Genomic DNA, 57,051 nt, shown 5'->3' with positions numbered 1-57,051 from the left:
CCCCCGGCGGAGAAACCGCCGGTGCAGTCGCGGTCGGGGATCCCGTAGAGGACGAAGAGTGGCACCGTCAGGGCCTCGGTGGCCGCGACCACCTCGGTGACGTACGCACCGACCTGGTCGGCCCCGTAGGACTCCGGGGTCAGCCAGATGCCTGTCGGGGTCCGGGCCAGGCGCTCGAGCGCCGAGGCCTCCTGGGCGTCGCCGTCGCCCGCTGCCTGCTTCGCGGCTGCCTCCAGACGTGGCTTCTCGACCAGGGTCTGGGCGCGTTCGGCGAACACGTTCGTGTCGCTGGCCTGGTCCTGATCGCTCGTGTCGCCGCCACCGCAGCCGGCGAGCAGCATGCACGCCAGCGCGGCGGCGACCAAGGGCCGGGCGGCCGAACGGTGGGGGGAGGGACGCACGGGACGATTGTGCCGCACCCGTCCCACCGGGTCGCGCTCTATGGTGCTGGGCATGAGCACAGCGGCGATCACGGTCGAGGGACTCACGAAGCACTTCGGACCGGTCACAGCAGTCGACGACCTGTCCTTCACCGTCCGCACGGGTGCGGTGACGGGCTTCCTCGGTCCCAACGGCTCGGGCAAGACGACGACCCTGCGCATGGTGCTGGGCCTGATGAGTCCGAGCGCCGGGCGTGCCCGGGTGGGGGATCGCCCCTACGTCGAGCACGCGCGACCCGGTCGGGTGGTGGGCTCTGCCCTGGAGGCATCCAGCTTCCACCCGGGGCGCAGCGGGCTCGACCACCTGCGCGTCTACGCCCCGCAGGTGGGAGTGAGTGACGCGCGGTGCCGCGAGGTCATCGACCTGGTCGGGCTCGGCGCCGCTGCGCGCCGTCGGGTGTCCGGGTACTCGATGGGCATGCGGCAGCGGCTGGGTCTGGCCACGGCGCTGCTGACCGATCCGCCCACGATCGTGCTGGACGAGCCCGCCAACGGACTGGACCCCGAAGGGATCGTGTGGCTGCGGGGCTTCCTGAGGCACCTGGCCGAGGAGGGTCGCAGCGTGCTGGTCTCCAGCCACGTGCTCGGCGAGGTGCAGAGCACTGTCGACGACGTGGTCGTGATCGCACGCGGACGGCTGGTGCACGCCTCCTCGCTCGCCGGGCTGGCCGACCTGGCCGAGCACACGACGTACGTCGAGGGCCCGGACCGCGCCGCGGTGGCGCGACTGGTCGAGCAGCACGGCTGGAGTGCTGAGGCCAGCGGTGCCGGGTGGTTGGTCGCCGGTGCCCCGGCCCCTCTGGTCGGGGGCGCCGCCCATGCCGCCGGGGTGGAGCTCCACGAGCTGACACCGCGGGGCCGGGACCTGGAAGAGGTCTTCCTGCGGCTGACGGCCCCGCCCACGACCCAGGGAGAGGACGCGCGATGAGGGCAGCACTGCTCACCGAGTACCGCAAGCTGGTCTCGACCAGGTTCTGGTGGATCCTGCTGATCGTCATGGCCGGTTACCTGGCGTTCCTGGCCGCCGTGATCGCGTTCTCCGTCAACGCCGAGTCGGGCGACGGGCCCGGCGGGGCTCCGGGGATGCCGGTCGCCTCGGGCGTCGAGGCCGCCACCATCGTCTACTCGTTGATCAACGCGATCGGCTACGTCTTCCCCCTGGTGATCGGCAGTCTCGCGATGACCTCCGAGTTCCGCCACGGCACGATCACCCAGTCCCTGCTCGTCGAGCCGCGACGCGGGGTCCTTCTGGCAGCCAAGCTGCTCGCCGCGGTGCCGCTGGGACTGTTGTACGGCGTCGTGGCCTGCGTCGCGGTCGTGGTCGGCGGCGCCCCGGTCCTGGCCCTCGTGGGCGACGGGGCGTTCCTCTCTGACAGCGAGGTGCTCCAGGTCCTTGCCTACGGCGCCCTGGTCACCGTCGTGTGGGCCGCGATCGGAGTCGCCTTCGGCGCGCTGGTGACCAACCAGGTGGCGGCGATCGTGGTCATCATCGCCTTCACCCAGTTCGTCGAGCCCATCGCGCGCGTGGGGCTGGCCTCGGTCGACGGTCTCGCGGGCGCAGCGGCGTACCTCCCGGGCGCGGCTGCCGATGCGGTCATCGGGGCGAGCTTCTTCGCCAGCATGGGCTCCGCCGACGTGCTCTCGCGCGGAGCCGGGATCGCCGTCCTGCTCGCCTATGCCGCGGCCCTGGCACTCCTGGCGCGCTGGACGACACTGCGCCGCGACCTGGGGTGAGCCGATGCGGCTGTTGGCCCGCTGACTACCCTGGCGCCATGATGCGTCCCACCAGCCGAACCCTGCCCCGTCGCCTCGCCGCTCTCAGCGCGGCAGCCCTGCTGGGCGGCGCCCTCCTGGTCGGCTGTGGCGAGGAGAACGACGCGGACGTGGCCACCGACCCCGCGGTGGAGACGCAGTCGCCGGACACGGGCAGCGAGGCCGCGCCGAGCGAGACGCCCGACTGGGCACCCGAGATCCTCACCGACGGCGACGACAACGTCACCGGCCTCGACTTCGCCGACATCGCCCCGCTGAGCGACGAGCTGCTCGTGGAGGAGGTCGTCACCGGCGACGGCCCGCCCGTCGAGCAGGGCCAGACGATCACCGCCGACTACTTCGGCCAGCTCCCCGACGCCGACGCGCCGTTCGACGAGAGCTTCAGCAAGGAGCCGTTCTCCGCCCCCATCGGGGTCGGCTCCCTCATCGCCGGCTGGGACCAGGGCCTCGTCGGCGTCCCGGTCGGCAGCCGCGTCATCATGTCGATCCCCAGCGACCTGGGGTACGGCGACGCCGGCGCGGGCGCCGACATCCCCGGCGGGGCCACGTTGTTCTTCGTCATCGACATCATCGACGCCGTCTGAGGTCCCGACGAGGCGGCGACGGGCGTCGGCAGCGGCGTCGGCGTCGGCCTCACTGGGTGTGTCCCTATTGCACGGCCGGGTTTCGTAGGCACCGTGCGAGGCATGTCGTACTCGAGTGACCTGACAGACGAGCAGTGGGACCTGCTGCAGCCGGTGTTCAACGCGCCGGGCAAGCCGACCTTCCGTCCCATCCGCCACGCCTGGCGTGTCGAGGTCGCTCACGGCCGCCTCGGACGCTCTCGCCGGCTGGCGAAGTCGTTCGAGAACACCACCACCTCGGCCACCGGCTGGCTTCAGGTCGCCTGCATCGCCACGACGCTCCGCCACCTGTCACGGGAACGAACCCGCCGGCCCCTTGTCGAGCTTGCAGCCCGACCATCGGCCGTCACGAACCGCGCGGATCGCGGCATGGTCGGGCGCCGCGAACGACGGATGCGCGGCCCGAGTGTTGGTCGTCCGTGCCCATGACCAATCGGGTCGCAATGACGCGGCGTCCAGGATGCCTGGTCGGCTTATCCGGAAACTCTGATCAACTGGGTTGAACAGAGTTTCCGGTTAGATGAACGAGGCGGCCCTATCGGCCACCCTGCGCCCGCTCATCGGCAGGTGAGTGCGCTGCGGTCTCAATAGGGACACACCCAGTCAGAGCTTGCGCAGGCGCACGTAGCGCACCGAGTGGTCGGCGTCCTTGCGCATCACCAGGGTCGCGCGTGAGCGCGTGGGCAGGACGTTCTGCACGAGGTTGGGTCCGTTGATCGTGTCCCAGATCCGCGAGGCCTCGACGACCGCCTCGTCGTGGGTGAGCCCGGCGTACTTGGCGAAGTACGAGCCGGGGTCGCGGAACGCCGTCTCGCGCAGGTGCAGGAAGCGGGAGATGTACCACTCGCGGATCTTGTCGCGTCCGGCGTCGACGTAGACCGAGAAGTCGAAGAAGTCGCTCAGGGCCAGGCCGGCCTTGCCGTCCTCGCTGACGCGGGCGGGCTGGAGGACGTTGAGTCCCTCGATGATCACGATGTCGGGACGCTTGATGACGACCTTCTCGTCGGGCACCACGTCGTAGACCAGGTGGGAGTACGTCGGTGCCTCGACCTCGTCCTTGCCCGACTTGATGTCGACGACGAAGCGGAGCAGCGCCCGCCGGTCGTAGGACTCCGGGAAGCCCTTGCGTTGCAGGAGCCCGCGCCGCTCGAGCTCGGCGTTGGGGTAGAGGAAGCCGTCGGTGGTGATGAGGGCGACGTTGGGGTGCTCGGGCCAGTGGGCGAGCATCTGCTGCAGCACCCGCGCCGTGGTCGACTTGCCGACCGCCACGGACCCGGCGAGGCCGATGACGAAGGGCGTGCGGGGCGGGGTCTGGCGGTGCAGGAAGCTCTCCTGGTCCCGGTGGAGGCGGCCCGCTGCGCCGACGTACAGGCTCAGCAGCCGCGACAGCGGGAGGTAGACCTCTTCGACCTCCTCCAGGTCGAGGCTGTCCCCGAGACCCCGCAGGGCACGGATCTCGTCGGCGCGCAGGGGGTTGCGGCTCTCGTGAGCCAGCTCCGACCAGGCGGCTCGCTCGAGCTCGATGTACGGCGACGACTCCCGACCCGATGAGTCGTGGTGTCCCTCGCCGTTCGACCCGTGAGACATGGCCGCGATTCTTGCAGCACCGGCGCCGCGCGGCCGCGCAGGTCCACCGCGGACCGGCTCGTGGGGATGCGGAAGTAGAGTCTCGGGCTATGTGCGGCATCGTCGGGTACGTCGGACCCCAGCAGGCCCAGGGCGTGGTCATCGACGGACTGCGGCGCCTCGAGTACCGCGGCTACGACTCCGCGGGTGTCGCGCTCGTCGTCCCGGGCGGCACGGTGGTGACCGCCAAGAAGGCGGGCAAGCTCGCCAACCTCGAGAAGGTGCTGGCCGACTCGCCGCTGCCGGCGTCGACGACCGGGATCGGCCACACCCGCTGGGCCACCCACGGGCCGCCGACCGACGTCAACGCCCACCCCCACGACGGCAACGCCCATCGGATCGCGCTGGTGCACAACGGCATCATCGAGAACTTCGCCGACCTGCGGGCACGCCTCGAGGCCGACGACCACGTCCTGGTCTCGCAGACCGACACCGAGGTGGTCGCCCACCTGGTCGAGCTGCAGGTCCAGTCGGGGGAGGACCTGACCACCGCGATGCAGCGGGTCTGCCAGCAGCTGGAGGGAGCCTTCACCCTCGTGGCGGTCGACTCCCAGGATCCCGACCGGGTCGTGGCAGCCCGGCGCAACAGCCCGCTCGTCGTCGGCGTGGGGGAGGGCGAGTACTTCGTGGGCTCCGACGTCGCGGCGTTCATCTCGCACACCCGCGAGGCCCTCGAGCTCGGGCAGGACCAGGTCGTCACGATCACCCCCGACGGCGTGGAGATCACCGACTTCGACGGGCGGCCCGCCGAGGGGCGGCGCTTCCACGTCGACTGGGACCTGTCGGCGGCCGAGAAGGACGGTCACGACTGGTTCATGCGCAAGGAGATCTTCGAGCAGCCGCGCGCGGTGGCCGACTCGCTGCTGGGACGCCGTACGCGCGCCGGGCTGCTCCAGCTCGACGAGATGCGGCTCTCCGACGACGAGATCCGTGACGTCGACAAGATCATCATCATCGCCTGCGGCACCTCCTTCTACGCCGGCATGGTGGCCAAGTACGCCATCGAGCACTGGACCCGGGTGCCCGTGGAGGTGGAGCTCGCCTCGGAGTTCCGCTATCGCGATCCGATCCTCGACTACTCGACCCTGATCGTCGCGATCAGCCAGTCCGGCGAGACCGCCGACACGCTCCAGGCGATCCGGCACGCCCGCACCCAGCGTTCGAAGGTGCTGGCCATCTGTAACACCAACGGCTCGACCATCCCGCGGGAGTCCGACGCCGTCATCTACACCCACGCCGGCCCCGAGATCGGGGTCGCCTCGACCAAGGGCTTCCTGACCCAGCTGGTCGCCTGCTACCTGCTGGCCCTCTACGTCGCCCAGGTCAAGGGCACTCGCTACGGCGACGAGATCAACCAGATCATGGGTCAGCTCGAAGGCATGCCCGACCACATCGAGACGGTGCTGTCCGCCTCGGAGTCGGTCTACACGCTGGCGCGCGAGCACCTCGACACCCGCTCGGTGCTCTTCCTCGGACGCCACGCCGGCTACCCCGTCGCCCTCGAGGGAGCCCTCAAGCTCAAGGAGCTGGCCTACCTGCACGCCGAGGGCTTCGCCGCGGGGGAGCTGAAGCACGGGCCGATCGCGCTGATCGAGGAGGGACTGCCCGTGCTCTGCGTGGTGCCTCCTCGCGGACGCGACCAGCTCCACGAGAAGATGCTCAGCGGCATCCAGGAGGTGCGCGCCCGGGGCGCTCGCACGATCTGTCTGGCCGAGGAGGGCGACACCCGGATCGAGCCGTACGCCGACGTCCTGATCCGGCTCCCACAGGTGCCGACCCTGCTGCAGCCGCTGGTGGCGATCGTCCCGCTCCAGCTCTTCGCGTGCGAGCTGGCCAGTGCCCTGGGCCACGACGTCGACCAGCCACGCAACCTCGCCAAGTCCGTCACGGTCGAGTAGGCGCGGACGATGGCGGTGATCGGGGTCGGCATCGACGTGTGCGACCTGGAACGGTTCGCTGAGTCGCTCGCGCGCACCCCGGGGCTGCTCGACCGGCTCTTCACCCCGGCCGAGGCAACCCGGCCGCCCGCCTCCCTGGCGGCTCGCTTCGCGGCCAAGGAAGCCCTGGCCAAGGCGCTCGGTGCTCCCGGAGGACTGGCTTGGCAGGATGCCGAGGTCTTCTCGGAAGCCTCCGGCCAACCCCGCCTCGAGCTGCGCGGCACGGTCCGGGCGCGGGCCGACGAGCTGGGGGTCGCCCACGTGCACCTGTCGCTCTCGCACGACGCAGGCATCGCCTCGGCGATGGTGGTCCTGGAGTCCTGAGACCGTCCCCCGACCGCCCTCGGAGGCTCATTCCTCAAGGAATCCTCAACACTTCCCGAGGGTCTGCCACAGGCATCCCCCAGTGAGTGCTGGAGCCCGAGATCCGGTGTCATCCTTGTGCCATGACCCCCCACGCTCCCTCTCTCGCGCTCCTGGCCGCTGCGGTCCTGTCCTCGGGCCTGGCCCTCGGTGTCGCCACGCCGGCCCCGGCCTCCGCGGCTCCGGGCAACTGCGACGACCTCGACTCCGGTCGTGTCGTCGTCCCGGGCAACGCCGACCGCGTCACCGTGGCGGCTCCGGCCGGTCAGCTGGTGACCGGCTACTGCGTCAAGTCCGCCGGGCTCAAGGGCACCACCGGCGCCCCGGAGTACGTCGTCCTGGAGAAGCCGGTCGCGTCGCTGTCGCTGAAGCACACCGATGGCGGCAACCTGACGCACTACTCGCTGACGCTGAGCCCGGTCGCGCCGACGCCCACGCCCACGCCGACCCCGGTCCCGACGCCCGAGCCGACCCCCGAGCCGACCCCGGTCCCCACGCCCGAGCCCACGCCCGAGCCCAGCCCGGTCCCCACGCCCGAGCCCAGCCCGGTCCCGACCCCCGAGCCCACTCCCGAGCCCACGCCGACTCCGGTCCCGACGCCCGAGCCCACGCCGACTCCGGTCCCGACGCCCGAGCCCACGCCGACCGGACCGGAGTTCCCGCCGAACCCGCCGTCCTCGCCCCACGGCTTCGACTGGAACTGGACCTACGCCGACCCGGGCTGCGACGCCCTGACGGTGGCCTACCCCTCCGACATCCCCAGCGGACAGGCCAACGACGTCAACGTGCGCTTCAGCTCCAGCGCCGGCGAGTTCACGCTCAACTTCCACAACAACGTCGGAACCTGGTCGGGCACCACCCGCTTCGCCTTCGACAGCCACCCCTCGTGGCCCGCCGGGCTCACGTCGTACGCCGTGTCCTGGGTCCAGGTGGGCGGCACCAACTACCACTGGCAGGGCTCGGTCAAGTGCGTCCTGAGTGACGACGGCGACCCGTCCACCCTGGACGTGCCGCTGGGCGTCACGCAGGTCGACGGGTTCCGCACCGGCAAGGTCAAGATCGCCAAGGGCCGTGCCGCCTCGGCGGACGCCGTCACCGTCTCCCAGGTCGGTGCCGAGGCGCTCGTGCTGCAGAAGCGCAAGCGCGGCTCGTGGGTTCGCGTGAAAGCGGTCGCGTCCTCCGTCGCCGGCGCCGCCAAGGTCACCTTCCCCCGCCAGAAGAAGCGCGGCAAGGTCGTCTACCGCCTGGCTGTGTCCGGCTCCGAGTCCGTCACCGGCGCCACGACCCGGACGGTCAAGGTCCGCGCGCGCTGACCCACGGTGCCGCGCTCCGGCACCCACGCGCCGCTAGCGTGGAGGCCATGATGCGAGCGCACACCGCCGACCAGGTCCGCGAGGCCGAGTCCGGACTGCTCGACGGCCTGCCGCAGGACGCCCTGATGCAGCGCGCGGCCCACGGCCTGGCGTACGCGATCCTCGACCTGCTCGGGTCGGCCTACGGACGCCGGGTGCTCCTGCTCGTCGGGTCGGGCGACAACGGCGGCGACGCGCTGCACGCCGGAGCGGTGCTGGCCCGACGCGGGGTCCAGGTCTCGGCCTGGTTGCTGTCCGAGCGGGCTCACGAGCGAGGGCTGGCCGCCCTGCAGCGGGCCGGTGGCCGAGTGGTGACCGGAATGCCCGATCTCGCGCCGGACCTCGTCGTCGACGGGATCGTCGGGATCGGTGGACGCCCCGGGCTGAAGCCCGCGGCGCGCGAGGCGATCGCCGCCGTCGCCGACGTGCCGATCGTCAGCGTCGACCTGCCCAGTGGAGTCGACGCGGACACCGGTGAGACGACCGGACTGCCCGGCGACCACGTCGCGGCGCTGCTGACGGTCACCTTCGGCACCCACAAGGTCGCCCACCTCGTCGATCCCGCGGCCACTGCCTGCGGGAGCGTGCACCTCGTCGACCTCGGGCTGGACCTGCCCGAGCCGGCCGCTGAGGCGCTCCAGCCCGCGGACGTCGCGGCGCTGCTGCCGCGCCCCGACCTGCACGCCCAGAAGTACACGCGCGGCGTCGTCGGCGTCCGGGCGGGCTCGACGGCCTACCCCGGCGCCGGGCTGCTGTCGGTCGCCGGAGCCGCGTGCGGGCTGGCGGGGATGGTCCGCTACGTCGGAGACCGGTCCGTGCTGGAGCTGGTCCACACCCAGCACCCCGAGGTCGTGGGGGAGGGCCGCGTCCAGGCCTGGGTCGTCGGGTCCGGGAGCGGCGACGGTGTCACCGAGACCCTGGCGGCGGCACTCGACGACGACGTGCCCACGGTCGTGGACGCCGACGCGCTGCAGCACGCGCCCCACGGCAGGGTCGACACGATCCTCACCCCGCACGCCGGGGAGCTCTCCCGGATGCTGGACGTCGAGCGGGCGGTGATCGAGGCGCACCCGCTGATCCACGCCCGCCGTGCCGCCGAGCAGTACGGCGCGGTCGTGCTGCTCAAGGGTCGGCGCACCCTCATCGCCCACCCCGACGGCCGGGTGCGCGTGACCACCACCGGGACGCCCTGGCTCGCCACGGCCGGAGCCGGCGACGTCCTGGGCGGCGTGATCGGGGCACTCGCGGCGGCCGGCCTCACGCCGTACGGCGCCGCGTCGCTGGGCTCGTGGCTCCACGGCGCCGCCGCGACCCTCGCCTCGCAGGAGGGCCCCGTCGTCGCCGGAGACGTCGCTCGAGCCGTGCCGCGGGTGGTGGGCGCCCTGCTCGCCGGAGCCGGGATGGAAGAATCGTCCCCATGACGTCGCCCCCCCGCGCCGAGATCGTCGTCGACCTCGACGCCATCCGGCACAACGTCGGGGTCCTGCGCGAGCTGACCGGCGTCACCATGATCACGGTCGTGAAGGCCGACGGCTACGGCCACGGCATGCTGCCGGTCGCCCGTGCTGCGCGCGAGGCGGGGTCCGAGTGGCTGGCCGTGGCGACCCTCGACGAGGTCGGCCGACTCCGGGCCGCCGGCGACACCGGGCGGATCCTGACCTGGCTCACCGTGCCCGACGAGGACTACGACGACGCGATCCGCGCCGACGTCGACCTCACGGCGTACTCCCTCGGCGAGCTGGACGAGATCGAGGCCGCCGCCCGCTACGTCGGCAGTCCCGCTCGGCTCCAGCTCAAGGTCGACACCGGGCTCTCGCGCGGCGGTGCGTCGCGTCGCGAGTGGGAGGCGTTCTTCGCCCGGGCCCTCGACGGCGAGCGCGCCGGACACTGGCGCGTCACCGGCATCTGGTCCCACCTCGCCTGCGCCGACGAGCCCGGCCATCCCGCCAACGACGCCCAGGAGGCCTCCTTCCGCGAGGCGCTCGCGCTCGCCGACGAAGCGGGGCTGCGTCCCGAGCTGCGGCACCTCGCCAACTCCGCGGCGGCGGTGCTGCGCCCCAGCGCACGCTTCGACGCCGTGCGCTGCGGGATCGCGACCTACGGACTCGATCCTGCCCCGACCGTCGACCACGGCACCGACCTGAGACCGGCGATGACGGCGCGAGCCAACCTCGCCCTGGTCAAGCACCTCGAGGCCGGCGACTCGGTGTCCTACGGGCACCAGTGGACGGCGCCCGGTCCCACGACGGTCGGCCTCGTCCCGGTCGGCTACGGCGAGGGCATCCCGGTCCATGCCAGCAACGTGGCCGAGGTCCGGGTCGGCGGGAAGCGCTGCCCGGTGCGGGGCCGGGTCTGCATGGACCAGATCATCGTCGACCTCGGCGGCGACGAGCCGGCCGTCGGCAGCGACGTGGTGCTGTTCGGGCCCCCCGGAGAGGGCCGCCCGACCGCCCAGGACTGGGCCGAGGCCTGCGGCACCATCAACTACGAGATCGTCACGCGGATCGGCGGACGGATGACGCGCCGCTACGTCGACACCACGGCCGCGGTGGGAGCCGTCTGATGGCCAGCTCCCACACTCCTCGCGGCGCGGGGGGCAGCCCGCGGCGGCGCCTCATCGGCGCCATCGGTGGTGCGCTGGGTGTCGCGGCTGCCGGGACGGCGATCGGCATCGTCCGCCAGCAGCGCCAGATCAGCCGACGAGCAGGTGAGGACCTGCCGTTCGGCTCGTTGCACTCGACACCGCTGACGGTGGTGGCCGACGACGGCGTGCCCCTGCACGTCGAGATCGACGAGGTCGCGGACCCGGGTGGAGGGGGGTCGGTGGGGAGCATCGGCCGTGGGCTGCGCCGCGGCACCGAGGCGGACCGGGTGACGGTGATCTTCGCGCACGGCTTCTGCCTCAACCTCGACTGCTGGCACTTCCAGCGCGCGGCCTATCGAGGGCTCGTGCGCACCGTCTTCTACGACCAGCGGTCCCACGGCCGCTCCGCCCGATCGTCACGCGAGCACGCGACCATCGACCAGCTGGGCCGCGACCTCAAGCACGTCATCGACGTCTGCGCCCCCGACGGCCCGGTCGTCCTCGTGGGGCACTCGATGGGTGGGATGACGATCGTCGCCCTGGCCGAGCAGTTCCCCGAGCTCATCGGGGAGAAGGTCATCGGCGTCGCCCTGATGTCGACGACCGCGGGCGGCCTGGACCCGAGCCGGATCCTGCTGCCGATGCTCCCGGCGCGACTGACCGGACGCTTCACCTCCCGCACGGTCGCTGCCCTCCAACGTGGGCACCTGGCGGTCGACAACGTCCGTCGCGTCGGTCGCGTGATCGCCAACGTCGCGACCAACCGGTTCGCCTTCGGCGGCGACGTCCCGGCGTCGTACGTCCGCTTCGTCGACGACATGCTCTCGGCCACGCCGTTCGAGGTGGTCGCCGAGTTCTTCCCGAGCTTCGGCGACCTCGACAAGTTCGACTTCGTCGAGGTCCTCGACCGGGTGCCGGTCTCGATCATCTGCGGCACCGCCGACCGCCTCACCTCGATCGGCCACTCACGCAAGCTGGCCTCTCGCATCCCCAACGCCCGGCTGCTGGAGTGCGCCGGCGCTGGCCACATGGTGCCCCTCGAACGTCACGACCAGGTCAACGCCGAGCTGGACCAACTGATCACGGCCGCCACGATGCGTGCCGGGACCCGATGACAGCAGAAGTCGAGTGATCCGATGAGCCTGACCGTACGACGAGTCGGCGCCGAGTCGGCGGCGGTGGTGCTGGCGATCATCCAGGACGCCTTCGGCAACCGCCCCGCCCTCAACCCGCCGGCAGACGCTCTCAGCGACACCGAGGCCGCGATCGCCACGCGCCTGGCGCTCAACGGAGGGCTGCTGGCCAAGCTCGACGGCGACCCCGTCGGCACGCTGCTCTTCGACCCGGTCGGCGACACGATGTACCTGCGTCGCGTCGGCATCCTGTCCAAGGCCCAGGGTCACGGCATCGCCGGCGCCCTGATCGAGTCGGCCGTGGAGGCGTGGACCGGACGCGCGACCCGACTCAGCGTCGTCGCCCGCGAGGAGCTCCCCAAGACGATCGGCTTCTGGGCCCGTCGCGGCTTCACCCAGACCGACCGGCGCTCGCCGTACGTCGAGCTGGCGCTGCGACTGCCCAAGGTGCACCAGGTCGCCACTCCCGAGGAGATGCGCGAGCTGGGCTCGCGGGTCGCCGACGACCTCGAGCCGGGCGACCTCCTCGTCCTGACCGGCGACCTGGGGGCGGGCAAGACGACGTTCACCCAGGGGCTGGGGGCCCGCCTGGAGGTCGAGGGCCGGGTCACGTCCCCGACGTTCGTGATCGCCCGCGAGCACGCCCCGCGCAGCGCCCACCGTCCCGGCCTCGTGCACGTCGACGCCTACCGGCTGGGCAGCATCGGCGAGCTCGACGACCTCGACCTCGACACCTCGCTGGAGGACGTGGTGACGGTGGTGGAGTGGGGCGAGGGCGTGGCCGAGTCGCTCGCGCCGTCGCGCCTGGAGATCCGGATCCGGCACTCCGAGGGCGAGGTCGCCGCCGACGAGACGATGGACGGAGTCGAGCCGCGGGTCGTGGAGATCCAGGGGATCGGCCCGCGCTGGGCCACGCACCCCAACCGCCCGACCGACGGCCCCGCCCGCAGGTAGTCCCTGACGAAGTGGCCCCTGGGTCGCGTCGCGAGGGGCCGGATCGTCGGTCGTCGTGACCTCGATCCATCGACGAACCACTACCCTGACGCCGTGCTCCTCGTCTTCGACACCTCGTCCCCCTCCGTGAGCGTCGCGCTGCTCGGCGGCGAGGGTGGTGACGAGGTCCTCGTCGAGCTGACCTCCGAGCAGGAGATGCGGCACGGCGAGCAGCTCGCGCCGCTGATCGAGCAGGCTCTCGAGCAGGCAGGCGCGAGCCGGCTCGACCTCACCGCCATCGGGGTGGGAGTCGGCCCCGGGCCCTTCACCGGCCTGCGCGTCGGGCTGGTGACCGCACGGACGCTCGCCTTCGTCCTCGACCTCCCCGTGTACGGCGTGTGCTCGCTCGACGCGCTCGCCCTGGAGGCTGTCACGACGGGCGCGGTGGCCGAGCCGTTCGTGGTGGCGACCGACGCGCGCCGCAAGGAGGTCTACCTGGCGTCGTACGACGGGGCCGGCGCGCGACTCGAAGGTCCAGCAGTGGCCAAGCCGGACAGTGTGGCCACCGAGCTTCCCGTCGTGGGGGAGGGTGCGCACCTCTACCCCGAGGACCTCCCGCGCGCGGTGGGGCCGCAGCGGGCCTCGGCCGCGTGGCTGGGGCGGGCGATCGTGCACGAGACCGCCGAGCTGCTCGACCCCGACCCGCTCTACCTGCGCCGCCCCGACGCCGAGATCCCGGGCACGCCCAAGAAGGTGTCGTGACCCGGCGGCTGGTCCGGACGGCGCGGCCCGAGGACGCGCCGGCGATCGCGGCGCTGGAGGCCGACAACCTCGGGCGCGACGCGTGGTCCTCCGGCCTCGTGGAGCAGGGCGTGTCGGGCGAGCTGGAGACGATCCACTACTTCGTCGCGGACGTCGGTGGGGCGCCCGCCGGCTACGCGGCCGCCAGCATCGTCGCCGAGATCGCCGAGCTCCAGCGGATCGCGGTCACCCCGGCCCACCGGCGTACCGGACTGGCCGTCGCCCTGCTGGCCGCCGTCACCGACGCCGCGCGGGAGCAGCGCGCCGACCGGGTGCTGCTCGAGGTGCGCGAGGACAACCACGGAGCCCTGGCCTTCTACGCCGACCAGGGCTTCGTGGAGATAGACCGGCGCCGCCGCTACTACCGCGACGGCGCCACGGCCGTGGTGATGCGGCGGGGCCTGGGCCCCTCCTGTGGCTGAAGCCTGATCAGGACCCGGTCAGCAGGAACGGGTTCTGCGTCTCGTCCCCTGCCACCGGCCCGAGGAGCACCTCGGAGGAACCGTCGACGCCGAGGGAGATGACCTGCCACTGGTTGTCGTCGAAGACCGAGGCGATCGCATGGGTCTTGTCCAGCCACCTGAAGTCCGTGAACACGAAGCCTGTCTCGGCCTCGTAGCGGGCGACCTCGTCGCCGGTGGTGCCGTCGAGGATCGAGAAGTACCGCGGCCCGAGACCGTCGCCGTACGGGTCCGTGCCGACGACGTGGTCGCCGGTCGGTGAGATGTCGAGCACCTGGGAGGCACAGGTCTCGAACACCCAGCGACCGCCGCCCTCGCGGTCGTAGAGACCGCCACACGAGCCGGTGTCGGTCGTCTCGGTCTGCACCGAGACCAGGAAGCCGTCCGCGGCGTCGTTGACCCGCAGAGCGCCGGGCGCGGGGGCGCTGTTCGGACCCTCGTAGTTGATCTCGTAGGCGTCGCTCGCGGTGAAGTCGTCGTGCTCCAGGAACGGGTGGCAACCGGACTCGAGCACGCAGTCACCGTTGCCGATGATCGCCGACAGGCTCACGCCCTTGTCGATCGCGCCGAAGGACTGCTCGCCGACCTCACCGTTGACGAACACGAGCTCGTCGTCGCGCGTGATGAACGCGACGGTGCGACCGTCGGGGGCGATCTGCATGCCCCCGCGCAGGTCGTAGGTCGCGGTGACCTGCCCGTCCTCGAGCAGGTCCAGTGAACCGCGTCCCTGATCGTCGCTGCGGTAGGCGGCGATCTGCTCGCCCAGGTCGGCCGCGCCCGTGTAGTCGGGTCCGGGGAGCTCGACCACTCGTCCGTCGTTCAGGTGGAGGAGCGCGTTGCCGGACCCGGGCTCGACGTAGCTGAAGCCGAGGGCCGGGCCGTCCGGCAGCCTGCTCGGCGTCGAGGGGTCCACCCCGGGAGGCGTCGCGCTGGGCGTCGGGCTGGGCGTCGGGTTCGCGGTGTCGGAGATCGTGACCGATGGTCCGGAGGGCTCGAGGCCGTCGGCCTGACCGGTGGAGGAACCCGTCGCGAGGACGGCGACCGGGACGATGACCGCAGCGGCGGCGAGGATGCCGCCCGCGATCGCTGCGCGGCGGTTGCGCTGGATCTTCATGGCCTTGCCTTTCACGGAGCCCAGGTCGATCGGCGCCTCGTGGAGGTCGCGGACGCGGCGCTCGAACTCGTCGCCCATCTCGCTCTCCCAGGTGCTGTTCTCGTCGGGTGTGGGGTTGTCGTTGTGGGGAGTGCTCATCAGGAGACCTCTCGTCCGGGATGCAGGTCGGCCGGCACGCGCTCGCGCAGCGACGCGATCGCGCGGCTGCACTGCGACTTGACGGTGCCGGTGGAGATGCCGAGCACGTCGGCCGTCTCGGCCTCGGTGAGCTGTTCGTAGTAGCGCAGCACCACGACGGCGCGCGCCTTCGGCGGCAGGGTGCGCACGACGTCCCACAGCGCGGCGCCGCGACCCTCGTCGTACTCGTCGACGTGCGGCGCGCCCTCGGGCATGGCCTCGTCGGACGTGGCGTACTCGCGCTTCTTCCACCCGCGCCGCCACAGCGAGTTGTTCTCGTTGACCATGATCCGGCGCACGTAGGCGTCGACGGAGTCGCGGTCGCGGACCTTGTCCCACGCCAGGTAGAGCTTGGCCAGCGAGGTCTGCAGCACGTCCTCGGCCTGGTGACGGTCGCCCGTCAGCAGGTACGCCGTGCGCAGCAGGCTCGGCTGACGGGCGTGCAGGTACGCCGTGAACTCCTCGTCCCGCCGTTCAGCGCGTGTTGCGCGTCGCCCCATGGCGACAGTCTCGTTGCCGGACCCGGGCTTCGGGTGATGCAGCTGCATCGTGGCACCTCCTCGTTTCACACCACCAAGACGCAAGCCCGTGCGAGATGGTTGCAATGCTGCCCCTACGGTTGGCTGTGACTCACCGAGCGCCGTGATGCGCGGCGTCGCCCACGCTCCCGATCCATGGAGGTCCGCAGCATGCAGCAGGTCAAGGCCGTCGTCGCCAAGGCGAAGGGCGAGCCCGTCGAGCTCGTCACGATCAACGTCCCCGACCCCGGCCCGGGCGAGGCCGTGGTGAAGATCCAGGCGTGCGGCGTGTGCCACACCGACCTGCACTACCGCGAGGGCGGCATCAACGACGAGTTCCCGTTCCTGCTGGGCCACGAGGCCGCCGGCATCGTGGAGGCCGTCGGCGACGATGTCACCAGCGTCGCTCCCGGAGACTTCGTCATCCTCAACTGGCGCGCCGTGTGTGGTGACTGCCGGGCCTGCAACCGTGGGGAGCCGCAGTACTGCTTCGCGACGTTCAACGCGACCCAGAAGATGACGCTGGAGGACGGCACGGAGCTGAGCCCCGCGCTCGGCATCGGTGCGTTCGCCGAGAAGACCCTGGTCGCGGCCGGTCAGTGCACCAAGGTCGACCCCGAAGCCCGACCCGCCGCGGTCGGCCTGCTCGGGTGCGGCGTGATGGCCGGGATCGGGGCGGCCATCAACACCGGCGCCGCCACGCGCGGCAATTCCGTGGCCGTCATCGGCTGCGGTGGCGTGGGTGTGGCGGCGGTCGCCGGCGCGGCGCTGTCGGGCGCGAGCCCGGTGATCGCCGTCGACATCGACGCGAAGAAGCTCGAGGCGGCCACCAAGCTCGGCGCCACGCACACGATCAACAGCAGCGAGGTCGACCCGATCGAGGAGATCAAGCGGATCTGCGGTGAGACCTACGCGGGCGCCGAGGGCGCCGACGTCGTGATCGAGGCAGTGGGTCGCCCGGAAACGTGGAAGCAGGCCTTCTACGCTCGCGACCTGGCGGGCACCGTCGTCCTGGTGGGCGTCCCCACCCCGGACATGTCGATCCCCGAGATCCCGCTGATCGACGTCTTCGGGCGCGGCGGGTCGCTGAAGTCCAGCTGGTACGGCGACTGCCTGCCGAGTCGCGACTTCCCGATGCTGGTCGACCTCTACCAGCAGGGCCGGCTGGACCTGGACGCGTTCGTGACCGAGGAGATCGGCATCGACGACATCGAGGCGGCCTTCGACAAGATGCATGGTGGAGACGTCCTGCGCAGCGTGGTGATCCTCTGATGGGCAACGTGCGCGTCGACCACGCCGTGGTCTCCGGGACCTTCAGCCTCGACGGGGAGACCCACGAGGTGGACAACAACATCTGGGTGATCGGCGACGACGAGGAGTGCCTGGTCATCGACGCACCCCACGACGTCGACGCCATCATGGACGTCGTCGCGGGCCGTCAGGTCAAGGCGATCGTGCTGACGCACGCCCACGACGACCACAGCCGGATGGCACCGGCCCTGCGCGACCGCGTCACCGCGCCGATCATGCTGCACCCCGACGACAAGCCGCTGTGGGAGCTCACCCACACCGACACGCTGTGGGACGTGGACCTCTCCGACGGGCAGAGCATCAAGATCGGCGGCGCCGCGGTCAAGGTGCTGCACACGCCCGGCCACGCGCCGGGCGCCGTCTGCCTCTACGTCCACGACCTCGACTGCGTCTTCACCGGCGACACCCTCTTCCAGGGCGGTCCGGGGGCGACCGGGCGCAGCTACAGCGACGCCGACGTGATCGTCGACTCGATCCGCTCGGTGCTCTTCCGGCTGCCCGAGGAGACCGTGGTGCACACCGGCCACGGTGACGACACCACGATCGCCGCCGAGATGAAGACCATCGGCTGAGGTCAGGCGTCGGCGAGCTCGGGCTCGTCGGCGCGCTTCTCGTCGCCGTGCCCCGGCCACCAGGCCCGGTGGCCGAGGAGCGCGGTGATGGCGGGGGTGAAGAACATCGACATCACGAACGCAGCCACCAGGATGCCGAACGACAGCGCGAAGCCCATCGAGACCAGCAGCGAGTTGCCGCCGAGCATCAGCGAGCCGAACGTGCCGGCCAGGATCACCCCGGCCGCGGCGATCGTGGGCCCGGCATGGCGTACGGCGAGCGCCGCGGCGTCGTGCGGGCTCTTGCCCTCGCGGGACTCCTCGCGCAGACGAGCCACCATCAAGATGTTGTAGTCGGTGCCGAGCGCGACGACGAAGAGATAGATGTAGATCGGCAGCAGGAAGATCAGTCCGTCGGCCCCACCGATGTGCTGGAAGACCAAGGTCGTCATGCCGAGGGTCGCCGCGAAGCCGAGGCCCACCGAGACCATCAGGTAGACGGGGGCGACGAGGCTGCGCAGCAGCAGGGCCAGGATCACCATGATCACCAGGGCGGCGACGGGGAAGACCACCGAGTAGTCCCGGCTCATCGCCTTCTGGAAGTCCACGAAGATCGACGTGGTGCCGCCGACGAAGGCCTCGGTTCCGCTGGGTGCCGCGGCGGCAGCGGCGTCGCGCACGGGGCCTTCGACGTCGTTGATGGCGGCGTCGGACGAGGGGTTCTCGTCGAGCAGGAACGTGATCTGCCAGGTGGTGCTGTCCGCAGAGGCCTGAGCCGGCTGGGCCGAGGCGACTCCTCGGGCGCCGGCGATCTGCTCGGCGAAGGCGGCTGCATCGTCCTGGGTGATCTCCTCGTCGGAGGTCAGCATGATGTAGCCGGGGTCGCTGGCTCCGGCCGAGACGTTGTCGGTGAACTTGTCGGTGGCGACGACGGACTCGACGTCGTCGGGCAGGCCGGAGTCGCCGAGGTCGAAGGTCGGGCTGAACGAGAACGCGATCACCGCGAGGATGGTCAGGACCCCACCCGACGCGATCGCGAAGCGCCCAGGGTGTCGACCGAGGGCGGACCCGATCGCGGCGAAGCGCGCCCCCGTGGGCTCGACGAGGTACTTCTTCGACGGCCAGAAGAGGGCCTTGCCCAGCAGGGTGACCACGGCCGGCACGAGGGTCAGCGCCGCGAGCAGGGTCACGGCGACGGCGATCGCCAGGGCCGGCCCGATCGAGCGGAAGATGCCCAGGGAGCTGAGGACGAGCGCCATGAACGCGACGATCACCGCGCCCCCGGCGGAGGCGATGGCCTCACCGGCGCGCTCCAGGGCATGGGCGACGGCCGACTTCGTGTCCTCGCCCTCGCGCAACCGTTCGCGGTAGCGGAACAGGAAGAAGAGGATGTAGTCGGTGCCGATGCCGTAGAGCACGACCAGCAGGATCACCTCGACGTCGCTGCTCGCCTTGAGGTCGAAGAGGTCGTTGGCCCAGGCGATCAGGCCGGTGGCGATCGTGGAGACGATCCCGACGATCACCAGCGGCATCAGGGTGATGATCACGCTGCGGAAGATCACCGTGAGGAGCACGACGATGAGGAGCACGGTGGCGGCACCGACGATCGCCAGCGCGTTGCCCGAGGCCTCCTGGGAGTCGTAGCCCTGAGCCAGCGCGCCGGTGACGCCGGCCTCGAGATCCGTGCCGTCGAGCGCGGCGTCCAGGTCGTCGCGCAGGTCCGTCACGCTCTCGAACTCCTCCGGCGCATAGCCGGTCGCACCCTCGGCGAGCCCGATGATGGAGAATCCGATCTGCTGGTTCTGCGAGGGGGTCACCAGGACGTCGGGGTTGCTCGGGTCGATCGGCTGAACCCGGTCGAGGGCGTCACCCAGGTCGGGAGCGAGGTCGGCCATCACCTGGTTGGCGGCGCCGAGGTCCTCGGCCGAGAGCGGGGACCCGTCGGCGCGGTCGAAGACCACGATGGCTCCCACGGTGCTGTTGGTGTCGGGGAAGGCCTCCGCCTGCAGCTCGGCGGCCTGGATCGACTCGTAGTCCGAGGGCAGGAACTCCGACTGGTCGGTGGTCGCCTCCAACGCCGGGGCGAAGGCCACGACCAGCCCGGCGAAGACGAGCCAGCCGGCGATGATGAACCAGGGACGACGAGAGGCCACGCGGCCGAGGGCACCGAACATGGGTCTCACGCTAGTGGTCGGGACCGACGCTCTGGCAAGTCCTTTCTGTCGTCCGGTGGTCGTCGAGATGACTGTCGTCGGTCAGAACGGCTCGACCAGGAGGGCGATACCCCCACCCGCAGCCCGGGTGAGCACCAGCGTGGCCTCGTTGTCCCCGCGCAGCGCCAGCCGCTTGCGCAGCTGCTCGGGGACCACGTCGACGCCGCGCTTCTTGATGGTCAGCCTTCCGATGCCCCGCTCGCGCAGGGCCGCCTTGAGCTGCTTCTCTCGATAGGGGAGGGCCTCGACCACCCGGTAGCCGCGCGCGTACGGAGTGCGCAACGAGGCGTCGGAGGTGACGTAGGCGATGTGCTCGTCGACCAGGCCGCCCTGCACGCCGGCGGCGACCGCGGTGACGAGGCCGGCCCTGATCACCGCGCCGTCGGGCTCGTAGAGGAACTCCGCGGGCGGACGTACGCCGATCGCGGCCGCCCCGGGGTCGTCGTCCTCGGTGAGCGTCGCGAGACCGCCGTCGCCGATGACGGTGGCCCTGCGCGCCGTCGTGGCCAGGCGGCCGGACCACAGCGCCGCCTCCTTGACCTCGCCGCGGTCGCTGACCCACTCGGCCTCGACGCCCTCGGGCACCAGGTCGTGGGGGATGCCGGGAGCGACCTTGACGCAGGAGTCCCGGGCAAGCAGCCTCTCCACGAAGGGCCACGGTGGGGTCCAGTCCTCGACACGAAAGCTGCGACCCGCGCCCGTGCGCCGCGCGGGGTCGGCGAAGGCGACCTCGAACGGGGAGGTGTCGAGCGCGGTGACGTCGGCGACCATCACCGCGCCCGCCAGGCCGAGGGCGGCGAGGTTGGCCTCGGCCACGGCCACCCGGACCGGGTCGAGGTCGACCCCGGCGCAGGTGATGCCCGCGCGAGCACTCGCCAGCAGGTCACCCCCGATGCCGCACCCGAGGTCGACCAGCGTGGCGGTGCCGAACGCCTGCAGCCGTCCCGCGCGATGGGTGGCCACGCGCGCACGCGTGGCCTGCTCGAGCCCGTCGGGGGTGAAGAACATCCGAGCGGCGTCGGAGCCGAACTTCGCGGCGCCGCGTGCGCGCAGCTCCACCTGGGTCAGCGCTGCCGCGACCCGCTCGGGCGACGCCGTACGACGCAGCTCGGCCTGGATCGCGAGCTCGGGGCCTCCCGCGAGGTCGGTGGCTCGGGCGAGCAGGGCGGCGCCGTCGTCGGTCAGCAGCCACCGGAACGCATCGAGGTCCATCAGGCGATCCTGCCAGGACGAACCCCCCTCTGGCACTCGCCGGGCGTGAGTGCTAGTTTCGGTGCTGGCACTCTCCCCGTGAGTGTGCCAGTGCAAGCCACGAGGTGCGACCCCCGCGACGGCGTACCTCACCGCTTGCCCCAACGTGGGGCGGACGCCCGTCCGCCCGTCATTCCGCAGAGACGCTGATTCACACGGAAAGTGGAGGTCGACATCGTGTCGGTCAACATCAAGCCCCTCGAGGACCGCATCGTCGTCAAGCAGCTCGACGCCGAGCAGACCACGGCTTCTGGCCTGGTCATCCCGGACACCGCCAAGGAGAAGCCCCAGGAGGGCGAGGTCGTGGCGATCGGCCCCGGCCGCTTCAACGAGGACGGCGACGGCCGCGTCCCGATGGACGTCGCCGTCGGCGACAAGGTCATCTACAGCAAGTACGGCGGCACCGAGGTCAAGTACGCCGGCGAGGAGTTCCTCATCCTCTCCGCGCGCGACGTGCTCGCCGTGGTCGGCTGATCTTCCCTCAGCCGCGTCACAGCACCGGGTCGTGTGCCTGAGCGCGACCGATCGGTCGTCCTCGGGCACACGGCCCGAGCTCGTTTTCCCGTGCCTTTCACCGCAACAGCAGTAGAAGAAGGAGTCACACCAGATGCCCAAGATTTTGGAGTTCGACGAGAACGCCCGCCGCGCCCTCGAGCGCGGCGTGGACGCTCTCGCCAACGCCGTCAAGGTGACGCTCGGCCCCAAGGGTCGCTACGTCGTGCTGGACAAGAAGTGGGGCGCGCCGACCATCACCAACGACGGTGTCACCGTCGCGCGTGAGATCGAGCTCGACGACCCGTTCGAGAACCTCGGCGCCCAGCTGACCAAGGAGGTCGCCACCAAGACGAACGACGTCGCCGGTGACGGCACCACCACCGCCACCGTGCTCGCCCAGGCGATGGTCCACGAGGGCCTGCGCGCCGTGGCCGCCGGTGCCAACCCGATGGGTCTCAAGCGCGGCATGGACGCGGCCTCGGCCGCGGTCGGCGAGGCCCTGGCCACCGCCGCCCGCGACGTCGAGTCCGTCGAGGACATGACCGCGGTCGCGACCATCTCGAGCCGCGACAAGCACATCGGCGAGCTGCTCGCCGAGGCCTTCGACAAGGTCGGCAAGGACGGCGTGATCACCGTCGAGGAGTCCAACACCATGGGCACCGAGCTGGAGTTCACCGAGGGCATGCAGTTCGACAAGGGCTACCTGTCGCAGTACTTCGTGACCGACCCCGAGCGCATGGAGGCCGTCCTCGACGACCCCTACATCCTCCTGCACCAGGGCAAGATCTCCGCGATCGCCGACCTGCTGCCGCTGCTGGAGAAGGTCATCCAGGCGGGCAAGCCGCTCTTCATCCTCGCCGAGGACGTCGACGGCGAGGCGCTCTCGACCCTGGTGGTCAACAAGATCCGCGGGACCTTCAACGCCGTGGCCGTCAAGAGCCCCGCGTTCGGCGACCGTCGCAAGGCGATGATGCAGGACATCGCGACCCTGACCGGTGGTCAGGTCATCGCGCCCGAGGTCGGCCTCAAGCTCGACCAGGTCGGCCTCGAGGTGCTCGGCACCGCGCGTCGTGTCGTGATCACCAAGGACAACACCACGATCGTCGACGGCGCCGGTGACACGGCCGAGGTCGAGGGCCGCGTCAACCAGATCAAGGCCGAGATCGAGAACTCCGACTCCGACTGGGACCGCGAGAAGCTGCAGGAGCGCCTGGCCAAGCTGGCCGGCGGAGTCTGCGTGGTCAAGGTCGGCGCCGCCACCGAGGTGGAGCTGAAGGAGAAGAAGCACCGCATCGAGGACGCCGTCTCGGCGACTCGTGCGGCCATCGAGGAGGGCATCGTCGCCGGCGGCGGCTCGGCGCTCATCCACGCCGTTTCCGCGCTCGACGGCGACCTGGGCCTGACCGGCGACGAGGCGACGGGCGTGCGCATCGTGCGCAAGTCGGCCGACGAGCCCCTGCGCTGGATCGCCGAGAACGGCGGCGTCAACGGCTACGTCGTCACCACGAAGGTCCGCGAGCTCGGCGTCGGCCACGGCTACAACGCCGCGACCGAGGAGTACGGCGACCTGGTCGCCGCCGGTGTCATCGACCCGGTCAAGGTCACCCGGTCCGCCCTGGTCAACGCCACCTCGATCGCGGCCATGCTGCTGACGACCGAGACGCTGATCGTGGAGAAGCCCGAGGACGAGGACGAGGCCGGCGACGCCGGTCACGGCCACGGTCACGGCCACTGATCGCCGCCTGACCCCCGCACCACCGCTGACCCGTCACACATGTGTGACGGGTCAGCGTCGTTTTCGGCGTCATCGGGAGCCTGGTCGTGACAGGGTGGTGCCGTGCACGACCTGCAGGAGATCCTCGACCCCCTCAAGAACCCGATCACCTACGCGGTGCCGTTCTTCGTCCTGACGATCCTGGTCGAGCTCGCCGCCCTGCGCTGGCTCGACAACGACGAGCCCGCGGGTCAGGGCGGGCCCACCGCGGTGGCGCTGCGCGGCTACGAGGCACGCGACTCGCGGGCCAGCCTCCTGATGGGTGCCGGCTCCCTGGTCAGCACGACGATCTTCAAGATCGGCTCCTTCTTCGTCTTCACCGCGGCCTTCGTCTTCCTCGCACCGTGGGAGCTGCCGACCGACACCTGGTGGTACTGGCTGCTGCTGATCGTCACGCTCGACCTGCTCTTCTACGCCAACCACCGGTTCGTGCACCGCGTCAACGTCGGCTGGGCAGCCCACCAGGCCCACCACTCGAGTGAGTACATGAACTTCACCACCGCGCTGCGACAGAAGTGGAACCCCTGGTTCGAGCTGATCTTCTTCCTGCCGCTGCCGTTGCTCGGGTTCTCGCCGTGGACGATCTACGTGGCGTTCGCGTTCAACCTGATCTACCAGTTCGCGGTCCACACCGAGGTCGTCGACAAGCTGTGGGCGCCGATCGAGCTGGTCTTCAACACCCCGTCGCACCACCGGGTCCACCACGGCTCCGACCCCGAGTACCTCGACAGCAACTACGCCGGCATCTTCATCGTCTGGGACCGGCTCTTCGGGACCTTCGTCGCCGAGCGGCACCGGCCGACGTACGGCCTGACCACGCCGGTGGGGACCTACGACGTCGTGACCCTGCAGTTCGGCCACTACGCCCGGCTGTGGCAGGACGTGCGTGGTGCGTCGTCGAACCGGGAGCGGCTGGCGCTGCTCTTCGGCCCACCCGGCCGGACGGGGCCTCGGATCTCATGAGCGCCGAGGGTGGGGCGAGAGAGTCGATCGAGCTGTCGATCGGGCAGGGCCGCACTCCGTGGCGCTTCTGGGTGCTCCCGGGAGTGCTGGGGGTGCTGCTCGTGGCGCTGGTGGCCACGTCCGTGGTCCTGCTGCTGGATCGACGCGAGCCCCTGCCGGAGGAGATCGCCGTGCAGCCGGCCGACATCGGATCGGGCTCGCTCGGCGACGGCGCCGCACAGCAGGCCGTGGCGCGAGCACGCCTCGCGGCCCGCACGTACTTCACGATCGACTTCACCAGCGTCGAGGCCGACATGGACCGGCTGCGGGACCTCGGTACGCCGGACTTCGTCGAGGAGTACGACGAGACCGCGGCCGCGCTCGCGCGTCGGGTGAGGGGGCAGAGGCTGCGGCTGAGTGCGGCCCTCCCGGACAACGGCGTGGCGACCGAGTACCTCTCCCAGAACGTCGCCCAGCTGCTGGTGTCGGTCGACGTGACGACCCAGCGTGGTGAGCAACGCAGCACCGGTGCCTACCGCACCCGCGTCGTCCTGCAGTGGGTCGAGGACGAGTGGCTGGTCGCTGCCGTGGACGAGGTGGCCTGATGGCGTCGCTGCGTCCCCGGCTCGCGCCCCGCAACGTCGTACCGGTGCTGACGATCCTGGTCCTGATCGGCTCCGCACTCAGTCTGGCCCTGGCGCTCACCCGACCAGACCCCCGACCTCCGGCCGACCTTCCGGGTGCCGACGGCGGCGTGGGGACCTACCAGGCTGCCGACCTGGAGGGGCCCGGCGGGCCGGCGGTGGCGGCGGCGGTGGAGCTGTTGCCGGTCGCGCTGAGCTATGACTTCCGCGACCTGCCCGGCGGCCTCGACGACGCGACCGCCGTCATGACACCGACCTTCGCGGAGGCGTTCACCGCGTCGTTCAACTCCTCCGCCCGACCGCTCGCCAGGCGTCAACGCGCCATCGCGCAGGCTCAGGTGCGCGGTGCCGGGCTGGTGCGGGTGATCGACTCGCAGACGGTCCTGGCCCTGGCGTACGTCGATCAGGTGCTGGTGCAGAGCCGCACGCTCGCACGGTCGGACCCACCGCAGGTCCTCACCCGCAACCGGGTGCTCGTCCGGCTTGCCCGGGTCGACGGGGAGTGGTTGGTCGCCAACATCAGCCCGATCTGACCAGGTGTTCGCGGCCGGAAACCGGCGAGACTTGATCGGGCAACGTCAACGGAGGAACCTCGGCACATGCTGTGGAGAGTGCGCACCACCCTGCCCGACCGGCCCGGGTCCCTCGCCGTGCTCGCCGACGAGTGTGGGCGAGCCGGGGTCAACATCCTGGGGCTCCAGGTCTTCCCCGGCGGCGGGCAGGTCACCGACGAGCTGGTCCTCAGCACGCCCGACGACTGGGACGACGAGCGACTCGCCGCGCTGCTCGGCAGGGCGGGCGGCGAGAACGTCAACGCCCAGCGGTGCACCGAGGAGGCGCTGTCGGACCAGCCGACCCGCTACGTGCAGGCCGCCCGGGCGGTGCTGGCCCAGCCGGCGTCCTTCCCGGACGTGGTGGCGCACCTGTTCGACGCCGACATCGCACCCGCCTCGGACGTGCACGACGTGATGGAGATGTCGGTCGCCGACGTGCTGGTGCAGATTCGTCGCGTGGCCCCCTTCACCGCGACCGAGCACGCGCGCGGCGCCGCGATGGCAGAGCTGGTCAGCGACGTCCTCGGACGCGAGCGGCCGGCCTTCTCGCCGTCGGGCGGCCGACGGATGGGCAGCGGCGCCACGCCGACGTACGCCGTGCGCGGCTCGAGGGTGGTCGCGATGGCCGACGGCACGACCGTCGGCCTGGCCGTCGTCCATCCGCCCGAGGACGAGAACGACGTGGTCCGCGCGATCGACATCGACGTCGACGCCGCCTGGCAGCGCCGCGGCATCGGCACCCGACTCCTGGGCGACTCCGCGCGCCTGGCTCGGCGACTCGGCGCCGAGGAGGTCATCCTGACGACCGCGCACGACAACCGGGCCGTGCTGCCGATGGTGCTCGCGGCCGGGATGCGTGGCCGGATCCGGATGGCCGGCGAGACGCTGACCGTGCGGATCGCGGTGCGGGAGCTGAAGCCGCTCGCGGAGTAGGAGGAGTCTCCGACGACGTGGGGAGACTTCCCCCACCCTGGATCCCGGCTCACCCGAGCTCACGGTCGAGGTTCATCGCCGCACTGATCAGGCTCAGGTGGGTGAAGGCCTGCGGGAAGTTGCCCAGCTGCTCGCCGGTCAGACCCACCTGCTCGGCGTAGAGGCCCAGGTGGTTGGCGTAGGTGAACATCTTCTCCAGCGCCAGGCGGGCGTCGTCGAGCCGACCGGCGCGGGTGAGCGCCTCGACGTACCAGAACGAGCAGAGCGAGAAGGTGCCCTCGGGTCCGTCGAGGCCGTCGGTCGTGCGCCCGAGGTCGTAGCGGAAGACCAGGCTGTCGGAGACCAGCCGCTCCTCGATCACGGCGAGCGTCGAGAGGAAGCGCGGGTCGTCGGGCGCCACGAACTTCACCAACGGCATCAGCAGGACGCCGGCATCGACGCTGTCACTGCCCTCGGCGTCCATGAACGCGCCGACGTCGGGATCCCAGCTGTGCTCCATGATGCGGGTGTAGATCTCGTCGCGGACCTGGCCCCACCGGCTCAGGTCGCCCGGCAGGCCGCGCTGACGGGCGGTGCGCATCATCCGCTCGATCGCGACCCAGCACATCAGCCGCGACGTCGTGTGGGCGCGGAAGTCGTCGCGGATCTCCCACATGCCGGCGTCGTCGCGCTGCCAGTTGTCCATCAACCACTCGACGACCGCGGTCAGGTCGCTCCACGCATCGTGCGAGAGGCCGGGACCGTACTTGTTGAAGAGGTAGACCGAGTCGATCAGCTCGCCGTAGATGTCCAGCTGCAGCTGGTCGACGGCCGCGTTGCCGACCCGCACCGGACGGGAGTCGAGGTAGCCACGCAGGTGGTCGAGCTCGTACTCCGCGTCGGGGACCTTGCCGTCGATGTCGTAGAGCACGCGCAAGGGTCCGAGGTCGGAGCCGTCGTCGCTCTCGGTCCGCTCGCCGAGGCGACGCGAGAGCCAGGCCATGAAGGAGGCCGCCTCGTCGGTGAAGCCCAGTCGCAGCAGGGCGTAGAGGCTGAACGCGGCGTCGCGGATCCAGACGAAGCGGTAGTCCCAGTTGCGTCCGCCGCCGATCTCCTCCGGGAGGCTCGTCGTGGGGGCGGCGATGATCGCCCCGGTGGGCTCGTGGGTCAGGAGCTTGAGGGTGATCGCCGAGCGGTCCACCATCTCGCGCCAGCGGCCGGTGTACGTCGACTGGCTCAGCCACGAGCGCCAGTAGGCAGCGGTGCGCTCGAACAGGTCGCCGACATCGGCGTCGCTGGGCACCTCGTCGTCCTCGAGGACGTGGAGTGCGAAGCGGGCCTCCTCGCCGGCCCTGAGCTGCACCTCGGCCCGCACCGTCGCGTCGGAGGTGTCGAGGGGATGGGTGGCGGTCAGTCCCAGGCGCAGGTCCGCGCCGGTGATCGTCACGAACCCGTCACCGGCCTCGACGTCGGGCACACAGCGTCCGTAGTCGGGCCGGGCCCGCAGCTCGGTGCGCACCGTGACCGCCCCGCGCACGCAGGTCACCCGACGCACGATGCGCTGGCGGTGGTGCGGCTCGTGGGCGGCGACGACCGGCATGAAGTCGTGGACCTCGGCGACGCCCTCCTCGGTGAGGAAGCGGGTGACCAGGATCGCGGAGTCGGGGAAGTAGAACTGCGCGGTACGAGTGGCTCCGTCGATCACCTGCATGGTCCAGGAGCCGGCGTCGGGGTCCAGCACGGAGCCGAACACGCTCGGCCGGTCGAAGCGCCCCGCGCAGAACCAGTCGATGGTGGCGTCGTCGTCGACCAGGGCGCAGGTGCGCAGGTCGCCGATGATGCCGTGGTCCGAGATCGGCTGGTACTCGGACTCGTCGTCGGGGCGGCGGTGCATCAGGCGTCGCCGCCGAGCCGCCACCCGTGGGCGACCAGGTCGACCGCGGCCTGCGGCCCCCACGATCCCTGTTCGTAGGGCAGCACCTCGGGCGGGTCGTCCAGCAGCGGCTGGATGACCTGCCACAGGCGGTCGACCTCGTCGGAGCGGGTGAAGAAGGTTCGCTCCCCGTTGAGCACGTCGAGCAGGAGTCGTTCGTAGGCCTCCAGCGGCTCGCCGTCGGGCACGTCGTCGCCGAGGTCGAGGCGGAAGCTGGCACCCGTGAGGTCCATGGTCGGACCGGGGAGCTTGGCGCGGACGTCGATCGTGATCCTCGGGTCGTCGGTCAGCTCGAGGACCAGCTCGTTGGCCAGCGGCTCCGCGCCCCTGAGCACGGTCGTGTGCGGGGTGCGGAAGCGCAGCGTGATGGTGCGACGTGAGGCCGCCAGGGCCTTGCCGGTGCGCAGGTAGAACGGCACGTCGCGCCAGCGGTCGTTGTCGATGAAGACCTCCATGGCCACGAAGGTCTCGACCTCGGAGTCGTCGGCGACGTCCTCCTCGTCGCGGTAGCCGTCGTACTGCCCGAAGACGACGCGGCCGTGGTCCAGCGGACGGATCGCCTCGAACAACGTGGCCTTGGCGTCGCGCACGCACTTCTCGTCGAGGTTGTCGGGGTCCTCGAAGGCGACGAACCCGAGCAGCTGGCACAGGTGCGTCGAGACCATGTCGCGCAGGCACCCGGTCGACTCGTAGAAGCTGCCGCGACCCTCCATCGCGAGGGTCTCGGGGACGTCGATCTGGACCGACTCGATGCTGGTGGCGTTCCAGGCGGGCTCGAAGAGACCGTTGGCGAAGCGCAGGGCCAGGATGTTCTGCACCGCCTCCTTCCCCAGGAAGTGGTCGATTCGATAGACCTGGTCCTCGTCGACGACGTCCTTGATCGCCGCGTCCAGCTCGCGCGAGGACTCCAGGTCGAGGCCGAACGGCTTCTCGATGACCATCCGGGCCCGGTCGGTGAGGCTCTCGCGGTCGAGCATCGCGATCATCGGCTGCATCGCGGCCGGCGGCAGCGAGAGATACAGCAGGCGCCGTACGTCGGAGGTGTCGGCGCCCTCGTGGTCGAAGGCCTCCTCGGCCTCGCGGACCTTGGCGGCCAGGTCGGCCCCGTCGTCGGCGTCGGCCGTCTGGAAGGAGATCCGGCCCAGGAAGTCGTCGACCGCGTCGCTGTCCAGCTCGTCGCCGACGGTGTCGTCGAGGCCGTCACGCACCTGCTGGCGGAACTCGTCGTCAGTGCCGGGGGAGTGACGGCCGCTGCCGATGATCACGTAGTCGTGGGGGAGCCGGCCGGCCTCGGCGAGACGGTAGAGCCCGGGGAACAGCTTGCGGGCGGCCAGGTCGCCGGTGGCGCCGAAGAGGACGAGGACATGGGCGGGAAGAGACTCGGTCACCCCCCCAGCCTGTCGGACGGACCAAGGACGGGCCACACCCGAGCGGCCCAAGCCCGGCAGTAGACTCACCCCTGTGGAGGTCCCCGAGAAGTTCGCCGCCCTTGGTCTCACCTACGACGACGTGCTGCTGCTGCCCGGTCACAGCGACCTGGCGCCGGACGAGATCGACACGAGCTCGCGGCTGACCCGCGAGATCACGCTCAAGGTGCCGCTGATCAGCGCGGCGATGGACACCGTCACCGAGTCGCGGATGGCGATCGCGATGGCCCGCGAGGGCGGCATCGGCGTGCTGCACCGCAACCTGTCGATCGAGGACCAGGCCTACCAGGTCGACCTCGTCAAGCGGACCCAGACGGGCATCATCTCCAACCCCGTCACGATCACCCCGGACAGGACCCTCGAGGACCTCGACCGGATCTGCGGGGAGTACCGCGTCTCCGGCCTCCCGGTCGTCGACACCGACAACCTGCTCATCGGCATCATCACCAACCGCGACCTGCGCTTCACCCCGGTCGCGCAGTGGCCGACCACCAAGGTCGACGAGGTGATGACCCCGATGCCGCTGATCACCGGCCCGATCGGCATCTCCCGCGACGAGGCGACCACGCTGCTGCGCAAGCACAAGCGCGAGCGGCTCCCGCTGGTCGATGCCGACGGTCGACTGGGCGGACTGATCACGGTCAAGGACTTCGTGAAGTCCGAGCAGTTCCCGCTCGCCTCCAACGACGCCCACGGCCGCCTGATGGTCGGCGCCGCGATCGGCTACTTCGGCGACGCCTGGCAGCGCGCGACCACCCTCATCGACGCGGGCGTCGACGTGCTCGTCGCCGACACCGCCCACGGCAACGTGCGGATGCTGCTGGAGATGGTCCAGCGGCTCAAGTCCGACCCGGCGACCAAGCAGGTCCAGGTGATCGGCGGCAACGTGGCCACCCGTGAGGGGGCCCAGGCGTTCGTCGACGCCGGCGCCGACGCGGTCAAGGTCGGGGTCGGACCCGGCTCCATCTGCACGACGCGCGTGGTGACCGGAGTGGGCGTTCCCCAGATCACCGCGGTCTACGAGGCGTCCCTGGCCTGCAAGCCGGCCGGCGTGCCCGTCATCGCCGACGGCGGCATGAAGCACTCCGGCGAGATCGCCAAGGCCATCGTCGCCGGCGCCGACTCCGTCATGCTCGGGTCGCTGCTCGCCGGCTGCGAGGAGTCGCCCGGGGACCTCGTCTTCGTCAACGGCAAGCAGTACAAGGCCTACCGCGGCATGGGCTCGCTCGGCGCGATGTCGAGCCGCAGCAAGAAGTCCTACTCCAAGGATCGCTACTTCCAGGCCGAGGTCGTCAGCGACGACCAACTGGTGCCCGAGGGCATCGAGGGCCAGGTCGCCTACCGCGGCACCCTCTCCGCCGTGGCTCACCAGCTGGTCGGCGGCCTCAACCAGTCGATGTTCTACACCGGCTCGCGCACCGTGCCCGAGCTGCAGCACAAGGGCCGGTTCGTGAGGATCACCTCCGCCTCGCTCGCCGAGAGCCACCCCCACGGCGTACAGATGACGGTCGAGGCGCCCAACTACTCGGGTCGCTGACCGGTGAGCCGCGCAGATAGGGTGCGCGCGTGACCGAGATCCAGATTGGCCAGGCCAAGCGCGCCCGGCGCGCCTACTCCTTCGACGACATCGCGATCGTGCCCTCCCGGCGCACGCGCGACCCGGAGGAGGTCAGCATCGACTGGCAGATCGACGCCTACCGGTTCTCGCTGCCCGTGCTGGCTGCGCCGATGGACTCGGTCATGTCGCCGGCCACCGCGATCGCGCTGGGCGGCTTCGGGGGCCTCGGGGTGCTCAACCTCGAGGGACTCTGGACGCGGTACGACGACCCGAGCGACCTCCTCGCCGAGGTGGCCGGTCTGCAGGGCATCGAGGCGACGGTGCGGATGCAGGAGATCTACACCGAGCCGATCAAGCCCGACCTGATCACCGAGCGTCTGCGCGAGATGCGCGCGGCCGGCGTGACCGTGGCGGGGTCGCTCTCCCCGCAGCGCACCCAGGAGTTCGCCAAGGCTGTGGTCGACGGCGGTGTCGACATGTTCGTCATCCGCGGCACCACGGTCTCGGCCGAGCACGTCTCCTCGCAGGCCGAGCCGCTCAACCTGAAGGAGTTCATCTACGAGCTCGACGTGCCCGTGATCGTCGGCGGCTGCGCGACCCACCAGGCGGCACTGCACCTGATGCGTACCGGCGCTGCCGGCGTGCTGGTGGGTTTCGGCGGCGGCGCCGCCCACACCACCCGTACCGTCCTGGGGGTCGCGGTCCCGATGGCGAGTGCCATCGCCGACGTCGCGGCCGCGCGACGCGACTACCTCGACGAGTCGGGCGGTCGCTACGTCCACGTCATCGCCGACGGCTCGATCGGCAAGTCCGGCGACCTGGCCAAGGCGATCGCCTGCGGCGCCGACGCGGTGATGGTGGGCTCGCCCTTCGCGCGCGCGACCGACTCTCCCGGCCGCGGCTTCCACTGGGGCGCCGAGGCCCACCACGCCGACCTTCCGCGCGGTCAGCGGGTGCAGTTCGAGCAGGTCGGCAGTCTGGAGGAGATCCTCTTCGGGCCTTCGCGCGTCGCCGACGGCACGATGAACCTCATCGGTGCCCTGCGTCGTTCGATGGCGACGACCGGCTACACCGACCTCAAGGAGTTCCAGCGCGTCGAGGTCGTCGTCGAGTGAGCGAGCTGGACGTCGTCACCATCCACACCGACGGCGCCTGCATCCCCAACCCGGGCCCCGGGGGCTGGGGAGCCCTGCTTCGTCAAGGCAGCCACGAGCTCGAGCTGTGCGGTGGTGAGGCGGGAGCAACCACCAACAACCGGATGGAGCTGATGGCTCCGATCCAGGCGTTGACGGTGCTCAAGCGGCGTGTCCGCGTCGAGCTCTACACCGACAGCACCTACGTGCGCAGCGGCATCACCCAGTGGGTGGTCGGCTGGGAGCGCAACGGTTGGCAGACCAAGGCCAAGCAACCGGTGAAGAACGTCGACCTCTGGAAGCAGCTCAAGGCCGCCGTCGAGCACCACGACGTGCACTGGCACTGGGTCAAGGGTCACGCCGGCGACGCGGGCAACGAGCGGGCGGACCGGCTGGCCGCCCGCGGCCTCGAGGAGGCCGTCGCGGCGGCACGCGTGTCGGGCTAGCTCCCCCCGGCTACCGCTCCCGCAGCATCGGTCGGCGCCCGAGCCCGTGCACGGCGGCACGTACCGACGCCCGTACGGCGAGCAGGTGCGCGCGGTCCCCGACGCCGTCGCGGAGGTCGTGCACCACTCGTCGTACCCGGATCGGACCGGGGGCGCCGAAGACGTTCCAGGTCAGCGGCACGTACGCGACCTCGCGGACGCCGAAGGTCCCGTCCGTTCGCTCCCGGAAGGCGAAGCGGACCGCGATCCCCGCATAGGTGTCGGGGCGACTCGTCTCCTGCTGCGCCACCAGGTTGCCCATGCCGTAGACCACCCACGTGCCGTTGACCTTGGTGATCGGCTGGACGACGTGAGCGTGCTCGCCGAGGACGAGGTCGACGTCGTCGGAGCGGGTGAGCTCGTCGACCAGCGCGACCTGGTCGGCACTGGGGAGGTGGTCGTACTCGTTGCCGCCGTGCAGGTGGACGACCACGATGTCGGCGCCGGCCTCGCGTGCGCGCCGGGCCTGGTGGAGCAGGTTCTCGGCGTCCCACAACGACACGCTCCAGGGTCGTCCCTGAGGAAGGGGGAATCCGTTGAGCCCGTAGGTGCCCGCCACGACGCCGATCCGCACCCCGCCGTCGGTGGTCAGGATCACCGGTCGGCGTCGGTCGCGCTTGCTGGTGAAGGTCCCGATCGGGGCAACGCCGTTGTCCGACAGGAGGTCCGCAGTGTGCTTCAACCCCTCCCAGCCCTGGTCGACGGAGTGGTTGGAGGCCGTCGTGCACCCGTCGAAGCCCATGCTCGCGATCCACGGCGCCACCGCCGGGGGCGCGGCGAAGACCGGGTAGCTCTGCAGCGGTTCGCCGGGGAGTGCGAAGGGCACCTCCTCGTGGCACAGTGCCACGTCTGCGAGTCGGAGGAGCGGCCTGACCGCGGAGAACATCGGGTCGAAGTCGAACCCGTCGCGCCCGTTGCCCGTGACGGCGTGGTCGGCGGCCGCCGACCGCCACACGGTGTTGTGCCACAGCAGGTCGCCGGCCATCACCAGCGTTGCCCGACGGGGAGGAGCAGTGGGTGGCGGCGGGGCGGGCGGCGGGGTCGCCGGGGGCGTCGGTGGCGGGGGAGCTGCGGAGGGCGTCGGCGTGACCAGGACCGGGGAGGTCGGGGCCGTCGCCGCGGCGGACGCGGTCGGATCCACGCCGTCGTGCGGGACGAGAGCGTCCACCAGCGTCAATGCCACCGTGACGAGCACGACGAAGGCCACCAGCGTCCGTCGGCGGCGGGTAGGGGTCATACGGGGGAGACGCGCCGAGTCGCGCATCGGTTGCCCCGAGTCTCAGCCCAGGCGGCTGTGCCCGCCCTCGAGAGCAGCCTGCACGCCGTCCCACATCCCGCGGACGACGTCCGCGACCGGCAGGACGTCATCGATCCGGGCCGAGACCTGGCCGGTGTTGGCGACGCTGGCCTCCATGTCGCCCTCGAAGTAGAGGTCGGTGATCCTCCCCAGCAGCTTGGCGTCGCCGGCCGCGGCACCCGCGCCGAGCTCGTTGCGCAGGACCCGCATCGTCGGGTTGCCCGGGACGCTCAGCATCGTCGTGCCGTCGTCGCCTGCGGCCACGATGGCGTCCTTGAAGTTCTGGTGGACGCCGGACTCGACGGTGGCCAGCATCCGGGTGCCCATCTGCACGCCCTCGGCGCCGAGGACGAACGCCGCGGCCATCGTGGCGGCGTCGCAGATGCCTCCGGCGGAGATGATCGGAAGGTCGACCTGCGAGGCGACGAGGGGCAGCAGCACCATCGTCGAGGGGCTGAGCGCGCCCTTGAAGCCGCCGCCCTCGACCCCCTCGACCACGAGGCCGTCGACCCCGGCCGCGGCCGCCTTGTGGGCTCCGCGCAGGTTGCCGACGACGTGGAAGACGGTGATGCCGGCGTCCTTGAGGCGCTCGGTGAACAACCCCGGGTCACCGGCCGACGTGGCGACGTAGGACACCCCGGCGTCGACGAGGACGTCGACGATCGACGGGTCGTGCTTCCAACCCTGGATCATCAGGTTGGCGCCCACCGGCTTGTCGGTGAGGTCGCGCACGCGCTTAAGGTCGGCCTGCCCCTCCGGGGTCAGGGTCTCGATGATGCCCATCCCGCCCGCTTCGGAGACAGCCGCGGCCAGCTCCGCGCGGGCGATGTAGGTCATCGGGGCCTGGACGATCGGGATCTCGACCCCGAGGAGCTGCTGCACGCGGTTCATCACCCAGGAGTACCACGTGGCAGGGTTGCGGCGTGGCAGAGATGGACCTCGTGGCGGTGTGGCTCGGCGCCCTCGACGGCACGACGTGGTGGGAGCAGGACGCCGACGAGCCGGCGTACTCCGCCAGCCTGATGAAGCTGCCGATCGCCACCGCCGCGCAGCGGCGCCACGAGCGCGGGGAGATCGACCTCGACGCCGAGGTGCTGGTGCACGACGACTTCGACTCGGTCGTGGCCGGCCGACGCTACGTCCTCGACCGTGATGACGACCAGGACGACGCGACCTGGGACGAGGCGGCCACGCAGGACAGTCGTACGACGCTGCGGGAGCTGCGTCGGCGCGCGCTGGTGATGTCGGGCAACCTCGCGACCAACCTGCTCCTCGAGGCGGTCGGGATCGACGAGGTCACCTCCGTGCTGTCCGAGGCCGGGTGCAGCGATCGGACGCAGGTCGTGCGGGGCATCGACGACTCACCGGCGCAGCGGGCCGGCATCTCCAACGTCGTCACCGCCCGCGACCTGGGCGGGCTGCTGGCCCACACACCGTCGGCGGTGGAGGAGATCCTGCTCGACCAGCACTATCGCGACGCGATCCCCGCGGGGCTTCCGGCGGGCACCACGATCGCCAACAAGACCGGCTGGATCGACGACCACACCCACGACATGGCGATCGTGCGACCGTCGGCCGGGCAGGGCGGCCAGCCGTTCGCGCTCGTGGTGCTCACCCGCCTCGCCGGGGTCTCGTACGACGACGGCAACCGGCGGATCGCCGACCTCGCCGCCCAGGCATGGGAGCGACGCCGATGACGGCGGCTACGGGCGGAGGCGCGCCGCGCATCGCGCACGTCGAGACGAGCCTGCTCAGCCTGCCGCTGCACACCCCGTTCGTGACCGCGCTGCGCCGCACGACCACGATCGAGACCGTGCTCGTGCGACTCACCGACTCGGACGGCTGCACGGGCTGGGGCGAGGCACCCCAGGTCTGGCAGGTGACCGGCGACTCGCTCGCCGGATCGCGGGCCTGTCTCGACGGTCCCCTCGCGGACGCGCTCGTGGCAGCCCCGGCCGATCCGGTCGAGACCGCGCCCATCATCCAGCGGGCGGTGGTGGGCAACCGGTCGGCCAAGATGGCCGCCGACGTCGCCCTGCACGACCTGGCGGCGCGCCGGGCCGGCGTGCCCCTCGCCGTGCACCTGGCCCGCCTGGCCGGCAGACCTGAGGGCGCCGGCACCGCGACGCGCGTGCGCACCGACGTGACCCTCGCTGCCGGTGACGCCGAGGGACTGGCGGACGCAGCGCGGGCGCGGGTCGCCGACGGGTTCAGCACCCTCAAGCTCAAGGTCGGCACCGACGCCGCCACCGACGTGGCGCGGGTGCGGGCGGTGCGCGACGCCGTCGGGCCGGAGGTCGGCCTGCGCCTGGACGCCAACCAGGGTTGGGACGCGTTCGCGGCCATCGCGGCGATCCGTGCCCTCGAGGACGCCGGCGTCGGCGTCGAGGTCGTCGAGCAGCCGGTGCCGGCCGGCGACGTCCTCGGACTGGCGCACGTGACGGCCAGCGTCGAGACGCCGATCATGGCCGACGAGTCGCTCTTCACCCTCGAGGACCTCGTGGAGATCATCCGCTGCGACGCGGCGGACCTGGTCAACGTCAAGCTCGCCAAGTGCGGCGGACTCACGCCGGCCCTCGAGCTGCTCGGCGTCGCCCAGCGCCACGGCTTCGGCACGTTCGTGGGATCGATGATGGAGTCCCACGTCGGCATCGGGGCTGCCGCCTCCTTGGTGGCGGCCGTCGGTGTGACGAGCCTGCCCGACCTCGACGCCGCGTGGTGGGCGAGCGGGTCGCCGTACGACGGCGGGGTCACCTACGACCGGGACGAGATCTGCCTGCCCGCCCGACCGGGGCTGGGCATCGAAGGAGTGACGTCATGAGAGCAACGCGCCTGACCGCGGTCCGCGCGACTCCGGGACCTGAGGGGGAGCAGGTGACCCAGCTGCTCGCTGGCGACCGGGTCGAGATCCACCAGGCCCAGGGGGCCTGGGCGCGGGTGACCGTGCCGGACCAGCCGTCGTCCAAGGACCCCAGCGGCTATCCCGGCTGGGTGGTGCTGGCCGACCTCGCCCACGACGAGGAGAGCGTCGTCGAGATCGCCCGCGGCTACCTCGGCACGCCGTACGTCTGGGGCGGATTGACCACCGACGGCATCGACTGCTCCGGGCTGACCCACGCGGCCTTCCGTGCCGTCGGCATCAGCACCCCGCGCGACGCCTGCGACCAGGCCGAGGCCTGCCGGCCGGTCGAGCTCGGCAGCGAGCGACCGGGCGACCTGTGGTTCTTCGCCAGGGGCGGCCCGGGCACCCGGATCACCCACGTCGGCTTCGTGACCGCGCCCGACACGATGCTGCACGCGCCCGACTCCGGCCCGCGGCGCTACGTCGTGGAGGAGACGCTGCCACCGGAACGGATCGCGACCCTGGTCGCGGCGGGACGGTTCGGGGCCCCGGAGTGACGCAACGCGACCGTCACACCCCTTTGCAAGACTGGGCCGCATGAACCACAGCGCGCTCAGCCCCCAGGCCCGCGACAAGGCGATCGCCACGATGTCCGGCCTCGAGGGCGAGGGCGAGCTCGACGTCCTCGTCGTCGGTGGCGGCGTCGTCGGCGCGGGCGTCGCCCTGGACGCTGTCACCCGCGGCCTCAACACGGGCCTGCTGGAGCAGCGCGACTTCGCCAGCGGCACGTCGTCGCGCTCGTCCAAGCTCATCCACGGGGGGCTGCGCTACCTCGAGATGCTCGACTTCGGTCTCGTCCGCGAGGCCCTGCAGGAGCGCGGGCTCCTGCTCACCCGGCTCGCGCCGCACCTCGTCACTCCGGTGCCGTTCCTCTACCCGCTGACGCACCGGTTCTGGGAGCGCCCCTACGTCGGCGCCGGTCTGGTGCTGTATGACGGCATGGCGATGGCCGGCAAGTACGACATGGGCGTGCCCAAGCACCGCCACCTCTTCCGCCGCCAGGTCGCCCGGATCGCGCCCGACTTCAAGACCGAGGCGATCGCCGGAGCGATCCGCTACTACGACTGCCAGGTCGACGACGCCCGGCTGGTGACGGCCACCGCGCGCACCGCCGCCGAGTACGGCGCCCACCTCGCCACGCGGGTCAAGGTGACCGGCTTCCTGCGCGAGGGAGAGCGCGTCGTCGGCGTCACCGCCCGCGACCTCGAGCACGGCACCGACTTCGAGGTGCGTGCGCGCGTCGTCATCAACGCGGCCGGAGTGTGGACCGACGAGATCCAGGAGATGGTGGGCGGCCGCGGGGCCCTGCACGTGCAGGCGTCCAAGGGCGTGCACATCGTGGTGCCGCGCGACCGGATCCGCTCCGAGGCGGGCTTCATCGTGCGCACCGAGAAGTCGGTGCTCTTCGTCATCCCGTGGGGACGGCACTGGATCATCGGCACGACCGACACGAAGTGGGACCTCGACAAGGCCCACCCGGCGGCCAGTCGCGCCGACATCGACTACATCCTCGACCACGTCAACACGATCCTGCGCGAGCCGCTGGACCACGAGGACGTCGAAGGTGTGTACGCCGGCCTGCGGCCGCTGTTGTCGGGGGAGTCGGAGCCCACCTCGCGGATCTCGCGCGAGCACACGGTCGTCACGCCCGTCTCCGGCCTGGTGATGATCGCGGGTGGCAAGTACACGACCTACCGGGTGATGGCCAAGGACGCCGTCGACGCGGCGGCCCACTCGCTGAAGACGACCACCAACATCACGATCCGCGACTCGATCACCGACCGGGTGCCCCTCGCGGGCGCCGAAGGGTACGAGACCCGCTCCAACCAGCGGGTCCTGCTCGCCCGCCGTTCGGGCCTGCACGTCGCGCGGATCGACCATCTCCTCGGCAGGTACGGCGGCCTGGTCGACGACCTGCTCGCCCTCATCGGCGAGCGGCGCGTGCTGGGGCTCCCGCTCGAGGGCGCCGAGGACTACCTCGCCGCCGAGGTCGTCTACGCGGTCACCCACGAGGGCGCCCGCCACCTCGACGACGTGCTCACCCGCCGCACTCGCATCTCGATCGAGACCTTCGACCGCGGTGTCGCGGCCGCCCCGGCCGTAGCCAGGCTGATGGCCGCCGAGCTCGACTGGACCCCCGAACGGGTGGCCGAGGAGGTCGACCACTACCTGCGGCGCGTCGAGGCCGAGCGGCAGAGCCAGCTCAAGCTCACCGACCAGGAGGCCGACGAGGCCCGGGTCAAGGTGCGCGACATCGTGTAGGAGCGTTGGTGCGGTGTCCCGTTCACCGGCTGGCCGGTGAACGGGTCACTTGGACGATGTCCGGACATCGTCCAAGTGCATGATTCACCGGTCGGCCGGTGAACGGCTCAGCGCGAACAGCCCGGGAGGTCACCTCGTGCCTCGGTGACCTCCGGCGACTCGACGAACGCCCGCTCCAGGATCGGGTCGAGGTCGAGCCCCTTGGGCATCGTGCCGAAGGCTCCGCCCCAGTCACGCGCCAGTCGCGTCGCGCAGAACGCGTCGGCCACGGCCGAGGGCGCGTGCTGGACGAGCAGGGAGCCCTGCAGCACGAGGGCGAGCTGCTCGACCAGACGTCGACCCCGCAGCTCGATCTCGTCGATGTCGGAGAGCTCCTTCTTGACCACTGCGAGGGCGTCGTCCAGGCGGTGGTCGGCGCCGGCCGCGACCTCGACCTCGGTGAAGAAGCGGTCCAGCGACTCCGGCTCGCGTCCGATGGCGCGCAGCGCGTCGAGCGCCGCGACGTTGCCCGAGCCCTCCCAGATCGAGAGCAGCGGCAGCTCGCGGTAGATCCGCGGCATCCCCGAGTCCTCGACGTAGCCGTTGCCGCCGAGACACTCCATCGCCTCGCCGGCGACCGACGGGCCGCGCTTGCAGACCCAGTACTTCGTCACGGCCAGCGCCAGGCGGCGGAACGACGCCTCGTCGCTGTCGCCGCGCACGGCGCGGTCGGTGGCGCCCGCGAGGCGCATCGCGACGGTGGTGGCCGCCTCGGACTCGACGACCAGGTCGGCGAGCACGTTGCGCATCAGCGGCTGGTCGATCAGCGCCTTGCCGAAGGCGTGCCGGTGCCGTGCGTGGTGGGTCGCCTGGACGACGGCGGCGCGCATGCCCGAGGCGGTGCCGAGGGTGCAGTCGAGCCGGGTCATGTTGACCATCTCGACGATGGTGCGCACCCCGCGCCCCTCCTCTCCGACCCGCCACGCGACCGCGCCGTCGTACTCGATCTCGGAGGAGGCGTTGGACTTGTTGCCCAGCTTGTCCTTGAGCCGCATCAGGTGCATCGGGTTGCGCTCGCCGTCGGGCAGGATGCGGGGCACCAGGAAGCACGTCACGCCGGCATCGGTCTGGGCCAGCGCCAGGAAGAGGTCCGACATCGGAGCCGACGTGAACCACTTGTGCCCGGTCAGCCGATAGCTGCCGTCGGCCTGCTCCACCGCCTGCGTGGTGTTGGCCCGTACGTCGGAGCCGCCCTGCTTCTCGGTCATCGACATGCCGGCGATCAGGCCCCGCTTGGTGGAGGGGACCCGCAGGCCGGGGTCGTAGGTGGTCGAGGTGAGCAACGGCTCGTACGTCGCGGCCAGGTCGGCGTTGGCCCGCAGGGCAGGCACCACGGCGTACGTCATCGAGATCGGGCACCCGTGCCCGGCGTCGACGTTCCAGACCATGAACTTCGCTGCCCGCGCGACGTGGGCACCGGGGCGGTCGTCTGCCCAGGGTGCGGCGTGCAGCCCGTGGCCGACCGCGGTCTCCATCAGGCGGTGGTAGGTCGGGGTGTACTCGACCTCGTCGATCCGGTGACCGAAGCGGTCGTGCGTGGTCAGCACCGGGGGAGTGCGCTCGGCCAGGCGCCCCCAGTCCTGTGCCTGCGCGGTGCCGGCCAGGCGCCCGAGCTCGCCGATCTCGTCGAGGGCCCAGCCCGCGCCCTCGCGCTCGACCGCGGCACGCAAGCCCGGGTCGGCCGACGTGTCGTGTCCGACCAGAGGCGGGGCCTGGTTGGTGACCTCGTGGGTGTGTGCGGTCATGAGGACGCTCCTAGGGATCGGGTGATGAAGGCGGTCAGCTCGGGTACGACGTGGGGCTCCGCGCTGCCGTGGTGCAGGGGGACGACCAAGGCCTGCGCCATCGCCCCCACGGCTGCGGCGGCGCTCACGCGAGGGTCCTGGCCGGGCAGCTCTCCGCTCGCGAGGCCGTCGTCGACGAGGCCGGCGAACAGGTCGGTCCAGGCGGCGCGGTAGGCGAGACGCTCGGCCTCGACGCGGGGATCGACCGGCTCGGCGATCAGTGCGTAGGCGAGCCGCGGTGAGGCGAGGGCGCGATGGGCGAACGTCTCCACTGCCCGGCTCAGCCGCTGGGCGACGGTCCCGGGCAGGGCCGAGGCTGCGGCGACGGCGTCGACCTCGCGCTGGGTCGAGGTGCGGAAGACCTCGGCGAAGAGGGCGCCCTTGTCGGGGAAGTGGCGGTAGACGCTGCCGGTCGCCACCTCGGCGGCACCGGCGACGAGGGCGATCGAGCAGCCGGCGTAGCCGTGCTCGGCGACGAGGTCGTGCGCGGCCGAGACGATGCGGATCCGGGTGGCGTCGAGCCGCTCCTGGACGGCGGCGGTGCGTCGGTAGGCCACGCAAGTAGTGAACACCGATTCATTCTTTGATGCAAGGCCGCAAGTTTCTCGCTGGAGAGTGCTCCTGGCCGTTGACAACTAGAACGTGTTCCAACAATGCTGACGCACGTCAACTTATGACTCACGTCACACACCCGGGGAGGGACCCGTTGACCCAGGCGCCGCCACCGACGGACCTGAAGATGCAGCGGTCGAGCAGGGACGCGGCCACCGTGCCCGGCCTGCTCGCCGACTGGCTCGCCGGGCTGCTGCCGTCCGGAGCCGAGCCCGAGGTCGTGCTCCACTCCGGGATCGACACCAACGGGATGAGCTCGGAGACGCTGATCCTCGACGCCACCTGGACCGAGGGCGGCAGCCGCGACACCCACGAGTACGTCGCTCGCGTGGCGCCCGCCGCCCAGGACTTCCCGGTCTTCGAGGCCTACGCCCTGGAGGACCAGTACGAGGCGATGCGCCTGGTCGGCAGCCTGACCGACGTCCCGGTGCCGCCGGTGAGCTTCATGGAGCCGACCGGCTCGGTGCTCGGCACGCCGTTCTTCCTGATGGACCGGGTCGCCGGCCTGATCCCTCAGGACGTGCTGCCCTACAACTTCGGTGACAACTGGCTGCACGACGCCAGCGCGGCCGACCAGCGCCGCCTGCAGGACAACACCGTCGCCACGATCGCAGCCCTGCATGCGATCCCGGACGCGGCGACGACGTTCGCCTTCCTCGATCCCGACCGCCCGGGCGCGACCCCGCTGGCTCGCAACCTGGCCCGCACGCGCGCCTGGTACGACTACGCCGTCGCCGACATCGGCCGCTCGCCCACCGCGGAGCGGGGCCTGGCCTGGCTCGAGGAGCACCTGGTCGAGGCCGAGGCGCAGACCAACGGCGAGACGGTGCTGTGCTGGGGTGACTCCCGGATCGGCAACACGATCTACGAGGACTTCACCCCCGTGGCCGTGCTCGACTGGGAGATGGCCGCGATCGGTCCCCGCGAGCTGGACCTGTCCTGGCTGGTCTTCGCGCACCGGGTCTTCGAGTCGATCACCGGGATGATGCAGATGCCCGGCATGCCGCACTTCCTGCGCGAGGAGGACGTGCTGGCGACGTACGAGGAGGTCACCGGCGTCGCGCTCGGCGACCTCACGTGGTTCCACGTCTACAACGCCGTGCAGTGGTGCATCGTCTTCATGCGCACCGGCGCGCGGCAGATCCACTTCGGCGAGATCGAGCGACCCGACGACCTCGAGTCGCTCATGCACCACAAGGGACTCATGGAGTCCATCCTCGAGCGGGCGGGAGCCTGAGACAGCATGGTCACCGGACTGGACGAGTACCCGATCCACCAGGCGCCGCTGCCGGTCACCTGGGCGGCCTCGAGCGACCGCAACTTCTACGACCGCTCCTACTTCAACGCCCACGACCGCACCGGCGACGTCTTCGCGATCTTCGGCCACGGCTACTACCCCAACCTCGGCACCAAGGACGCCTTCTTCCTGGTCCGCCGCGGCGACGAGCAGACCGCCGTCCACCTCTCGGACGCGATCGACGACGACCGGCTCCACCAGCGCATCGGCAACTACCGCTGCGAGGTGATCGAGCCCCTCAAGCGGCTGCGAGTCGTCCTCGAGGAGACCGAGGGCATCACCGCCGACCTGACGTGGGAGGGCTCCTTCGACGCGCTGCAGGAGATGCCACACGTCATGCGGGCAGGCTCCAGGGTCACCCTGGACGCCCAGCGCTTCGCCCAGGTGGGCACGTGGAGCGGCTCGTTCGCCATCGACGGCACGGAGCACGTCGTGACACCGGACGTCTGGCTCGGGAGCCGCGATCGCTCGTGGGGCATCCGCCCCGTCGGTGAGGCGATCCCGGCCGGGGCGCCGCTGGTGCCGGAGTTCGAGGGCATGTGGTGGACCTACGTCCCGATGCGCTTCGACGACTACATGATCTGCCTGATCATCCAGGAGGAGCCCGACGGCCGCCGGGCGCTCAACGACTGCCACCGAGTCTGGAAGGACGGCCGCGTCGAGCAGCTCGGCTGGCCACACGTGGCGATTCGCTACGCCTCCGGCACTCGGATGCCGACCGGCGCGACGATCACCTGCACCACCCCCGACGGCAAGCCCCTCGAGATCGAGGTCGAGTCCAAGCTCGCCGTACCGCTCCATGTCGGCGGCGGGTACGGCGGCGACTCCGACTGGAGCCACGGCGTCTGGAAGGGACCGGACTTCACCGAGCGCCTCACCTACGACCTGACCGACCCGGAGGTCGCCGGTCGCGTGATGTTCGGCGTGATCGACCACGTCGGACGCGCGGTGTGCTCCGACGGCGGCCAGGAGCAGGAGGGCTGGGGGCTCTTCGAGCACGGCGCCCTCGGCCGGCACGACCCCAGCGGGTTCGCCGACTGGTTCACCCTCGCCCCCTGACCCGCCCGGCGGTGGTCGAGGTGCGAGCGAAGCGAGCCTCGAAACCCCGCGATCCGACCGACAACCTCCAGGAGACACCATGAGCCTCGACCGCGACACCCTCTTCATCGGCGGCGGCTGGGTCGCCCCGGCCTCATCCGAGACCATCCAGGTCATCTCTCCCCACTCCGAGGAGCTGGTGGCGACGGTGCCCGACACGACGCCGGCTGACATCGACGCCGCCGTCGCGGCTGCGCGCGACGCGTTCGACCACGGTCCGTGGCCGCGGATGACGCCTGCCGAACGGATCGACGTCGTGGCGGCGTTCAGCGGCCTGTACGCAGGCTCGCTGGCCGAGATGGCCGACGTCATCACCGCCGAGATGGGCTCGCCCACGTCGTTCGCCAACCTCGCTCAGACCCCGGCCCCCTGGATGCAGATCGAGGCGTTCCTCGGCATCGCGCGCGAGTACCCCTGGGAGGAGATCCGCGACGGTGCCCTCGGGTCGCCGGTCATGGTGCGCCGTGAGCCGGTGGGTGTCGTAGCCGCGATCCCGCCGTGGAACGTCCCCCAGTTCACGATCATGTCCAAGGTGATCCCGGCCCTGCTCGCCGGCTGCACGGTCGTGGTCAAGCCCGCCCCCGAGACGCCGCTGGACGGCTACCTGATGGCCGAGCTCCTGGTGGAGGCCGGCGTGCCCGAGGGGGTCGTCAACATCGTCGCCGGTGGTCGCGAGGTCGGCGAGCACCTCGTGGCGCACCCGGGCATCGACAAGGTGGCCTTCACCGGCTCGACGGCCGCGGGCCGCAAGATCGCCGCCGTGTGCGGCGAGCAGCTCAAGCGCGTCTCGCTCGAGCTCGGCGGCAAGTCGGCGGCGATCGTGCTGGACGACGCGGACCTGACGACCGCGATCGAGGGCCTCAAGTTCACCGCCCTGATGAACTCGGGGCAGGCCTGTGTGGCCCAGACCCGGATCCTCGCCTCGCGCGCCAACTACACCAACGTCGTCGACGCCCTCGCCGAGGCCGTGAGCGTCATGCAGGTCGGTGACCCGATGGACCCGGCCACCGAGATCGGGCCGATGGTCGCCCAGCGCCAGCAGGAGCGCGTCGAGAAGTACATCGCCCTCGGCCAGGAGGAGGGGGCGCGCGTGGTGATCGGCGGCAACGGGATGCCCGAGGGTCTCGACCGCGGGTGGTACGTGCGTCCGACCATCTTCGCCGACGTCGACAACGGCATGCGGATCGCGCAGGAGGAGATCTTCGGGCCGGTCCTGTCGGTGATCGCCTACGACGACGTCGACGACGCCGTGCGGATCGCCAACGACTCCGACTACGGCCTCGCCGGGACGGTGTGGACAGCGGATCGCGAGGCGGGCCTGGACGTGGCCCGTCGGGTCCGGGCCGGTACCTACGGCGTCAACACCTACACGATGGACTTCGCGGCCCCCTTCGGCGGCTTCAAGGCCTCCGGGCTCGGACGCGAGTTCGGGCCCGAGGGCCTGGGGCAGTACACCGAGCTGAAGTCGATCTACCTGGAGAACCCTCCGACGCAGTGACGGGAGGGCTCAGAGTCGCCAGCCGAGCCGACGTCCGAGGTGCTTCTCGAGGCCGACCACGTCCTCGGCGAGCGCCTCGGCGAGGAACGCTCGGGCGGCGGGGTCCATGTCGTCGTACGTGCGCGAGTTGAGCTGCTCGAGCCGCCCGGTCGCGCTGGCCGGTGCGGTGAGCCCGACGTGGCGCCGTACGGCGTCGACCGCCGCGGCGGGGTCGCGCTGGAGGTCGTCGGTGGTCAGGACGAGCAGCGACTCGGCCGGGAAGTGCTCCTCCCAGCGCAGGACCTGCTCGAGGTAGCGGCCTCGTCGCACGTAGGAGAACTGCTCGACCTCGCGCTCTCGGACCGAGCCGTGCTCCAGCCGCGCCCACGCGGCGTCGGTGCGCCACGCCTCGAGCTCGAGCGCGCGCACGAAGTCGGGCTCGGTCTCGTGGCCGAGGGATCGGGAGTGCTGGAAGTGGGAGTAGGCGCGGTCGATCGGGTGGCGCAGGACGGCGACGAGTCGTACGTCGGGCATGGTCGCGGCGACGCGCTCGGGCACGCGGGGGTGGAGCAGGTAGTACGGCGAGGACTCGCCGCAGACGCTCCCCGGACGTGCGATCGGGAAGCTCGACCGGTACCAGGCCTCGCCACGGGCGTGGTGGTGGTCGAAGAAGTGGACCTCCTTCTCGACCCCGCGCCGGATGTCCGCGGATGCGGTCAGCCACGAGTGGAGCGAGGTGGTCCCCGACTTCATCGCGCCGATGATCAGGAAGTCGGGGAGGGCCCGTCGGTTGCTCGACGACCGGCGCAGCGCCCGGACGGCCGAACGGGCCGCCGGCGCGCCGGGACGGTCCCTGCCCGTCGGTCGCGGACGGAGGGTGGCGCCCGTGCTGGGCAGGCTGAGCATGAGGGGACGTTACGAGTCGTCGCTGAACGATCGGTGAACTGGTGGGGCCGGTTGGTTGCCGGGCCGCCGCCCGGAGGGTTGACAGTGGTGACAGTTGTGTAAAGCGCCACATGATCTACCAATGGGTAGCAACGGAGACTCCCGTCACATACTCTCGGTATATGAGTGTCCCCGAGAACCCGCCGAACGTCCCTGCTGCCGGCGGTTCGGGCAGACCGCTCGTCGAGGGGCCGGCTGACCCCGAGCACGACCCGACCGCCTCCTACGCGCTGGAGCCGGAGTACGTCGAGCGCCTCACCTCGCGGCTGCTCGCGACCTCGGGGCGCACGGTGCGAGTGGAGACGCCGCTGACGGGGGCGCCGCTGGCGCACATCCCGCAGTCGACCGACGGCGACGTGGAGGAGGCGTTCGTCCGGGCCCGTCGCGCCCAGGCGATCTGGGCGCGCACCTCGCTCGACGAGCGGGCGGCGATGCTGCTGCGGCTGCACGACCTCGTGCTGGAGCGCCAGGACGAGATCATCGACCTGACCGTGTGGGAGTCGGGCAAGGCCCGCAAGCACGCCTTCGACGAGCCGCTGCACATCGCGCTGACGGCTCGCTACTACGCCCGCACCGCTCACCAGCACCTCGACACCCAGCGCAAGATCGGCGTCGTGCCGGCGCTGACCCGGGTCGAGGTCAACCGGGTGCCCAAGGGCGTCGTCGGGATCATCTCCCCGTGGAACTACCCCTTCACGATGGCGCTGTGCGACGGGCTCCCCGCCCTCCTCGCCGGCAACGCCGTGGTGACCAAGCCCGACTCGCAGACGATGCTGACCGCGCTCCTGGGAGCCCGGCTGCTCGACGAGGCCGGCTTCCCGAAGGACCTGTGGCAGGTCGTGGCCGGACCCGGCTCGCAGGTCGGTACGTCGATCGTGACCCGCGCCGACTACGTCTGCTTCACCGGCTCCACCGCGACCGGCAAGATCATCGCCCGCCAGTGCGCCGAGCGCCTGATCGGCTGCTCGCTGGAGCTCGGCGGCAAGAACCCGCTGCTGGTGCTGCGTGACGCCGACCTGGAGAAGGCGGCCGAGGGCGCCGTACGAGCCTCCTTCTCCAACGCCGGCCAGCTGTGCGTCTCGATGGAGCGGATGTTCGTCGCGGACCAGGTCTACGACCGGTTCGTGGAGCGCTTCGTCTCGCGCACGAAGGCGATGACGCTGGGCGCCAGCATGGAGTGGGGCAACGACATGGGCTCGCTCATCTCCCAGGCCCAGCTCGACACCGTGGTCGCCCACGTCGACGACGCCGTCGCCAAGGGGGCGCGGGTCCTCGCGGGGGGCCGCGCTCGTCCGGACCTCGGCCCCTACTTCTACGAGCCCACCATCCTCGAGGGCGTCACACCCGACATGACCTGCTTCGGGCACGAGACGTTCGGCCCGGTGATCGCGCTGTACCGCTTCCACGACGAGGCCGACGCGATCGCGCGGGCCAACGAGGGGGAGTACGGCCTCAACGGCTCGATCTACAGCCAGGACGGTGATCGCGCCCGCGCCATCGCCCGAGAGATCCGCTGCGGGACCGTCAACGTCAACGAGGCCTTCGGCGCCACGTTCGCCAGCATCGACTCGCCGATGGGCGGGATGCGGGAGTCCGGGATGGGGCGGCGCCAGGGCAGCGAGGGCGTGCACCGCTACACCGAGTCGCAGTCGGTCGGCACCCAGCGACTGATCCGCTTCGCGCCGATGCTCGGCATGTCCGACGAGACCTATGCCAAGGTGATGACCGCCAACCTGAAGTTCATGAAGAAGCTGGGGAGAGCCTGATGACCGAGGCCGCACGCACGCAGCAGTCCGACTTCGACGTCCTGGTGATCGGGTCCGGCTTCGGCGGATCCGTCTCGGCGCTGCGCCTGACCGAGAAGGGCTACAAGGTGGGCGTGCTCGAGGCCGGCCCACGTTTCGAGGACGCCGACTTCGCCTCCGGCACCTTCGACCTGAAGCGCTACCTGTGGGCGCCCGCCATCGGGTGCTACGGCATCCAGCGCATCGATGCCGTGCGCGACACGATGATCGTGGCGGGAGCCGGTGTGGGTGGCGGATCGCTGGTCTACGCCAACACGCTCTACGAGCCGCTCGACGCGTTCTACCGCGACCCGCAGTGGTCGGGGATCACGGACTGGAAGGACGAGCTGGCGCCGTACTACGACCAGGCCAAGCGGATGCTCGGCGTCGTGGAGAACCCCGTCCGGACGCCGGCCGACGACGTGATGGAGAAGGTCGCGAGCGACATGGGGGCCGGCGACACCTTCCACCCGACTCCCGTGGGGGTCTTTTTCGGCGGTCCCGAGCAGGGGCCCGGGACCAAGGCCGACGACCCGTACTTCGGCGGCGAGGGTCCTGAGCGCAACGCCTGCATCAACTGCGGCGAGTGCATGTCCGGCTGCCGGCACAACGCGAAGAACACGCTGGTCAAGAACTACCTCTACCTCGCGGAGAAGAGGGGCGCCACGGTCCTGCCGCTGACCACGGTCACCCGCGTCGTGCCGCGTCGTCTCGGTGGCTACGAGATCCACGTGAAGTACACCAAGGCGAAGCGGCGGACCAAGGCGTCGACGCGGGTCATCACCGCCGACCAGGTCGTCTTCGCGGCCGCGTCGCTGGGCACCCAGAAGCTTCTGCACGCGCTGAAGAACGACGGCGACCTGCCCCGGATCTCCGACCGGCTCGGCTACCTGTCGCGCACCAACTCGGAGTCCATCCTGGGTGCCATCGCCCCGCGCAACGACGCGACGGACTACTCGTACGGCGTGGCGATCACCTCCAGCTGGCACCCCGACGAGAACACCCACATCGAGCCGTGCCGCTACGGCAAGGGCTTCAACACGATGGCGATGATGCAGACGGTGCTGACCGACGGGGACGGAGACGCTCCCCGGTGGGCCACCTGGCTCAAGGCGATGTGGACCGAGAGGAAGAACCTCTTCGAGCTCTACGACCTCAAGCACTGGTCGGAGCGCACCGTGATCGCCCTGGTGATGCAGAGCCTCGACAACTCGATCACGACGTACAGCAAGAAGAACCCGCTCACGGGCAGGTGGCGGATGACGTCGCGCCAGGGTCACGGTGCGCCCAACCCGACCTGGATCCCGGTGGCCAACGAGGCGGTGCGCAAGATCGCCGGTGTGCTCGGCGGCACGCCCGGCGGCAACGTGGGAGAGCCGTTCAACATGCCGCTCACCGCGCACTTCATCGGTGGGTGCGCCATCGGCACGAGTCCCGAGACCGGTGTCGTGGACCCCTATCAGCGGGTCTTCAACTACCCCGGCCTGCACGTCGCCGACGGGTCGGCGATCTCGGCCAACCTGGGGGTCAACCCGTCGTTGACGATCACCGCTCAGGCTGAGCGCGCGATGGCGCTGTGGCCCAACAAGGGCGAGGCCGACGCGCGGCCGGCGCTCGGCGCCGACTACGAGCGGATCGAGCCCACGGCACCGGTCTCCCCGGCGGTCCCCTCGCATGCCCCGGGTGCCCTGCACCTGCCGATCGTGGGGGTCTCGTGACGCTGGTCTAGACCTCTGAGAAAGTTTTCGGCCCGGAGCCGTAACCCGAGTGGCGGCCCTTCGTTGAGCCCACGAACTCGGTGATACATGCTCCCTCCCGAAGGGCCGAGTTCACCGTCCGTGCACTGTCCAACATGTGCTGGACGCGCAGGCCCCGCCACCCTCCCTCCCCGGCGGGGCTTGCCGCTTTTTCCGAGCCCGCAACCCGCGAGCTCGCGCGGGTTGCGGAGGCTGCGAGGAGATCGAGTAGCCGCGGCATCCCGCGAGGCACGAGCGGGGAGACGTCCGGCGTATCGAGATCCACGCCCGACGCGCGCGAGGGACGCGATGCCGGGCGGGAGACGATCCTCGATAGCATCACGTCATGACAGCGGCGCCTCCTGTGGCAGAGCATGACCTGGTCCTCGTCGTCGACTTCGGGGCGCAGTACGCGCAACTAATCGCGCGTCGCGTACGGGAGGCCAAGGTCTACTCCGAGATCGTCCCGCACCACCTGCCGGTGGCCGAGATGCTCGCCCGCAAGCCGAAGGCGATCGTCCTGTCGGGCGGTCCCTCGTCGGTCTACGAGGAGGGCGCGCCGGCCATCGATCCGGCCATCTTCGAGGCCGGAGTGCCGGTCTTCGGCATGTGCTACGGCTTCCAGCTGATGGCCCTCGGGCTGGGCGGCGAGGTCTCGGCGACCGGGGCGCGGGAGTACGGCCGCACCCCGGTGACGGTGACCGCCGAGGGCACCCTGCTGTCGGGGATCCCCGAGGCGCACTCGGTCTGGATGTCGCACGGCGACTCCGTCACCGCGGCGCCGCAGGGGTTCGCCGTACTGGCCTCCACGACCGTCACCCCGGTGGCCGCCTTCGAGGACGTCGAGCGCGGCATGGCCGGGGTGCAGTGGCATCCCGAGGTGATGCACACCGAGCACGGCCAGCAGGTGCTGGAGCACTTCCTGCACGACATCGCCGGCTGCCGCCCGACCTGGACGATGGTCAACATCGCCGAGGAGCAGATCGAGGCGATCCGGGCGCAGATCGGCGACCGCGGCAAGGCGATCTGCGGCCTGTCCGGTGGCGTCGACTCCGCCGTGGCCGCGGCGATCGTGCAGCGGGCCATCGGCGACCGGCTGACCTGCGTGTACGTCGACCACGGGCTGATGCGCAAGGGCGAGACCGAGCAGGTCGAGCGCGACTTCGTGGCTGCCACGGGAGTCGACCTCAAGGTGGTCGACGCCGAGAAGCGCTTCCTCGACGCGCTCGTCGGAGTCAGCGACCCCGAGGAGAAGCGCAAGATCATCGGGCGCGAGTTCATCCGCGTCTTCGAGGCCGCCGAGGCCGAGGTCCTCGCCGACGCCGTGACCGGCGCAGACGGTGACAAGGTCGCCTTCCTGGTCCAGGGCACGCTCTACCCGGACGTCGTCGAGTCCGGCGGGGGAGCGGGGGCCTCCAACATCAAGTCGCACCACAACGTCGGGGGACTGCCCGACGACCTCGAGTTCGAGCTCGTCGAGCCGTTGCGCACGCTGTTCAAGGACGAGGTGCGGACGGTCGGCGAGCAGCTCGGCCTACCCGCCGAGATCGTGCACCGACAGCCGTTCCCCGGGCCGGGCCTGGGCATCCGGATCATCGGCGAGGTCACCCGCGACCGCCTCGACATCCTGCGCGAGGCCGACGCCATCGCCCGCGAGGAGCTCACCAAGGCGGGACTCGACCGTGACATCTGGCAGATGCCGGTGGTCCTGCTCGCCGACGTCCGCTCCGTCGGCGTCCAGGGCGACGGCCGCACCTACGGCCACCCCGTCGTGCTGCGACCGGTGACGTCCGAGGACGCGATGACCGCCGACTGGGCGCGGCTGCCCTACGAGCTGATGGAGCGGATCTCCACTCGCATCACCAACGAGGTGCGCGAGATCAACCGGGTCACGGTCGACATCACGTCGAAGCCGCCCGGGACGATCGAGTGGGAGTGAGCCGCTTGGGTCTGACCTGCGGAAACGCGCAATTCGGCGTCCCTGCGGGGAACGATACTCGACGGAACTTGATTGGAAGTGAGCCGGAGGCGTTCCACGCAAGAGAAGGTCCTAGAGCGGGTCTCATGAGGCCGAGCTGGCGCATGCGGCGACCTGCTGAGATGACCGGAGTGGGTGGTTGAGCTAGGTACATTAGGACCAGCGGGATCCGTTCGTGGTTTTGACCTGAAATTGTCGGTGCCGGCGACTAGCCTCCACTCAGCGCACCCCTGGCGCGATGGCGTACTACGGAGGATTTGTGCCTGGTCAGATCTGCTACCAGTTGACTGGCCACGCGGTGCCTGCGATTGGGCACACAGTCACAGAGGACGACGCATCGGCTCTGTCGGAGCCAGTCAAAGCCATTTTGAGCGATACGGCTGGGATTCAGGAGGCGCAGGAAGCCCTTCAGGATCTCATAAAGACGGACTTCAACCTCTCAGTGCTGGAAGCTGTTTTGGCCCCTCAGGAGTCCTACGAGGAGTGGCGTGTCGGCGAGGCGCTGGCTCAGCATCACCTGACCGCGCAGTACGGCTACGACTTTCCTTGGCCAGACAGCCGATCAGCCCGGAACCCCAATAGCAGCAGTGGGGGAGTCGACCTCATCGGGTTCACGACCGCCCAAGGCGCAGCGGCACGCTTCGTGTTGAGTGAAGTGAAGACTAGTCACCAGCAGGCTTGGCCGCCTTCAATCGCGACGAGCAGGTCGCACGGCCTTCGTGAACAGGTGACAGGGCTTCTGGGAGCCGATGACCGAAGTAAGTGGGCAATCCGGTACATGACCATGAACTCCCTTGGGAAGTCTTGGCACTCGGATTTCAGAGAAGCCATGTCCACCTACCTCGCCGAACCGCAGAAGGTCGTAGTGGTTGGCGTGCTGGTACACGTCGCAAAGCCGGACGTCAAAGACCTACAAGCCAACGCGAAGGCGCTCTCGAAAGTGTGTGACCCTGACACAGTGATGCAGTTGGTTGGTTTGTATCCCGCGTCCGGCGTGCTCCCGCTCATCGTCGGTAGCGCCGTCGTCGTGGAGACGGCAGCATGACTGTCAGCGCAGAGGCACTGGCTTCACTCGATGAGCATTGGGCCCTGAGCGCCATCGGTGCCGAGCGCGTTGCGGCGGCCCACCTGCAGGCAAATCGACTCTATGTACGGTCCACCCTTCGCGGCCTGCGCTCGGTGAGTGTTGAAGCTCCTGGGGCAAAAGACTTGATCGAGCGAGTTGCTTTCGCCTACGAGGTCGTCGCCAGCGAAGGGATCGAGGAACTCGTAAAGGCACCGGGCAATCGCGCCGAACCTTCCTCGCGCATCGCGGAGGCTGCTGCCTACCGCGCATTTGAGCTACTGCGGGCGCTCCCCCTTGTCGAGCGTGGAGAACCTGAAGACATTGTCCGTCACGTCCTTCGGCTTGCCTCGCTGGCGTACTGCTCGGACCGGTGGGCAGAGTTTCAGGGCTGGCTTCGAGATCGGGATGTGGAACCAGAACTTCTGGAGGGTTCGGGAGGTGCGTGGGACCAGCGAGTTCTGCGAGACCTGGGTCAGGTTTGGATCCGACTCTTGCGCAAGAACGGTTGGGAAGACCTACGAGAGGTCGCGCCGATCGTTGCCCGTCTCCGAAGTGACCAGGAAGAGCGGGAGGAGGAACTCTTCAGCGCGCAAGAGCATGGTGCTGCTGTTGCAGCTACCGGTTGGCGGTTGGTCGCGCTCTACCATTGGGCGCGCCTGAGTGAGCTTGTCGCGACCTACCTGATGCAGGGTGAACCCGCTGACATCCAGATCGAAGTTGACTTCCACTTTGACCGTGCAATCGCGGCAGCAAGTGAGTCGGGGGACCCGGCGTTTTCAGTAATTTTGCGCTGGCAACGCGTCATGGTGCAGCGAATGGTGGCGGGCTCGCTGTGGGCCGTTACGCGCATTGGGCCCGAGATCAGGACTGTCGTCGAAACGATCAGTCGGACTCGATCTATGTTTGAGATGCTGCCGCCGCAGCGGATCGCAATTCAGGAACAGGGTCTGCTAGACCCTGCGAGTGCAGCCGTTGTTGTCGACCTCCCGACGAGTGCTGGCAAGACGCTGCTGGCTGAGTTCAAAATAGTGCAGGCACTCAATCAATTTCAGCAGGCGAAGGGCTGGGTTGCTTACGTTGCGCCGACGCGGGCCCTGGTAGCGCAAGTTGCTCGGAGGTTGCGTAGCGATCTTTCGCCATCGGGGCTGAAGGTGGAAGAACTTACCGCAGCCGTTGAGATCGATGGGATCGAGGCATCACTGATCGCGGATTCGGATTCACCGTTCGACATTCTGGTTGCGACCCCGGAAAAACTGAACTTGGTGATCCGGGCAAATGTCATAGACCGGCCGCTCGCCCTGGTCGTCCTTGACGAGGCTCATAACATCGAGGACCGCGAGCGAGGCGTGCGGATTGAACTCCTCTTGGCGACCATCAAGCGCGATTGTCGTGATGCAAACTTCCTACTGATGATGCCCTTCGTACCCAATGGTGAGGAGTTGGCGCGGTGGCTGGCACCTCAATCTGGGAAAAGCATCAGCCTCGCGACGGTCCCCTGGCAGCCGAATGACCGATTGATCGGCCTTGTCTCCGTCGGTGTGCCGCCAGAGGGAAGAGGTCGCAACTGGAGTTTGTCGTTTGAGTCGTTGATGACTAGTTCGGCGTCAATCCAGGTGGACGATAAGTATGTTCTTGGCAATGGGCCGGTCTTCGATGAGACGTTTTCCCATATGAAGAACAACCTAGGCCTGATGGCTGGTGCCGCCTCCGTTTCTCTCTCGGAGCGCGGGACCGCAATTGTGGTCTGCTCCACGGTAAATAGTGTATGGACAATCGCGGAACGGATCGCAGAAACGCTCGCGGATGCAGATGCGGATGACGACATCGAACTGGCGCGACGGTACTTAGAGACGGAGGTGAGTCCGGACTACGCCTTGATTGCGCTTTTGCTCAAGAGGGTCGGGGTGCATCATGCGGGGCTGTCGGATGAGACTCGCGCGCTCATGGAGTGGCTCGCGGAGAAAGGGAAGTTGCGCGTGCTAGTCGCGACGACCGGTCTCTCACAAGGGTTAAATTTTCCAGTGTCTTCCATTTTGTTGGCGAGCCGACACCTCCAAGCTACTGGCTACTCGAGAGAAATGACCGCTCGCGAGTTTTGGAACTTGGCAGGTCGGGCTGGACGAGTTGATCAGGACAGTATTGGCGTCGTTGGTATCTCATGCGGTCCAGGCAGCCGGGCCGACATCATTAAATTTGTTAGCGGCCAGACTGGAGCGCTGGTTTCCAGGCTCGTGACGCTCTTGAACGAGTTGGAGGAATCAGGTCGCTTGATTGATCTTGAGCGGTCGATGTTTGGGGATCAGTGGGCTGACTTTCGTAGCTACGTCGCGCACTTGTTTGCTCAGAAGCAGAGTCTCGACGCAGTGTTGGCTGAGACCGAGTTGCTCCTACGCGGGACCTTTGGCTACTCAGTGTTGGCCGAAGCCACGCCGAAGGACCGCGAGAAGAGTCTTCGGCTCCTCGAAGCCACACGCGCGTACGCTCAGGAGCTAGGTCAACGCGTGGAGACGGCAACGCTAGCTGACAGCACGGGGTTCACTCCTGAAGGAATCCGGTCGGCTATGGCTGGATTGCGAGATGTTGATTTGCTGAACGCGAGCAGTTGGCGCCCCGAGAGCCTTTTTAGCGGCGCAGAAGGCAGCGCCCTTCCTGACCTGATGAAAGTGATGCTCTTGGTCCCTCAGATCAGGGACAGCATCGAAGCGCTGGCTGGGAGCGGCCCCGGTATAGGCGATCAAGCCGCCAAACTGGCTGCTGACTGGGTCGGCGGGGCCTCAATGCGCGAGATCGCGACGAAGTACTTCTTGCATGAAAAGACGTCTGCTACGGACGCGCTGACGGCTGCCACGCGGGCGATCTATCGGAACCTGACCATGGCTGGTACGTGGGGCCTCAGCGCCCTTTCGCGGCTTCCGGGGAGCGGGATCGACTACGCGAATCTTCCGGAGGGCGAACTGCGCCAGATCAACTTACTTGGGGCCATGTTGTATCACGGTGTCGATACTGAAGCAGGCGTACTCATGCGGATGACTTCCGTCCCTCGATCCGTCGCGAAGTCAATCGGGAGTGAGTTTTCGGATGGCCGTGACGAGGTCCAGATGAGACCGGCAGCGGCCAGGACGTACTTGGGTAGCCTCAAGGCTTCAGATTGGCAGAGACATGTTCCGCAGGGCGCGAGCATGGACGGTGCAGACTATGAACGACTTTGGCGGATCTTGTCGGGGGAAGCTGCACCGAACGTCGCTACGGGATCCGGTTCCTGACCTGCAAGCAGTGCAATTGCTCGATGGTGCGTGCACTGCCGGATCCGATCGTCGCACCACGCCTTCGCCGGGGTCGACGTCATCCCGGTGACAGCCGGATCTCTTCGGGCCTGTGGTTCCCCTTCCATGAGTCCGTGCTGCCGCTCTGCTGCGCGCGGTCATCGGGGGTCCTGTGTTGTAGCAAGGATTGGCATCTGATCTAGGCGCGTTTGAACCTCAGCGGACACGCTCGGGTCTGCTGTGACGCATAGCCCTGGTTGGTACCGGTAGTCCACGTAGTTGGTACCGCGGATCTGGGTAGGTGGTACTGGTCCGGTTGTCTCTCGATCAGACGGGGGCGCATCGAGTGCTGCCGCGTGATTTGGAGAGGCAGCTGGTGTTGGCCAACTACCGCAAGATCCTGGAGCTCGTGCTCGCAGGTCATAGCTACAGCGCGATTGAGGTGTGTCTGAGTTAATTCGGCATCGGGGCGGATCAATTCCCAGCATCGGAC

General features: G+C 70.0%; 49 protein-coding genes (1 of these 49 only partly in view). 36 read left to right on the top strand and 13 right to left on the bottom strand.

The genetic code is table 11. The features are described from left to right. A protein-coding gene (locus Q1K33_RS06380) for a glycoside hydrolase family 6 protein (protein ID WP_300401874.1) crosses the window boundary here: on the bottom strand, positions 1–401 show its 5' portion. The gene continues 607 nt to the left of window position 1, outside the view; the window shows 401 of its 1,008 coding nt (coding positions 1–401); its start codon is at positions 399–401; its stop codon lies off the left edge, out of view. 52 nt (positions 402–453) lie between these two features. Between Q1K33_RS06380 and Q1K33_RS06375 the strand changes: the two genes are divergently transcribed. The 4 genes from Q1K33_RS06375 to Q1K33_RS06360 all read left to right on the top strand — a co-directional run bounded on the left by Q1K33_RS06375 (position 454) and on the right by Q1K33_RS06360 (position 3,265). Then, a complete protein-coding gene (locus Q1K33_RS06375; RefSeq protein WP_300401873.1) occupies positions 454–1,368 on the top strand; it encodes an ATP-binding cassette domain-containing protein in 915 nt (304 codons plus the stop codon). Then, positions 1,365–2,174, top strand: coding sequence for an ABC transporter permease (locus Q1K33_RS06370; protein ID WP_300401871.1), 810 nt, complete (start codon positions 1,365–1,367; stop codon positions 2,172–2,174). The genes Q1K33_RS06375 and Q1K33_RS06370 overlap by 4 nt, the downstream gene beginning before the upstream one ends. A gap of 38 nt (positions 2,175–2,212) precedes the next feature. Next, the gene (locus Q1K33_RS06365) at positions 2,213–2,797 is read left to right on the top strand and encodes an FKBP-type peptidyl-prolyl cis-trans isomerase (RefSeq protein ID WP_300401869.1); all 585 of its coding nucleotides are present in this window, start codon (positions 2,213–2,215) and stop codon (positions 2,795–2,797) included. A 93-nt stretch (positions 2,798–2,890) separates the two neighbouring features. Next, on the top strand, positions 2,891–3,265 hold the full coding sequence (locus tag Q1K33_RS06360; protein ID WP_300401867.1) for a hypothetical protein: 375 nt from the start codon (positions 2,891–2,893) through the stop codon (positions 3,263–3,265). 174 nt (positions 3,266–3,439) lie between these two features. Here the strand turns inward: Q1K33_RS06360 and coaA are convergent, their stop codons facing one another. Beyond that, positions 3,440–4,423 carry a type I pantothenate kinase gene (coaA, locus tag Q1K33_RS06355; protein ID WP_300401865.1) on the bottom strand — a complete coding sequence of 328 codons (984 nt, stop codon included), beginning with the start codon at positions 4,421–4,423 and terminating at the stop codon, positions 3,440–3,442. Between the two features lie 89 nt (positions 4,424–4,512). Here coaA and glmS point away from each other — a divergent pair, with 89 nt between their 5' ends. The 9 genes from glmS (at position 4,513) to rimI (ending at position 13,987) form a co-directional block, all read left to right on the top strand. Continuing rightward, positions 4,513–6,360, top strand: coding sequence for a glutamine--fructose-6-phosphate transaminase (isomerizing) (glmS, locus tag Q1K33_RS06350; protein ID WP_300401863.1), 1,848 nt, complete (start codon positions 4,513–4,515; stop codon positions 6,358–6,360). Positions 6,361–6,369: 9 nt separating this feature from the next. Then, the gene (locus Q1K33_RS06345) at positions 6,370–6,723 is read left to right on the top strand and encodes a holo-ACP synthase (protein ID WP_300401861.1); all 354 of its coding nucleotides are present in this window, start codon (positions 6,370–6,372) and stop codon (positions 6,721–6,723) included. Positions 6,724–6,845: 122 nt separating this feature from the next. Beyond that, complete coding sequence (locus Q1K33_RS06340; RefSeq protein WP_300401859.1) at positions 6,846–8,075, top strand: hypothetical protein; 1,230 nt, start codon at positions 6,846–6,848, stop codon at positions 8,073–8,075. Positions 8,076–8,122: 47 nt separating this feature from the next. Continuing rightward, on the top strand, positions 8,123–9,535 hold the full coding sequence (locus Q1K33_RS06335; RefSeq protein ID WP_300401857.1) for an NAD(P)H-hydrate dehydratase: 1,413 nt from the start codon (positions 8,123–8,125) through the stop codon (positions 9,533–9,535). After that, on the top strand, positions 9,532–10,677 hold the full coding sequence (gene alr, locus Q1K33_RS06330) for an alanine racemase (RefSeq protein ID WP_300401855.1): 1,146 nt from the start codon (positions 9,532–9,534) through the stop codon (positions 10,675–10,677). Before Q1K33_RS06335 ends, alr begins: the two co-directional genes overlap by 4 nt. After that, a complete protein-coding gene (locus Q1K33_RS06325; RefSeq protein ID WP_300401853.1) occupies positions 10,677–11,813 on the top strand; it encodes an alpha/beta hydrolase in 1,137 nt (378 codons plus the stop codon). The genes alr and Q1K33_RS06325 overlap by 1 nt, the downstream gene beginning before the upstream one ends. A gap of 21 nt (positions 11,814–11,834) precedes the next feature. Next, a complete protein-coding gene (gene tsaE / locus Q1K33_RS06320) occupies positions 11,835–12,785 on the top strand; it encodes a tRNA (adenosine(37)-N6)-threonylcarbamoyltransferase complex ATPase subunit type 1 TsaE (protein WP_300401851.1) in 951 nt (316 codons plus the stop codon). A gap of 93 nt (positions 12,786–12,878) precedes the next feature. Further along, on the top strand, positions 12,879–13,526 hold the full coding sequence (tsaB, locus tag Q1K33_RS06315) for a tRNA (adenosine(37)-N6)-threonylcarbamoyltransferase complex dimerization subunit type 1 TsaB (protein WP_300401849.1): 648 nt from the start codon (positions 12,879–12,881) through the stop codon (positions 13,524–13,526). Continuing rightward, positions 13,523–13,987 carry a ribosomal protein S18-alanine N-acetyltransferase gene (rimI, locus tag Q1K33_RS06310; protein WP_300401847.1) on the top strand — a complete coding sequence of 155 codons (465 nt, stop codon included), beginning with the start codon at positions 13,523–13,525 and terminating at the stop codon, positions 13,985–13,987. The genes tsaB and rimI overlap by 4 nt, the downstream gene beginning before the upstream one ends. Before the next feature lie 7 nt (positions 13,988–13,994). On the opposite strand, the gene Q1K33_RS06305 is transcribed toward rimI, so the two are convergent. Continuing rightward, positions 13,995–15,278: a hypothetical protein gene (locus Q1K33_RS06305; RefSeq protein WP_300401846.1), complete on the bottom strand. Its 1,284-nt coding sequence runs from the start codon at positions 15,276–15,278 to the stop codon at positions 13,995–13,997. Continuing rightward, positions 15,278–15,817, bottom strand: a complete 540-nt coding sequence (locus tag Q1K33_RS06300) for a SigE family RNA polymerase sigma factor (protein WP_300401844.1) — start codon at positions 15,815–15,817, stop codon at positions 15,278–15,280. Before Q1K33_RS06300 ends, Q1K33_RS06305 begins: the two co-directional genes overlap by 1 nt. A 189-nt stretch (positions 15,818–16,006) precedes the next feature. Here Q1K33_RS06300 and Q1K33_RS06295 point away from each other — a divergent pair, with 189 nt between their 5' ends. Both Q1K33_RS06295 and Q1K33_RS06290 read left to right on the top strand, forming a co-directional pair. Continuing rightward, on the top strand, positions 16,007–17,107 hold the full coding sequence (locus Q1K33_RS06295; RefSeq protein WP_300401902.1) for an S-(hydroxymethyl)mycothiol dehydrogenase: 1,101 nt from the start codon (positions 16,007–16,009) through the stop codon (positions 17,105–17,107). Next, on the top strand, positions 17,107–17,718 hold the full coding sequence (locus Q1K33_RS06290) for an MBL fold metallo-hydrolase (RefSeq protein ID WP_300401842.1): 612 nt from the start codon (positions 17,107–17,109) through the stop codon (positions 17,716–17,718). Before Q1K33_RS06295 ends, Q1K33_RS06290 begins: the two co-directional genes overlap by 1 nt. Before the next feature lie 2 nt (positions 17,719–17,720). Here the strand turns inward: Q1K33_RS06290 and Q1K33_RS06285 are convergent, their stop codons facing one another. Beyond that, positions 17,721–19,871: an MMPL family transporter gene (locus Q1K33_RS06285; RefSeq protein ID WP_300401840.1), complete on the bottom strand. Its 2,151-nt coding sequence runs from the start codon at positions 19,869–19,871 to the stop codon at positions 17,721–17,723. Between the two features lie 81 nt (positions 19,872–19,952). Continuing rightward, complete coding sequence (locus Q1K33_RS06280; RefSeq protein WP_300401838.1) at positions 19,953–21,122, bottom strand: class I SAM-dependent methyltransferase; 1,170 nt, start codon at positions 21,120–21,122, stop codon at positions 19,953–19,955. Positions 21,123–21,338: 216 nt separating this feature from the next. Here Q1K33_RS06280 and groES point away from each other — a divergent pair, with 216 nt between their 5' ends. The 6 genes from groES to Q1K33_RS06250 all read left to right on the top strand — a co-directional run bounded on the left by groES (position 21,339) and on the right by Q1K33_RS06250 (position 26,503). Then, entirely contained in the window at positions 21,339–21,635 is a 297-nt protein-coding gene (gene groES, locus Q1K33_RS06275; RefSeq protein ID WP_300401900.1) for a co-chaperone GroES, read from the top strand. A gap of 133 nt (positions 21,636–21,768) precedes the next feature. Beyond that, positions 21,769–23,391 (top strand): chaperonin GroEL, encoded by a 1,623-nt coding sequence (gene groL / locus Q1K33_RS06270; protein WP_300401835.1) that lies wholly within the window; start codon positions 21,769–21,771, stop codon positions 23,389–23,391. A gap of 102 nt (positions 23,392–23,493) precedes the next feature. After that, complete coding sequence (locus Q1K33_RS06265) at positions 23,494–24,393, top strand: sterol desaturase family protein (protein ID WP_300401833.1); 900 nt, start codon at positions 23,494–23,496, stop codon at positions 24,391–24,393. Next, entirely contained in the window at positions 24,390–24,977 is a 588-nt protein-coding gene (locus Q1K33_RS06260) for a hypothetical protein (RefSeq protein ID WP_300401830.1), read from the top strand. Before Q1K33_RS06265 ends, Q1K33_RS06260 begins: the two co-directional genes overlap by 4 nt. Continuing rightward, positions 24,977–25,549, top strand: a complete 573-nt coding sequence (locus tag Q1K33_RS06255) for a hypothetical protein (protein ID WP_300401828.1) — start codon at positions 24,977–24,979, stop codon at positions 25,547–25,549. The genes Q1K33_RS06260 and Q1K33_RS06255 overlap by 1 nt, the downstream gene beginning before the upstream one ends. 78 nt (positions 25,550–25,627) lie before the next feature. Next, positions 25,628–26,503: a GNAT family N-acetyltransferase gene (locus tag Q1K33_RS06250; RefSeq protein WP_300401826.1), complete on the top strand. Its 876-nt coding sequence runs from the start codon at positions 25,628–25,630 to the stop codon at positions 26,501–26,503. A gap of 49 nt (positions 26,504–26,552) precedes the next feature. Here the strand turns inward: Q1K33_RS06250 and Q1K33_RS06245 are convergent, their stop codons facing one another. Further along, positions 26,553–28,376 (bottom strand): glycoside hydrolase family 15 protein, encoded by a 1,824-nt coding sequence (locus Q1K33_RS06245; protein ID WP_300401824.1) that lies wholly within the window; start codon positions 28,374–28,376, stop codon positions 26,553–26,555. After that, on the bottom strand, positions 28,376–29,803 hold the full coding sequence (gene zwf / locus Q1K33_RS06240) for a glucose-6-phosphate dehydrogenase (RefSeq protein WP_300401822.1): 1,428 nt from the start codon (positions 29,801–29,803) through the stop codon (positions 28,376–28,378). The genes Q1K33_RS06245 and zwf overlap by 1 nt, the downstream gene beginning before the upstream one ends. 73 nt (positions 29,804–29,876) lie before the next feature. Here zwf and guaB point away from each other — a divergent pair, with 73 nt between their 5' ends. Genes guaB through rnhA form a run of 3 tightly spaced genes read left to right on the top strand, consistent with a single transcriptional unit; the run spans position 29,877 to position 32,979 of the window. Beyond that, complete coding sequence (gene guaB / locus Q1K33_RS06235; protein ID WP_300401819.1) at positions 29,877–31,379, top strand: IMP dehydrogenase; 1,503 nt, start codon at positions 29,877–29,879, stop codon at positions 31,377–31,379. 29 nt (positions 31,380–31,408) lie between these two features. Next, a complete protein-coding gene (locus tag Q1K33_RS06230; protein WP_300401816.1) occupies positions 31,409–32,515 on the top strand; it encodes a GuaB3 family IMP dehydrogenase-related protein in 1,107 nt (368 codons plus the stop codon). A gap of 5 nt (positions 32,516–32,520) precedes the next feature. Further along, positions 32,521–32,979 carry a ribonuclease HI gene (gene rnhA, locus Q1K33_RS06225; protein ID WP_363319646.1) on the top strand — a complete coding sequence of 153 codons (459 nt, stop codon included), beginning with the start codon at positions 32,521–32,523 and terminating at the stop codon, positions 32,977–32,979. 10 nt (positions 32,980–32,989) lie between these two features. Here the strand turns inward: rnhA and Q1K33_RS06220 are convergent, their stop codons facing one another. Together Q1K33_RS06220 and Q1K33_RS06215 are read right to left on the bottom strand one after the other, a co-directional pair. Further along, positions 32,990–34,255, bottom strand: a complete 1,266-nt coding sequence (locus tag Q1K33_RS06220) for a CapA family protein (protein ID WP_300401812.1) — start codon at positions 34,253–34,255, stop codon at positions 32,990–32,992. 42 nt (positions 34,256–34,297) lie between these two features. Next, complete coding sequence (locus Q1K33_RS06215) at positions 34,298–35,206, bottom strand: nitronate monooxygenase (RefSeq protein ID WP_300401810.1); 909 nt, start codon at positions 35,204–35,206, stop codon at positions 34,298–34,300. A gap of 41 nt (positions 35,207–35,247) precedes the next feature. Between Q1K33_RS06215 and Q1K33_RS06210 the strand changes: the two genes are divergently transcribed. The 4 genes from Q1K33_RS06210 to Q1K33_RS06195 are packed head-to-tail and all read left to right on the top strand — an operon-like array spanning position 35,248 to position 39,479. Further along, a complete protein-coding gene (locus Q1K33_RS06210; RefSeq protein WP_300401898.1) occupies positions 35,248–36,012 on the top strand; it encodes a serine hydrolase in 765 nt (254 codons plus the stop codon). After that, positions 36,009–37,136 (top strand): dipeptide epimerase, encoded by a 1,128-nt coding sequence (locus Q1K33_RS06205; protein ID WP_300401807.1) that lies wholly within the window; start codon positions 36,009–36,011, stop codon positions 37,134–37,136. The genes Q1K33_RS06210 and Q1K33_RS06205 overlap by 4 nt, the downstream gene beginning before the upstream one ends. Then, positions 37,133–37,714 (top strand): C40 family peptidase, encoded by a 582-nt coding sequence (locus Q1K33_RS06200; protein ID WP_300401804.1) that lies wholly within the window; start codon positions 37,133–37,135, stop codon positions 37,712–37,714. Before Q1K33_RS06205 ends, Q1K33_RS06200 begins: the two co-directional genes overlap by 4 nt. A gap of 40 nt (positions 37,715–37,754) precedes the next feature. Further along, positions 37,755–39,479 carry a glycerol-3-phosphate dehydrogenase/oxidase gene (locus tag Q1K33_RS06195; protein ID WP_300401802.1) on the top strand — a complete coding sequence of 575 codons (1,725 nt, stop codon included), beginning with the start codon at positions 37,755–37,757 and terminating at the stop codon, positions 39,477–39,479. A 107-nt stretch (positions 39,480–39,586) separates the two neighbouring features. Here Q1K33_RS06195 and Q1K33_RS06190 read toward each other — a convergent pair whose 3' ends face one another. Both Q1K33_RS06190 and Q1K33_RS06185 read right to left on the bottom strand, forming a co-directional pair. Continuing rightward, entirely contained in the window at positions 39,587–41,263 is a 1,677-nt protein-coding gene (locus Q1K33_RS06190; protein ID WP_300401799.1) for an acyl-CoA dehydrogenase family protein, read from the bottom strand. Further along, positions 41,260–41,874 carry a TetR/AcrR family transcriptional regulator gene (locus tag Q1K33_RS06185; RefSeq protein WP_300401797.1) on the bottom strand — a complete coding sequence of 205 codons (615 nt, stop codon included), beginning with the start codon at positions 41,872–41,874 and terminating at the stop codon, positions 41,260–41,262. Before Q1K33_RS06185 ends, Q1K33_RS06190 begins: the two co-directional genes overlap by 4 nt. Positions 41,875–42,041: 167 nt before the next feature. Between Q1K33_RS06185 and Q1K33_RS06180 the strand changes: the two genes are divergently transcribed. From Q1K33_RS06180 to Q1K33_RS06170, 3 genes are all read left to right on the top strand, one after another. Then, positions 42,042–43,151 carry a phosphotransferase family protein gene (locus Q1K33_RS06180; RefSeq protein ID WP_300401795.1) on the top strand — a complete coding sequence of 370 codons (1,110 nt, stop codon included), beginning with the start codon at positions 42,042–42,044 and terminating at the stop codon, positions 43,149–43,151. Positions 43,152–43,157: 6 nt separating this feature from the next. Then, entirely contained in the window at positions 43,158–44,270 is a 1,113-nt protein-coding gene (locus tag Q1K33_RS06175) for a hypothetical protein (RefSeq protein ID WP_300401793.1), read from the top strand. Between the two features lie 79 nt (positions 44,271–44,349). Next, positions 44,350–45,807 carry an aldehyde dehydrogenase gene (locus Q1K33_RS06170; protein WP_300401791.1) on the top strand — a complete coding sequence of 486 codons (1,458 nt, stop codon included), beginning with the start codon at positions 44,350–44,352 and terminating at the stop codon, positions 45,805–45,807. Positions 45,808–45,816: 9 nt separating this feature from the next. Here the strand turns inward: Q1K33_RS06170 and Q1K33_RS06165 are convergent, their stop codons facing one another. Continuing rightward, positions 45,817–46,692 (bottom strand): sulfotransferase domain-containing protein, encoded by an 876-nt coding sequence (locus Q1K33_RS06165; RefSeq protein ID WP_300401788.1) that lies wholly within the window; start codon positions 46,690–46,692, stop codon positions 45,817–45,819. Between the two features lie 161 nt (positions 46,693–46,853). On the opposite strand from Q1K33_RS06165, the gene Q1K33_RS06160 reads away from it, so the two are divergent. The 5 genes from Q1K33_RS06160 (at position 46,854) to Q1K33_RS06140 (ending at position 56,558) form a co-directional block, all read left to right on the top strand. Continuing rightward, positions 46,854–48,497 (top strand): succinic semialdehyde dehydrogenase, encoded by a 1,644-nt coding sequence (locus tag Q1K33_RS06160; protein WP_300401786.1) that lies wholly within the window; start codon positions 46,854–46,856, stop codon positions 48,495–48,497. After that, positions 48,497–50,233, top strand: coding sequence for a GMC family oxidoreductase (locus Q1K33_RS06155; RefSeq protein WP_300401784.1), 1,737 nt, complete (start codon positions 48,497–48,499; stop codon positions 50,231–50,233). Before Q1K33_RS06160 ends, Q1K33_RS06155 begins: the two co-directional genes overlap by 1 nt. A gap of 364 nt (positions 50,234–50,597) precedes the next feature. Beyond that, the gene (guaA, locus tag Q1K33_RS06150; protein ID WP_300401782.1) at positions 50,598–52,190 is read left to right on the top strand and encodes a glutamine-hydrolyzing GMP synthase; all 1,593 of its coding nucleotides are present in this window, start codon (positions 50,598–50,600) and stop codon (positions 52,188–52,190) included. A 277-nt stretch (positions 52,191–52,467) separates the two neighbouring features. Beyond that, on the top strand, positions 52,468–53,274 hold the full coding sequence (locus Q1K33_RS06145; RefSeq protein ID WP_300401779.1) for a hypothetical protein: 807 nt from the start codon (positions 52,468–52,470) through the stop codon (positions 53,272–53,274). Further along, the gene (locus Q1K33_RS06140; RefSeq protein WP_300401775.1) at positions 53,271–56,558 is read left to right on the top strand and encodes a DEAD/DEAH box helicase; all 3,288 of its coding nucleotides are present in this window, start codon (positions 53,271–53,273) and stop codon (positions 56,556–56,558) included. Before Q1K33_RS06145 ends, Q1K33_RS06140 begins: the two co-directional genes overlap by 4 nt. The last annotated feature ends 493 nt before the right edge of the window (positions 56,559–57,051 follow it).

This window comes from Nocardioides sp. (assembly GCF_029937575.1).
Classification (GTDB): domain Bacteria; phylum Actinomycetota; class Actinomycetes; order Propionibacteriales; family Nocardioidaceae; genus Nocardioides.
The sequence above is the reverse complement of the archived record's forward strand: the minus strand, read 5'-3'. Positions and strand labels throughout refer to the sequence as shown.

Bases quoted from the DNA above. Each gene is read 5' to 3' on its own strand.
- Q1K33_RS06375 (WP_300401873.1), top strand. From the start codon at position 454: ATGAGCACAGCGGCGATCACGGTCGAGGGACTCACGAAGCACTTCGGA.
- Q1K33_RS06370 (WP_300401871.1), top strand. From the start codon at position 1,365: ATGAGGGCAGCACTGCTCACCGAGTACCGCAAGCTGGTCTCGACCAGG.
- Q1K33_RS06365 (WP_300401869.1), top strand. From the start codon at position 2,213: ATGATGCGTCCCACCAGCCGAACCCTGCCCCGTCGCCTCGCCGCTCTC.
- coaA (WP_300401865.1), bottom strand. From the start codon at position 4,423: ATGTCTCACGGGTCGAACGGCGAGGGACACCACGACTCATCGGGTCGG.
- glmS (WP_300401863.1), top strand. From the start codon at position 4,513: ATGTGCGGCATCGTCGGGTACGTCGGACCCCAGCAGGCCCAGGGCGTG.
- Q1K33_RS06345 (WP_300401861.1), top strand. From the start codon at position 6,370: ATGGCGGTGATCGGGGTCGGCATCGACGTGTGCGACCTGGAACGGTTC.
- Q1K33_RS06340 (WP_300401859.1), top strand. From the start codon at position 6,846: ATGACCCCCCACGCTCCCTCTCTCGCGCTCCTGGCCGCTGCGGTCCTG.
- Q1K33_RS06335 (WP_300401857.1), top strand. From the start codon at position 8,123: ATGATGCGAGCGCACACCGCCGACCAGGTCCGCGAGGCCGAGTCCGGA.
- alr (WP_300401855.1), top strand. From the start codon at position 9,532: ATGACGTCGCCCCCCCGCGCCGAGATCGTCGTCGACCTCGACGCCATC.
- Q1K33_RS06325 (WP_300401853.1), top strand. From the start codon at position 10,677: ATGGCCAGCTCCCACACTCCTCGCGGCGCGGGGGGCAGCCCGCGGCGG.
- tsaE (WP_300401851.1), top strand. From the start codon at position 11,835: ATGAGCCTGACCGTACGACGAGTCGGCGCCGAGTCGGCGGCGGTGGTG.
- Q1K33_RS06305 (WP_300401846.1), bottom strand. From the start codon at position 15,278: ATGAGCACTCCCCACAACGACAACCCCACACCCGACGAGAACAGCACC.
- Q1K33_RS06300 (WP_300401844.1), bottom strand. From the start codon at position 15,817: ATGGGGCGACGCGCAACACGCGCTGAACGGCGGGACGAGGAGTTCACG.
- Q1K33_RS06295 (WP_300401902.1), top strand. From the start codon at position 16,007: ATGCAGCAGGTCAAGGCCGTCGTCGCCAAGGCGAAGGGCGAGCCCGTC.
- Q1K33_RS06290 (WP_300401842.1), top strand. From the start codon at position 17,107: ATGGGCAACGTGCGCGTCGACCACGCCGTGGTCTCCGGGACCTTCAGC.
- Q1K33_RS06285 (WP_300401840.1), bottom strand. From the start codon at position 19,871: ATGTTCGGTGCCCTCGGCCGCGTGGCCTCTCGTCGTCCCTGGTTCATC.
- Q1K33_RS06280 (WP_300401838.1), bottom strand. From the start codon at position 21,122: ATGGACCTCGATGCGTTCCGGTGGCTGCTGACCGACGACGGCGCCGCC.
- groL (WP_300401835.1), top strand. From the start codon at position 21,769: ATGCCCAAGATTTTGGAGTTCGACGAGAACGCCCGCCGCGCCCTCGAG.
- Q1K33_RS06260 (WP_300401830.1), top strand. From the start codon at position 24,390: ATGAGCGCCGAGGGTGGGGCGAGAGAGTCGATCGAGCTGTCGATCGGG.
- Q1K33_RS06255 (WP_300401828.1), top strand. From the start codon at position 24,977: ATGGCGTCGCTGCGTCCCCGGCTCGCGCCCCGCAACGTCGTACCGGTG.
- Q1K33_RS06245 (WP_300401824.1), bottom strand. From the start codon at position 28,376: ATGCACCGCCGCCCCGACGACGAGTCCGAGTACCAGCCGATCTCGGAC.
- Q1K33_RS06220 (WP_300401812.1), bottom strand. From the start codon at position 34,255: ATGACCCCTACCCGCCGCCGACGGACGCTGGTGGCCTTCGTCGTGCTC.
- Q1K33_RS06215 (WP_300401810.1), bottom strand. From the start codon at position 35,206: ATGAACCGCGTGCAGCAGCTCCTCGGGGTCGAGATCCCGATCGTCCAG.
- Q1K33_RS06210 (WP_300401898.1), top strand. From the start codon at position 35,248: ATGGACCTCGTGGCGGTGTGGCTCGGCGCCCTCGACGGCACGACGTGG.
- Q1K33_RS06205 (WP_300401807.1), top strand. From the start codon at position 36,009: ATGACGGCGGCTACGGGCGGAGGCGCGCCGCGCATCGCGCACGTCGAG.
- Q1K33_RS06200 (WP_300401804.1), top strand. From the start codon at position 37,133: ATGAGAGCAACGCGCCTGACCGCGGTCCGCGCGACTCCGGGACCTGAG.
- Q1K33_RS06195 (WP_300401802.1), top strand. From the start codon at position 37,755: ATGAACCACAGCGCGCTCAGCCCCCAGGCCCGCGACAAGGCGATCGCC.
- Q1K33_RS06190 (WP_300401799.1), bottom strand. From the start codon at position 41,263: ATGACCGCACACACCCACGAGGTCACCAACCAGGCCCCGCCTCTGGTC.
- Q1K33_RS06180 (WP_300401795.1), top strand. From the start codon at position 42,042: ATGCAGCGGTCGAGCAGGGACGCGGCCACCGTGCCCGGCCTGCTCGCC.
- Q1K33_RS06175 (WP_300401793.1), top strand. From the start codon at position 43,158: ATGGTCACCGGACTGGACGAGTACCCGATCCACCAGGCGCCGCTGCCG.
- Q1K33_RS06170 (WP_300401791.1), top strand. From the start codon at position 44,350: ATGAGCCTCGACCGCGACACCCTCTTCATCGGCGGCGGCTGGGTCGCC.
- Q1K33_RS06165 (WP_300401788.1), bottom strand. From the start codon at position 46,692: ATGCTCAGCCTGCCCAGCACGGGCGCCACCCTCCGTCCGCGACCGACG.
- Q1K33_RS06160 (WP_300401786.1), top strand. From the start codon at position 46,854: ATGAGTGTCCCCGAGAACCCGCCGAACGTCCCTGCTGCCGGCGGTTCG.
- Q1K33_RS06155 (WP_300401784.1), top strand. From the start codon at position 48,497: ATGACCGAGGCCGCACGCACGCAGCAGTCCGACTTCGACGTCCTGGTG.
- guaA (WP_300401782.1), top strand. From the start codon at position 50,598: ATGACAGCGGCGCCTCCTGTGGCAGAGCATGACCTGGTCCTCGTCGTC.
- Q1K33_RS06145 (WP_300401779.1), top strand. From the start codon at position 52,468: ATGGCGTACTACGGAGGATTTGTGCCTGGTCAGATCTGCTACCAGTTG.
- Q1K33_RS06140 (WP_300401775.1), top strand. From the start codon at position 53,271: ATGACTGTCAGCGCAGAGGCACTGGCTTCACTCGATGAGCATTGGGCC.